Annotated in this window: 42 protein-coding genes (2 of these 42 running past the window's edge); 6 read left to right on the top strand and 36 right to left on the bottom strand. The window is 46.3% G+C overall.

The genetic code is table 11. The annotated features are described in order from the left end of the window. From GC102_RS06565 to GC102_RS06535, 7 genes are all read right to left on the bottom strand, one after another. A protein-coding gene (locus GC102_RS06565) for an ABC transporter permease (protein WP_246320765.1) crosses the window boundary here: on the bottom strand, positions 1-444 show its 5' portion. 465 nt of this gene lie to the left of the window's left edge; only the first 444 of its 909 coding nucleotides appear in the window; the start codon lies at positions 442-444; its stop codon lies off the left edge, out of view. A gap of 159 nt (positions 445-603) precedes the next feature. Continuing rightward, the gene (locus GC102_RS06560) at positions 604-2,871 is read right to left on the bottom strand and encodes a helix-turn-helix domain-containing protein (RefSeq protein WP_171688739.1); all 2,268 of its coding nucleotides are present in this window, start codon (positions 2,869-2,871) and stop codon (positions 604-606) included. A gap of 168 nt (positions 2,872-3,039) precedes the next feature. After that, the gene (locus GC102_RS06555) at positions 3,040-6,504 is read right to left on the bottom strand and encodes a hypothetical protein (RefSeq protein ID WP_171688738.1); all 3,465 of its coding nucleotides are present in this window, start codon (positions 6,502-6,504) and stop codon (positions 3,040-3,042) included. A 196-nt stretch (positions 6,505-6,700) separates the two neighbouring features. Then, on the bottom strand, positions 6,701-9,181 hold the full coding sequence (locus tag GC102_RS06550; protein WP_171688737.1) for a hypothetical protein: 2,481 nt from the start codon (positions 9,179-9,181) through the stop codon (positions 6,701-6,703). A 104-nt stretch (positions 9,182-9,285) separates the two neighbouring features. Continuing rightward, the gene (locus GC102_RS06545) at positions 9,286-9,435 is read right to left on the bottom strand and encodes a hypothetical protein (RefSeq protein ID WP_171688736.1); all 150 of its coding nucleotides are present in this window, start codon (positions 9,433-9,435) and stop codon (positions 9,286-9,288) included. A gap of 176 nt (positions 9,436-9,611) precedes the next feature. Further along, positions 9,612-9,800 carry a hypothetical protein gene (locus GC102_RS06540; RefSeq protein ID WP_171688643.1) on the bottom strand — a complete coding sequence of 63 codons (189 nt, stop codon included), beginning with the start codon at positions 9,798-9,800 and terminating at the stop codon, positions 9,612-9,614. A gap of 43 nt (positions 9,801-9,843) precedes the next feature. After that, positions 9,844-10,611 carry a sugar phosphate isomerase/epimerase family protein gene (locus tag GC102_RS06535; RefSeq protein ID WP_246320764.1) on the bottom strand — a complete coding sequence of 256 codons (768 nt, stop codon included), beginning with the start codon at positions 10,609-10,611 and terminating at the stop codon, positions 9,844-9,846. A 206-nt stretch (positions 10,612-10,817) separates the two neighbouring features. On the opposite strand from GC102_RS06535, the gene GC102_RS06530 reads away from it, so the two are divergent. Beyond that, positions 10,818-11,621: a helix-turn-helix domain-containing protein gene (locus GC102_RS06530; RefSeq protein ID WP_171688734.1), complete on the top strand. Its 804-nt coding sequence runs from the start codon at positions 10,818-10,820 to the stop codon at positions 11,619-11,621. Positions 11,622-11,808: 187 nt separating this feature from the next. Here the strand turns inward: GC102_RS06530 and GC102_RS06525 are convergent, their stop codons facing one another. The 8 genes from GC102_RS06525 to GC102_RS06485 all read right to left on the bottom strand — a co-directional run bounded on the left by GC102_RS06525 (position 11,809) and on the right by GC102_RS06485 (position 26,928). After that, on the bottom strand, positions 11,809-13,350 hold the full coding sequence (locus tag GC102_RS06525) for a glycoside hydrolase family 66 protein (RefSeq protein ID WP_171688733.1): 1,542 nt from the start codon (positions 13,348-13,350) through the stop codon (positions 11,809-11,811). A gap of 365 nt (positions 13,351-13,715) precedes the next feature. Further along, positions 13,716-17,663, bottom strand: a complete 3,948-nt coding sequence (locus tag GC102_RS39035; RefSeq protein ID WP_216627963.1) for a discoidin domain-containing protein — start codon at positions 17,661-17,663, stop codon at positions 13,716-13,718. Positions 17,664-17,899: 236 nt separating this feature from the next. Next, a complete protein-coding gene (locus tag GC102_RS06510; protein WP_171688732.1) occupies positions 17,900-19,123 on the bottom strand; it encodes a glycoside hydrolase family 130 protein in 1,224 nt (407 codons plus the stop codon). A 61-nt stretch (positions 19,124-19,184) separates the two neighbouring features. After that, on the bottom strand, positions 19,185-20,894 hold the full coding sequence (locus GC102_RS06505) for a DUF8769 domain-containing protein (protein ID WP_171688731.1): 1,710 nt from the start codon (positions 20,892-20,894) through the stop codon (positions 19,185-19,187). Positions 20,895-20,931: 37 nt separating this feature from the next. Next, positions 20,932-21,807: a carbohydrate ABC transporter permease gene (locus tag GC102_RS06500; protein ID WP_171688730.1), complete on the bottom strand. Its 876-nt coding sequence runs from the start codon at positions 21,805-21,807 to the stop codon at positions 20,932-20,934. A gap of 14 nt (positions 21,808-21,821) precedes the next feature. Next, positions 21,822-22,736: an ABC transporter permease gene (locus GC102_RS06495; RefSeq protein WP_246320756.1), complete on the bottom strand. Its 915-nt coding sequence runs from the start codon at positions 22,734-22,736 to the stop codon at positions 21,822-21,824. Between the two features lie 192 nt (positions 22,737-22,928). Beyond that, the gene (locus GC102_RS06490; RefSeq protein WP_171688728.1) at positions 22,929-24,446 is read right to left on the bottom strand and encodes an ABC transporter substrate-binding protein; all 1,518 of its coding nucleotides are present in this window, start codon (positions 24,444-24,446) and stop codon (positions 22,929-22,931) included. Positions 24,447-24,666: 220 nt separating this feature from the next. Further along, positions 24,667-26,928, bottom strand: a complete 2,262-nt coding sequence (locus tag GC102_RS06485; protein WP_171688727.1) for an AraC family transcriptional regulator — start codon at positions 26,926-26,928, stop codon at positions 24,667-24,669. 195 nt (positions 26,929-27,123) lie between these two features. Here GC102_RS06485 and GC102_RS39970 point away from each other — a divergent pair, with 195 nt between their 5' ends. Beyond that, entirely contained in the window at positions 27,124-27,219 is a 96-nt protein-coding gene (locus GC102_RS39970) for a transposase (protein ID WP_281367629.1), read from the top strand. Positions 27,220-27,319: 100 nt separating this feature from the next. Here GC102_RS39970 and GC102_RS06475 read toward each other — a convergent pair whose 3' ends face one another. Further along, positions 27,320-28,972, bottom strand: coding sequence for a GMC oxidoreductase (locus GC102_RS06475; RefSeq protein WP_246320755.1), 1,653 nt, complete (start codon positions 28,970-28,972; stop codon positions 27,320-27,322). 156 nt (positions 28,973-29,128) lie between these two features. Here GC102_RS06475 and GC102_RS06470 point away from each other — a divergent pair, with 156 nt between their 5' ends. Continuing rightward, on the top strand, positions 29,129-29,884 hold the full coding sequence (locus GC102_RS06470) for a ThuA domain-containing protein (protein ID WP_171688726.1): 756 nt from the start codon (positions 29,129-29,131) through the stop codon (positions 29,882-29,884). 114 nt (positions 29,885-29,998) lie between these two features. On the opposite strand, the gene GC102_RS06465 is transcribed toward GC102_RS06470, so the two are convergent. From GC102_RS06465 to GC102_RS06455, 3 genes are all read right to left on the bottom strand, one after another. Next, a complete protein-coding gene (locus tag GC102_RS06465; protein WP_171688725.1) occupies positions 29,999-30,913 on the bottom strand; it encodes a cache domain-containing protein in 915 nt (304 codons plus the stop codon). Positions 30,914-31,258: 345 nt separating this feature from the next. Beyond that, the gene (locus GC102_RS06460) at positions 31,259-32,788 is read right to left on the bottom strand and encodes an MFS transporter (RefSeq protein ID WP_171688724.1); all 1,530 of its coding nucleotides are present in this window, start codon (positions 32,786-32,788) and stop codon (positions 31,259-31,261) included. Further along, positions 32,785-32,922, bottom strand: coding sequence for a hypothetical protein (locus tag GC102_RS06455; RefSeq protein ID WP_171688723.1), 138 nt, complete (start codon positions 32,920-32,922; stop codon positions 32,785-32,787). Before GC102_RS06455 ends, GC102_RS06460 begins: the two co-directional genes overlap by 4 nt. 173 nt (positions 32,923-33,095) lie before the next feature. Between GC102_RS06455 and GC102_RS06450 the strand changes: the two genes are divergently transcribed. Continuing rightward, positions 33,096-33,548, top strand: coding sequence for an Lrp/AsnC family transcriptional regulator (locus GC102_RS06450; RefSeq protein ID WP_171688722.1), 453 nt, complete (start codon positions 33,096-33,098; stop codon positions 33,546-33,548). 256 nt (positions 33,549-33,804) lie between these two features. Here GC102_RS06450 and garD read toward each other — a convergent pair whose 3' ends face one another. From garD to GC102_RS06370, 16 genes are all read right to left on the bottom strand, one after another. Then, positions 33,805-35,343 (bottom strand): galactarate dehydratase, encoded by a 1,539-nt coding sequence (garD, locus tag GC102_RS06445; protein ID WP_171688721.1) that lies wholly within the window; start codon positions 35,341-35,343, stop codon positions 33,805-33,807. 17 nt (positions 35,344-35,360) lie between these two features. Continuing rightward, entirely contained in the window at positions 35,361-36,470 is a 1,110-nt protein-coding gene (locus GC102_RS06440) for a glycoside hydrolase family 88/105 protein (RefSeq protein WP_312883185.1), read from the bottom strand. 46 nt (positions 36,471-36,516) lie between these two features. Continuing rightward, positions 36,517-38,772, bottom strand: a complete 2,256-nt coding sequence (locus GC102_RS06435) for a helix-turn-helix transcriptional regulator (RefSeq protein WP_171688719.1) — start codon at positions 38,770-38,772, stop codon at positions 36,517-36,519. A gap of 99 nt (positions 38,773-38,871) precedes the next feature. Further along, entirely contained in the window at positions 38,872-40,380 is a 1,509-nt protein-coding gene (locus tag GC102_RS06430) for an extracellular solute-binding protein (RefSeq protein WP_171688718.1), read from the bottom strand. A 54-nt stretch (positions 40,381-40,434) separates the two neighbouring features. After that, entirely contained in the window at positions 40,435-41,316 is an 882-nt protein-coding gene (locus tag GC102_RS06425) for a carbohydrate ABC transporter permease (RefSeq protein ID WP_171688717.1), read from the bottom strand. A 22-nt stretch (positions 41,317-41,338) separates the two neighbouring features. Then, positions 41,339-42,271: an ABC transporter permease gene (locus GC102_RS06420; protein WP_246320761.1), complete on the bottom strand. Its 933-nt coding sequence runs from the start codon at positions 42,269-42,271 to the stop codon at positions 41,339-41,341. A 337-nt stretch (positions 42,272-42,608) separates the two neighbouring features. Next, on the bottom strand, positions 42,609-43,310 hold the full coding sequence (locus tag GC102_RS06415) for a FadR/GntR family transcriptional regulator (RefSeq protein ID WP_171688715.1): 702 nt from the start codon (positions 43,308-43,310) through the stop codon (positions 42,609-42,611). A 90-nt stretch (positions 43,311-43,400) separates the two neighbouring features. Beyond that, complete coding sequence (locus tag GC102_RS06410) at positions 43,401-44,543, bottom strand: glycerate kinase (RefSeq protein ID WP_171688714.1); 1,143 nt, start codon at positions 44,541-44,543, stop codon at positions 43,401-43,403. 107 nt (positions 44,544-44,650) lie between these two features. Further along, entirely contained in the window at positions 44,651-45,538 is an 888-nt protein-coding gene (garR, locus tag GC102_RS06405; RefSeq protein WP_171688713.1) for a 2-hydroxy-3-oxopropionate reductase, read from the bottom strand. Next, entirely contained in the window at positions 45,538-46,428 is an 891-nt protein-coding gene (gene dapA / locus GC102_RS06400) for a 4-hydroxy-tetrahydrodipicolinate synthase (RefSeq protein ID WP_171688712.1), read from the bottom strand. Before dapA ends, garR begins: the two co-directional genes overlap by 1 nt. A 35-nt stretch (positions 46,429-46,463) precedes the next feature. Beyond that, positions 46,464-47,828: a glucarate dehydratase gene (gene gudD, locus GC102_RS06395; RefSeq protein ID WP_216627961.1), complete on the bottom strand. Its 1,365-nt coding sequence runs from the start codon at positions 47,826-47,828 to the stop codon at positions 46,464-46,466. Between the two features lie 273 nt (positions 47,829-48,101). Next, positions 48,102-49,130, bottom strand: a complete 1,029-nt coding sequence (locus GC102_RS06390) for a mannonate dehydratase (RefSeq protein ID WP_171688711.1) — start codon at positions 49,128-49,130, stop codon at positions 48,102-48,104. Positions 49,131-49,158: 28 nt separating this feature from the next. Continuing rightward, positions 49,159-49,998 carry a carbohydrate ABC transporter permease gene (locus GC102_RS06385; RefSeq protein WP_171688710.1) on the bottom strand — a complete coding sequence of 280 codons (840 nt, stop codon included), beginning with the start codon at positions 49,996-49,998 and terminating at the stop codon, positions 49,159-49,161. Positions 49,999-50,009: 11 nt separating this feature from the next. Then, entirely contained in the window at positions 50,010-50,888 is an 879-nt protein-coding gene (locus tag GC102_RS06380) for a carbohydrate ABC transporter permease (RefSeq protein ID WP_216627960.1), read from the bottom strand. Between the two features lie 39 nt (positions 50,889-50,927). After that, positions 50,928-52,265 (bottom strand): ABC transporter substrate-binding protein, encoded by a 1,338-nt coding sequence (locus tag GC102_RS06375; RefSeq protein ID WP_171688709.1) that lies wholly within the window; start codon positions 52,263-52,265, stop codon positions 50,928-50,930. Positions 52,266-52,294: 29 nt separating this feature from the next. Further along, positions 52,295-53,287, bottom strand: coding sequence for a mannonate dehydratase (locus tag GC102_RS06370; protein WP_216627959.1), 993 nt, complete (start codon positions 53,285-53,287; stop codon positions 52,295-52,297). A gap of 259 nt (positions 53,288-53,546) precedes the next feature. Here GC102_RS06370 and GC102_RS40270 point away from each other — a divergent pair, with 259 nt between their 5' ends. Continuing rightward, positions 53,547-54,272: a response regulator transcription factor gene (locus GC102_RS40270; RefSeq protein ID WP_171688707.1), complete on the top strand. Its 726-nt coding sequence runs from the start codon at positions 53,547-53,549 to the stop codon at positions 54,270-54,272. 24 nt (positions 54,273-54,296) lie between these two features. Beyond that, positions 54,297-56,057: a sensor histidine kinase gene (locus GC102_RS06360; RefSeq protein ID WP_171688706.1), complete on the top strand. Its 1,761-nt coding sequence runs from the start codon at positions 54,297-54,299 to the stop codon at positions 56,055-56,057. Between the two features lie 180 nt (positions 56,058-56,237). On the opposite strand, the gene GC102_RS06355 is transcribed toward GC102_RS06360, so the two are convergent. Continuing rightward, on the bottom strand, positions 56,238-57,671 hold the final stretch of the coding sequence (locus GC102_RS06355) for a chondroitinase-B domain-containing protein (RefSeq protein ID WP_246320758.1). It continues 3,492 nt past the right edge of the window; 1,434 of the gene's 4,926 nt are visible here — the last part of the coding sequence; the start codon falls outside the window, past its right edge; it ends in the stop codon at positions 56,238-56,240.

Raw genomic sequence — 57,671 nt, 5'->3', positions numbered from 1 at the left:
GAGGACCTTCATCACTTGATTGATAATGCCTGTAGTCGGCGATAAGAAAGAAATAATAATACCTGCCATGACTACGACCGAGATGAAGTGCGGCATATAGGTCACCGTCTGCACAAGCTTCTTGAAAAAACCATTCTTCAGCTCGTTCATCGCGAGCGCAAGAATGATCGGTATTGGAAACCCTACCGCCAGCTCGTACAGGCTGATGCCGATCGTATTTCGGATGAGTGACCAAAAATAATAGCTGGCGAAGAAGTGCCGGAAATGCTCGAGGCCTACCCACTCGCTTCCCCAAATCCCTTTTACTGCTGTGAAATCCTTGAACGCGATTTGAATTCCGTATAAAGGAATATAGTGAAAAATAATAAAGTAAGCGATTGCGGGTAAGGCGAATACATAAAGCTCCCAGTTTTTCCATATGCGCTTCATGGATTTGGATTTCATTCTTGCTCTTGTCGTCGACGTAATCACATGATCCACAATGGCCTTTCCCATGTTTGACTTGCACCTCCTTTCCGCTCTGATAGGCTTAAATCTAACCGGAGCGAGCTTACCCGTAAAGAAGGCGGTTTTTGCAAGGGGGGCGACATTTGTTTCCTTGATTTACTGCGAGTTTTTGGTATATAAACTGCGATATTGTGCTGGCGTTACCCCCTCCAGCTTCTTGAATTTCCTGCGAAACTGCGAAATATCCTCATAGCCGACATCCTGAATAATTGCCTGAATGGATTTATTGGTTTGCAGCAGCTCGCGCTTCACTTCCTCAATTCTCAAATCCGATATGTACTCCGTAAAATTCGAGCCCATTTGCTCCTTGAAATATCGACTTAGCGATGAAGCAGATAGATGGAATCGTACGGCCACCTGATCTAGGCCCAGATCATAATTTCGAAAATGCTCATGCACGAACTGCACGATATCGTCACGCAAAGCCATATTTTTGTTTTCATTCAAGGATTGTACCGCGCCGCAAATTTCGGAGACTAATTCCGTCAGTCTGTTTTCGAGCTCCTGCAGGGATTGAAATTCAAGCAGGCCTCTGATCCGATGCGAGTAATCGCCTACGTTCATTTGACTGATCGTCTTGAATACCGCATTGATGATGTCAAAACACATACAGCGGACGAGTAGGATGGATACTGATTTGTCATATATGCTCTGAAGCATGGCCGCAAGCGCTTCGTGTGCGACCGTTTCGTTCCCCTGTTTCAAGCTCTGCATGAATCGGACCTGTTCCTCGACAGAATAATAAAAGGCATGCTCCTGCAGCGCCATGATGTCCTCGAAAAAGATAATGCTGCCGACTCCCGCTTTCATTTTGTACTCCATCGCAGCGGAAGCTTCGATAAAGGAAATGCCGATTTGTTCTGGCTCGGCGCATGGCGTTCCGATTCCTATTGTCGCCTGTACACCTTGCTTGTCCTCAAGCGACTTATGTAGTTCCTTTGCAAAGCTCTGGACTTTATGATGTATGTCATTCCCCTCGTTCATGACGACAACAAGCGCTAGTGTGCCTTCATGAATAAGCTCCACCGCATAGGCTTCTCCGCCCGCAAAAGAAAGCTGTGTCGATCCAGTAAATACTGCCCGCTGACCGTCTTCTCCCCGCTCCTTCTCCATCGCAAGCAGCATGACGATATAAGAGGCATCGCTCGCGATAAATTCCTGATAAAACGGATTTTTCTGAAGCTCCTCCTTGCTTTTGAAGCTGCCCTTCAACAGATCCGTCAGGAAACGCTCGCGTAATACAGGAAGCTGCGCGTCGACCTGCTCCCTTAACTGCTGATTGCTGTCGAACGTGGTAACGAGCGTATCGTGAATCAGCTCCAGCTCGTTTTTTGTCGACTTCTCCGCTTCGCCAGACCAATTATGCTGAATATACTGCATCAGACCGCGAATTGGTTTGTACTGCCTATTGGATAACAGTATGATAAGCGTCAAACCGACGGATGTCAGAGACAACAGCACATAAAACAGCAAGGTTTTCGTTTCCACGACTCTGGCCAGAAATTGAGATGTCGGCATGGACACTACGTAAGACCATCCATTCAACTCTGACCTAAGGTAAACGACCGACTGCTCTTCTCCGTTGATGCGGAAATTGTATACGCCTGTATCCTGGATATTGTGCAAGGAATCTGCCACTTCACGGAAGACTAAGCTCGTTTTTTTGCTTTTGGTAGCTAATAATTTTTTATTTTCATCCAAAATGAACACGCTGCCGCTCTTCTCTCCTAGCACATGTTCAAACAGATTCGTTAGCAAGGTTTCGTTGATCATGAACAGGACCGTGCTGAATGGAACGTCCTGATTGAACGGAATCGGAACAACGTAGGTTAAATATCGCTTTTCTTCATAATTATTGATCTCAACCTTCTCCGAAGGTCTCATAATGGGCCTGGGCGTACCATTGATATCCTGAATAAACGTATCGGAGCCCCAGTTTTCGAATTTATAATAGCGGTCGAGGAATGTTGCTAAGGATGTCAGCCCTCTTGATGAATAGATCGTGGAATCCCCCCGAAAAAATAAAAATAAATCATCGATGATGCCGCTGCTTTCTTTGTAGCGGTCTAGCTCTGTAATGGCTTCCTTGGCCGTGTATATGTCGTTTCTCACCATATAGGAAGTAAGCCTAGGATCATAAGAAATTTTCGCGGCGATATGCTGCAGTACCTTCATCTGTCCTTCGACGGCTTCCTTAACCTGCTGAAGCTTGTCCATGTTCGCAGCTTCGATTTCTTTTTTTACATTCATAACCATGTTTTTATACATCAGACCACCCATGATGAGAAGCGGAATTGAAAAAATTAAAGAAAAGGAAAGTATGTATTTGACGAGCGTCATGGAAAAAACCTTTTTTGCAGCCATCATAATCCCCCTTCAAACCAAGCCATTATAAAGCCGTGCTGCATCCTATTATAATTGCTTTACCAGTTTTCGTAAAAGCAGGCCGGGCAAAGAAGAAAAAAAGGCGATTGCGATGAATCGCCCCCGCCAAGAAAAAGTTTAACATTCCGAATAAGCTGCCTAATGCCATTAATTCAACGTGATTTTTCCGTAGAGAGAAGGGTCCTTGGATTTGCCTATCCCGCTTCCCCATTCCAGCCAGCCGATCCGCCCAGCTCCGTCATTCGTATTGACGAGCACAGACAGATAGATCGGGACTCCCGCCTGAGGAACATAGGGATACAGCTCCGACCAGTCGAGATGGATCTTATAGAGCGTTTGGGTTCCCGTACGGTCGATATGGATTTGCCCATGTTGGACGAATTGCTGCTGCTGCGTCCAATTGTATGGAAGATCGCCTCCGATATAAGGCGTCGTTTCCTTCCAAAGCTTAGGCCCCTCTGCTGTCAAGGCCGCCTGAAAATCCATGCGCGCTTCCGCCGGCGCACCCAGCCCGTACGTATCGATGGCGAATTGCAGGCTGTCGCCCCTCCAGTACAAACCGGTCGACTCATTTTGTACGAAGACGGCATCTGCTACGTCAACGGTAAGGTCAATGCCATCCTCCGTATAGCCAACTGCGAACTTAGCATCCAATCCGGCTGGCCGTGTTTGCCCTGTCTCCGAATCGAACACCCAATCGTTTTCGATCCATGTAATCGGCTCCGTTCGCAGCTCCCCGGTTTCATGATCAAACAGCTCGCCTGCTTGACCGGCACCAACTGGAATCGTCGCGTTGCGCCTAACCTTGTCGTAATCCGAGAGCAATACCTCGTCAGATAAAGGCAGCTCGCCTAACTTGTCTTTGTCCAACTGCTCGATATAATACATGCGTCCAGGCTTCAGTACCAAGGAAGCGCTCGCCGAATACGATCGTCCCGTCCAATCCCTAATCTTTGTTTGCAGTGTAAAAGCGTCTGTCAGGCGCGAATCAATGACCTGCTCGTTCTCGCCACTAAGCCAGAGAACAGTTAGCGGCGTCCCACCGTTATCGAGGTATACCGCATTTTGAACACTGGACAGCGCATACTCTCCTCGGTACGATACCGTTTGGCCGGCCGTTTCCAAGAAGCGGTGCAGCGCGACGGCTCCAAGCCTTGGCTCGATTTGCGGCTTTTTGCGGAATAAGCCGGATGCATGCGTATGCCAGCCGTCGGCCTTCGCGAAGGTAAGAGCCTCGGTCTCCACTTGGTTCATCATCTCAAAATAAGCAATTTGTTCTGCTCCGTGCTTGATTTGATACAAGTAATCGAGCAAGATTTTGAACGCGATCTCTTTTTCCGAAGGCACCGCAGTTAATCCGATCGAGCTGATCAAGCCGGCATGGCTTTCGGATGTAACCCAATCCTTGGAGGCTGCTTCGTATTGATCATCCAAATCCTTGAAATAATCGGCATTTGGAAAGGCGCCATGGAGCGCTAGCTTGTCGTAATAGCTCGTCGCGCCCAAACGTAGCAGTTCCCTGTAGAACGGAAGATAACGCCGACCTCCCAGTCCACCGATCCAAACCTCGGATTCTGGCTGCTCCTCTTTGATCGTTTCATAGCTCGTTTGCAACAGCTCCACAAACTTCTCCGGTGTATCCCGCCAGAAGATGCTTCCGCCAGGAAGATGCGGCTCATTCCAGACCTCCCACTTACTTATGCGATCTCCGTAACGGTCGATCAACGCGCGCAGGAAGTCAGCCAAATCCTCCATATCAGCAGGTGCATAAGCAGCATAGCCCGGAACGGCCGTATAAATCTGAGTATCCTCCGGATGTGAGGAAGCCCACTGCGGGGTGAACAAAATATTGCCCGCCAGCTCGAAACCATACGAACGGAGCATGTTGACTTGAGCGTCGAACGCTGTCCAGTTATACGTACCGCGTGAGGGCTCAAGAGCCATCGCCGTATTCGTGAACTGTGTGCCCCACGGAACCGAATGAATTCTCGCCATACTGAAACCGATTGTATCTGCCAGCTGAACCGCTTGCTCGCCTTCAAGCTGATAGCTGAAGCCAAACATCGGGCTCCTTTGAGACATTGCCTTCGTATCGCCGTCCGCTACGGCAACGGCGTACCGGTCCCTCACGAATTGACCAGCCGTTCCCTTCGCCGAAGTAACAGTGTACGCTTCGGTATGGGCCACTGGGGTCGTATCGCCTGTTTTGACATAATCAAACGCAATTTCGTAATACCCAGCCCTTTCGGGCTCCCAACTCCAACCATCACTCAACAGCGTCTGTCGATTGACTGTCGATTGGGCGATGACCTGACCCTCTTCGTCGTATACAGTACCCGTTACCGTGTGTACCGATTGCGGCAGCAATTGATTTTCCGGTTTAAACACGACGTCTTCTCCAAGTTTATACCAATTGGCAAATGCGCTGCTCGTCAGCGAAAAATCGTCCACCGTTTTCATTTGCACGTTATCATAATACAGAGTGCCGCCCAACGTGCCAGAAGCCCCGCCCCTCGTCGTTGCTAGGTTGATCCGCATGTAATTCGTCCCTTGCGGAAACTGCGCTCCTTTTAAGGTCAAGGATTGTTCCGACCATGCCTCCGACAACCCGCTGACAGGTACGGTTGCCGTACCGATAAATGTAGAATTGTTCCAAAAGCTGATAAATGCCCATGCCACATTGCCTACATAATTGGACGATTTCTTAATGTCGAACGTCAATTTGATGGACTGCGGACTGCCGTAAACTGCAATCGGCTGCGAAGCCCAGCCTGCCGATCCTGCGTCGGCCGCTGCCATATATAAGGAATGATTGCCTTGTGCATACACCGTATTGGTTACGGCTGTATCGACTGGGATCGTCCGGTTCCATAGTGCGGATGTCCAATTTAACGGGAGCAACTTGCCTTGGGAGACGTACGTCTGCTCAAAACCGGGATTCGCAATATCAATGACATCAGACAGGGTCCCGGTCTGGATCACAACGTCGTCATACCGTACAGAGCCTGCAATGGCGCCGGACTGGCCTACCCGGGAAGTCGCTAGATTGATCCGTACTTTGTTCGTGCCAGATGGAAACTGCCCCGCGTTCACTTGAAAGGAGTTGGGCGACCAGCCGGCTGTACCGGCGGTCACTGCCACCGTCGAGGTCCCTAGATACGTGCCATCCTGCCAAAAGCTCAGGAAAACCCAAGGCACGTTGCCCGAGTAGTCCGTCGTCTTCCTCGCCTTGAAAGAACCCTTAATTTCATAGACGTCCTCGGTCACGCTTAGAAACCCGGAAGTCCAGCCTGCAGAGCCTTGATCGACGCTCATCACGTACAACGAATACATTCCGCTCGAAACATCGGCATCGCTCACCCCCGTAACGGCCGGGGTGGTCCTGCCCCATAACGATGACGTCCAACTCACTGGAACGCGTTGCCCCCCCAGTACAGTGGTTACTTCGAAGCCGGGATTCGCAAGTGGCATATCCTCGTACCGGAGACTTTGCGGGTAGGCGCTTGTCGGGAACAGCAACCCGAACAGCAAGGTTACCAGCAACACTCTTGTAAGCACTTTCATTTTTACATTCACCTCCGTCTTCTTTTTCGATCCGCATGCGGGCTTCACTGCTCCTCATTCCTCCTTCTTATAGCTGTGAGTTGAAATGAACTTGCAAGTAAAGTATACCGATACGGAGCGATTCAGAATAAGGAGGCGGTTTTTGCAAGGCAGGGCGATTATTTCAAGTCGGTGACGGACGCTTGTAGCACTGCGGATCCTCTTCAGGCCCAATCCATTTGACCTGCCAGATCCCTCTCTCCCTCTACCATGTAACTTCGATGGTTCCGCTGATACCTTTCAAGCGAATATAGCTTGCCGTCGCTTGGTCTTCGAGTGGAAGATAAACACGATCTGCGCAAACCTCTACCCTACCCGCATGCAGCATCTCAACTGGAGGCAGGATCGTCACATCGGCTTCCTTCAAACCTGTTAAGACAATGCTTCGCGCCGTGTCTTTCTTAGGGGTACGGATCGGGTGCCCTTCCTTGCATGCAACGATGCCCGCGCCTTTCTGCTTAACAAGGAACCGGCATTCCCGGTGAAAGGAGGTATCCATCGTATAGGTAGCGCAGCCTTCACTAATGATTGCCGACTGTCCAATCAACAAAGGCGCACCATCCGGGAAGGCGAGCTGCATCGTAGCGGTCGCATCCTGCTTATAGCCGCTGAACCAATAGGCGTTATCTTGGCGAGAAACAAAACAGTAGATCGGTTTGGCAAACTCTTGATACCTCGTTCCAGGGTACAAAAGAGTCGTTTCATCATAGCGATTCTGCAAAAAGACATAGCCCAAATCAGCCAGTAGATAGCGAATGAAAATAGAAGAATCGACGTAGTCCGTACTTTGTCTGACGGGCAGATGGCTATTCGCCCCCGTTTCGAACGCCAAGGTGCCGCGTGTCCAAGCCACTGCGCCTCCGTTCCAATCGGGACGTTTGGTGACTATGGCATATGCTCTTTCCTTATCATCCTGTTTAACGCGAGCTTTAACGACGGTGTGAGGATCGGCGGTATCTGCTACGATTTCTTGAATCGCTCCCCCAGAAATAAGCGGATCATGCTTGATAAGCTGGCTGCGGGGCACTGCCAGCTGGTCTTCAGCCAGTTCAGATTCCAACCGAAACGTTCCGACAAGCCCCTCAGCCTGACGCAAATTCAGAGCCGCCAACAAATCCGGCTGGGATAATGGCCCATAGAGAAGCATTTTCCCGCCCTGCTCCACATGATTCATCAGATAAGGAATCATCTCTTGCGTCAGCATAGATGCGGATACAAGCAAGATCGTTTCTTTCAAAGACCCGATCTCGGCGTCCATGACAGTCCTGAAGCTTTCCGTGCTAATGACTGTGTTAAGCGGAAGTCCCTGATTGATCGCGTTGCGAACGAACCAATCGTCGAAAAAAACGAGGCTTGCGAGCTCCTGCCGCTCGGCGACAAGCCTGAAATATTCATGAAACGGATAGAGCCATGTCAGGATGCCCGGCTGGTCCGGGAAATCCTTAACTGCTTTGGTCAAATGAGGAATGATTTCGGCCGGACACGCATCAATCAGCTCCCCTTTTTCCGTGTCGATGGAAAGGATTTCAATGATACCGGGATTTTCGATCCTTCCCGCAGCATTAACCCGTCCAACGGACATGGGGCAATAAATGTCGTAGGCTTCCCTATCGTAGGCATCCCACCAAGGATTTTGCCAAAACCAAGGATCATTGGCATAGAAACGGAATGGGAACGTCTCACCTGGCAGCACCGCAATTCGAGACATGTATCCGGACATCTCCAAGCCAAAATCACGGTTCAGCGCTCCCCACGGCGAATTAGGCGGCGGCAGCTCCACAACCTTTTTGGCGTACATCTCGTCTAGCGGGACAAAATCTTTGGCCAATTCGATCCCCGTGCTAAAGTTCGTCCCCCTTACCTCCGTGCGAAAATCCGGGCATTCCGCTTTGAAATCATCCCAGAAGGACATGATGTTGGCTTTCATTTCATGAACGTCAGCTTGATTAAAGCTTGATCCGTCGAAATTACTCCCAAGATAAGTCCATGGAAAATACGAGAAACCGAACCCATTAGACAACCAAATGTAATCAAATCCAAAATCGCTTAAAAACCGTCTGGTTTGCCGTCCCAAAAACTGGCCAAACGAAGTGCCCTCCGGAATGCCATGCGGAAATTCTGCATAAGGGAGGTTGTCCCCCTTTAACTGGCTCCAGCAGCAAATCACCTTGTAATCAGGGCGGAGGGAGACGAAATTCCCGCCCAATGCGGCGTCATTGATTTCACGATGCAGACTGTACTTAAAATCGGAGTAAACAAATTCAGGCCCCGGATCGAACGTTGCTCCTACTTCCATCGTCAGGCCTTGCTCAGCGGCCAATCGTTTAAACGTTGCTACAATCCTCATCAAATCTCGGTAGGTGATCCGCGACGGGTTGTCCGTATACGGTCTCGCCCGCATCGGATCGTCAGGATCTGAAATGCCGAAGCATTCTTCATTAGCTAATCCGATATATTTCGCCCACTCGATCTCGGTATCCAAGTCGCCGTTCCACATTAATATTTCGCTGCCGTCGGCAATCCAGAGAAGCATCGAGCAATGCTCCGACTGATCGATCAACGGCCGCCACTGCCGTATCATTTTACCGCATACTTGTTCGACGTGATCCTGCTCCATGCTGAAGAACGGTTTCAGGGTTGTTTCTAGTGTTGCCCGGCGAAGCGGTTTAGGTGTACGTTTTTTCAAATGAAGTGCACTCCTCTACGATTTAGTCTTGAGTCCAAATGACTTAAGTGGAATTGTCCACTCTGCATAATAGTTCATCGTTTATTAGTTTAGATTTCCCCTGTTTATTTAACAATGAACTCAGCAACGATTTTTTGAACAATTCTATCATTTGCGGCGATAGCTTTAGACTCATGTATCTGGCTTTCATTTTTGTAAACTTGCGTAGAACGATTGGCAGTCCGCAAGGAAATCGTCCGTTCCTTTGCCAACATAATCAACTCCTATATAAGAACACTTGTTTGTGTTATTATATATCAAAAAATAAAACAAACCGGCCCCCCTTATTTGGAGTTCCGGTCTTATAAACACTAAACAACTTCATTCAACCGCCCATCCCGAAACCGCACAATCCGCTTCGCCTGCTGAGCAATTAATAAGTCATGCGTAATCAAAATAATCGTCCGACTTGTGCATTTAATCTCTTTAAAATGTTTAAAATCTCCACAAAGAACGACTCGATAGCTTTGATCAATCCGATCGTCCCAATCGAGATTAAATCCTCCAAATCTTCACCTGTGTTGTCGAATTTTTTGAGGTTGTGAACACGAAACGAGGTAAAATTTAAAGTAATACGCATTTTCGATCTCAAAGAAAATGGTTTACTTCCTTGAACTCCTTCTTCAATTTGCAGCTTGCCGTTCGGCAATCAGCTGCTTCAGATTGCTCAAGCTCGTCATTACGCAGTCCATTGGATCACGGCGGCATGTGTCCTGCTCGACCACGTACCATTCGATTCCGCTGGCTTCGCCCCACTGTAATATCGGCCGGAAATCGATACTGCCCGTTCCGATTTCCGCGAATATTTGCTCATCATCATCGGACATGTCCTTCAGATGGATAATAGGCATTCGACCCGCGTATCTCTGAATAAATGCAGCAGGTTCCAAGCCCGCTTTCTTAACCCAATAGACGTCAATTTCAGCGAGAATCAGGTTGTCATCAGACGGATAAAGCAAATATTCTAAAGCACTTTTGCCTTCGACGGCCGTTTCGAACTCAAAGGCATGGTTATGATAGCTTAGTCGCAGTCCGTGCTGCTTCAGCTTTACTGCTGCTTCTCCCAAAAGCTGTTTGACATTGCGGTAGCCAGCTTCCGTACGGCTTTCCAAAGGAATCGACGGGCATATAATATCCCGTGTTCGGAACAGGCGGGCTTCCTTAATCAACTCGTCCAATTCGTCGGTTATTCTGCCCAAACCTACGTGCAGTCCTGCAGTTTGCAGTTTCTGTTCATGAATAACCGAAGCCAGTTCCTCAGGATCGTAATTGTGGTAACCGGCCATCTGCACACCAGCCCAACCCAATTGCTTCAGATCGCGAAGCACTTGAGGAAAGTTATTCGCGCATTCTTCGCGAAGCGTATACAACTGAATAGCTAACTTGTTCATCAACACAGCATCACTCCTTGGCTGAAAATTCATTTCGTCAAACCAAGTATAAAGCAAAAGGTGCAATTGTGCCTTTACGTATCTTACGATTCTATTATCTGATCTTATGATCTTTAATAGGTGAAGCATTGCTTTACCAAATGAAACAAACGAATTAAACTAGTGATAGCGATTTTACTTATCTTCTTGTGAAATGGAGGAAGGAAATGAATATGATATCTGCAGGATACTCCATCCATACGCGTCCGTATTATACGAATCGCAATCAGGCCATAGAGTTCTATTTAATTCGATTGCAAATGGAAGGAGTTTGTCAGTCCGTTGTCAATGGAGTTGTATATTCCATTCAACCCGGTTGCCTTTTGCTTTGCAAGCCTGGGGATTATTATAATTTAATGATTCCACTCAATAAGCACGAACCCCCCCGAAGCGCGGATTATTACGTTACGATCCATTCAGAAGAGCTTTGGATCAGACAATGGTGGGAGCTTAACGGGCAGCGAACGTTGATCAATATTGGTATGGATGAAGCGCTTTCCTCGATTTGGAAGCAGTTGGTCTACGAGAATAGAAGAGTGAAGGATTCCAGTCCATTAATCCTGGAGTATTTGTCGCGTGTGCTTATGCTGCATATTCAGCGAATAAGCCAATCAGGAGAACATGCCAATACATATAAGCGGTCCGTGTCCAATCAGATCAAGTTGTATATCGAGCGCAACGCGACAGAAAGGCTTACCTTGAAGGACATATCAGCTTCCGTAGGTCTAAGCGTCTCCAGAGCGTCCCAGCTTTTCAAGGAGACCTTGAATCAATCGATTATGGACTACGCAATAGAAGTTCGGCTGTCGATGGCGAAAGAACGGATGCTGAACGAGGGAGTGACCTTGCACGAGGTCGCTTATTTATGCGGGTTTTCCAACTATACGCATTTCAACCGATTGTTCAAGTCCAGATTCGGCATGTCACCAAGTCAATATAACAATCTTATGAGGACAAATTCCCCATACTAATTTGTGATTTAAATCGAAATATAAGTCGGGATAGAAACGCTTGATTCTGCTTCAGGGATCTTACCTCCCCCTCTGCGAAATGGAATTAAAAAAGGGAAATAACAGGAATCCATCTCCTGCTGTTTCCCTTTTTCATTGTGCTACTGTATCCGAAATTCGCGATGCCCATCATCCCTTATTTCCCGAATCAGATTCGGCTAACAGAATTAGCAAAGCTCCATACCTTACCCTTCTCCGCATGATCGGATATAGCCAATCTATCAGATCCTTCTGCACGCAAAGCTGAATCATCGGGCTTGTCCCGAAGCAGATTTTGATAGGCTACCAGAAAATCGTAATAGACTAAGAGCTTGTTATCCAAGACTGGCGAAATTCCAAGGTTTTTGTGCGGAAAATATTCTTTGGACAGCATATTCTCTCCGAGCTCCAGATGGGAGCCGCCTGAGGCAAAAATCACTGCATCCGTGAACAGGATGCCAGGCGTGTTGAATTGTCCTGGATTATTGGAGAATTGATAGTTCATATAAGCGGCCAGAACCGTGTTCAGCCGGTTCTCGCTGAGCTTCCCGTTCTGATCAATCACTTCTTTCAACTGTTGGTAGCCCGGATGATCCTTCCATACTTCGGTATAAAGGAACTTGACGGGCGCTTGACGGGCGATGTAACCCTGGCCGTATTGACCGACCGCATTCATGACATAATCGATATTCAGCTTCTCTTTGGCTTTCTTGAGAAATTCCGGGAAAGTCGCAGCCAGATTGACGCTTTTGCCGTCGTATGTCCAGAGCGGTCCACGTTCACCTAACTGGTCAACCTGCCAGCCGTCAAAAGGGAGCGATTCAAATGCCTTTTTTTCCTTGTCCACTAAATACGACTGCCAATCCGAATTGGATGGGTCGTACAAGAAAATGTCGTTGGCCCAATCTTTGGGCAGCATGTGTTTGTCCTGGTCATTGTGCTGCGAATCCTTATATAATCCCCATTCCTTCTTCACTCCGTCCTGTTCCGCATTTTCATATGCTCCAAATAGCAAATTGTAGCTCATGGCTTTCATGCCGTGATTGTGAACAAGATCAATATAGTTTTTCACTGTACTGAAATTCACGGGACGATTAGCGATATCCTTCCACTGCCCAGCAGGCTTGGTCCCATCGTAAGGAACAGGATCATGGTGCTTAAACTGCCAATCGTAAAACTGAATCCCGTTGATATGAAACCGGTTCAAACGGTCGATTACAGCAGACATTTCTTCTTGACTCATAGCGGGGAAGTCCGCCAAATAGCCGTAACGGGGAAACTTCCCCCAGTCGGAGGAAACGTCCACGGCGATGTTCATGTGGCCGATAAACATGCCTTCTTTTTCAAGAACCACTTCGGCCATATAGCCTTCATTGTCGACCTCCGGCGGCTTCCAGCTCCAAGACAGCTTGTCGCTTTTTGCCGTCTTCGTTTCTTGTTCGATAATTTGATCCATATGTTTATAACGGATATGAAACGTGCCGCCTGCAGCCGTTCCATCCTGTAAGGTTAAATTGAAATGAACGTCTTCACCCGGCTTATAGGATCCTTTATCCGTGGACAGCACTTTGAGCTGAGAGCCCATCTGAATCTGGTCCATCATCTTGATGTCCGGGTTGCTGTCACAAGCCGTGGTCATAACAATGGCTGTGCCTGCAACAAAAGCCGCTGCCGTACGCAGGATTCTTGCCTTACTTGTTTTGTCAGTCATGCTAATCCTCCTGATTCTATTTGGCGTACCTACATTATCAGGAAGATTAGCATTAAAATAAACAGACTGCGTTATGATCTTGGTGTCATATATTTCTGTATGTCAGCCTTTTCATCCGATTTTACGCGTCTTCGTGTGTCATGGGATGGAGCAACTCACTTTGGAAGCGAAATTGGATTTATTTAAATGGAAGCAATATGAATCGGCAATCATTTTACTAACAGTAAGATGGTATTTGAAATATAGTTTAAGCTATCGAGAGCATGTTTATGTTCCTCGCTAACCAAAGGATTCTCAACCTTTTATCGTAAAAGTACTACGATAAATGGCCCCCACCATTAGAGCGGGAGCCATTATTTATCAGATCATCCTTGTTCTCGGTTCTTCGGAACGGTTACCGTCAATGTTACTGTTTTCACGTTACCTGCATAATCCGTAGCGACGTAAGTAATGGTGTATACCCGTCCTCCTCCGCTTCCGGAACGCTCAGCCCTCAAATCAAACATATAATCCAGTGTGTCAAAGTCCGCATTTTGAATATCTTGCGAGGTGTCTCCGTCTCCAAGACCATCATCCGGTTCGTTAGAGGTGATGGATTTTAGAACAATGGACTGAATGCCGGAAATCGGATCTATTGCGCCGTAAGTTCCGGCCGTTACGGTCACCATTTTGTGATTAGCCGGCCACAGCTCGTTTTTATTCTGATTCATTTGCATTTCCGGTGCTGTTTTATCTACTTTCACGACTTCACTCTTTAGCTCTTCCGTGTTTCCTGCTTTGTCCTGACTTTGATACTCTATTGTATTCGTTCCTTCAGCTGAAATGTCGATGGCGCCATCATAGGTATGCCATTGGCCGCCATTGATCCGATATAGAACTTTATGGATACCGGATAACGGATCCGACGCATTTAAGGTCAAATTCACATCCGAATGATACCATCCGTTGGCATTGGCCGGAGGTAATCCAACTGTAGTGATCGGAGCCGTCTTATCTATGTTGATAGACACGCTCTTCGGGGATTCGGGGTTTCCGGCCTTATCGACGCTCATATACGCCAGAACGGTATTACCCTCAGAGGATACGGTAATCGGATTCGAATACGGTTGCCACTGCCCGTCAGTAATCCGGTATTGCGTGTTTTCGATACCGGATTGATCGTCAGTAGCGGCAAGTGATACCGTTACATTCGTATTCTTCCAGCCAGAAGGCGCATCATCGGTCGTAACCGGTGGAATCTCATCTTGCGCAGCTCCAGGCTGCTCATATACCTCAAATTCCCACAGTGAATATCCGTAGCCGGTACCTCTTTGTATACCCAGCATCCTTACATACCTTGCGCTGGTTGCCGAAAAAGAGATATCGTCTATGGCTCCATTGCCTGTATTGGTATTGTATACATCGATCCAGTCTACAGCATTGTCCGACACCTGTATCTTATATGCTTTACCGAAAGCTGTCTCCCAGTTTAGTCTAACCCTACTCACTGGCTGGATTGTACCGAGGTCCGTATATATCCACTCATTGTCGGTGTAGTTCGAGCCCCACCTCGTATTTGTTTTACCATCGACTGCATTCCCGGCAACTAAAGAAGCAGTTTTGGATGAGCTGGCCGTAACCGGTCTGTCCAAGGCGAGGTTAATCCCGTAAGCATGAACATTTTCCAAACCGGCATTGACGGTCTTCATGATATTGACCATATCTGTATAGGGCTGATCCTGTTGGTTTACTAAGCCTATATTGAAATTCTCACCGTCTTTACGCCATGTAACCGCTTGATCGAAGTACGAAAACCAGCCTGAGCCAATAAACAACGGATGTGAAGTTTCGCTTTCCACGAAAGATTTGTAGGCCATACCTCTATCCGCTATACTAGCCACGCTTGTAGCCCCATTTACGGGTGACAACCCACGCTGGGTAGTACTAAATGTATATTCCAGATTCAATAATGGTTTTCCGAAAGCTTCATATCTGGAAATCCAACTTGGATCGTTCGTGTAATTGTCCACTGAAAATGCATCTACAAACTCCATTGCCGCCGAATCCCATTCCAGACTGGTCCGCCAGGTGGGAACTACCGACGAACCCATGAACAGATGATTCGTATCATGTCTTTTGATGATATTTTTGACAGTTGAGAAATACGTCCTGGATGCCAGCTTGATAAATTCCGACACATCTGCAGCAGGCACCTTGGCCATATTGATCGAAGTATCCTTTAACTCATCAAAAGATAACGCGCTCGTACCCAGAAGCTGGTTGACGGCAGTAATGTCATTGTTGTATCTTGGTGCAAGAAAAGCCACGAAAGCGCTTTTAGCCGGAGATGACGAATTATACGTCAGTACCTCTTTTACGATATCGGTTGTCCATCCGGCCTCATTATCGTAAGTATAACCGATTAGCCACGGGTCATTCTTCGCTTTTTCAAGCTGAGGGGTCAATGCGGTTTCTATGATGGCCTCACTCTGCGAATCAAAAACATCGTAAGTCCATTGAATCCTTTTTAAACCACCGGGATCTTGCAGGACATTAATGTAAGGAAACGTAATATTAGTGGGTCTGGTCCACTTGCTAAAGGCGTTAAAGCCCCAATCGATCAACCGCTTCTTTGTGATATCCTCCCATTTCGACTCATAGTTACCGCCGTATTTTCGCATAATATTTGCGACGACGAAGCTTACTCTTTCGCCGTTGGAATCATTTACATAAGCAGGAGCATAAGCGACTGGATCGGGAAGTTCCTCAAACACCCCTCTTGGGGTACCGTCAGCTTTTTTAAGCGCTGTCCCGTATCCCCACTCCCATATACTTGTGGCATCCACGCCTTTTAGAATAAATTTATTCCCGTCCGGAGAAATAAACCACCATTTGTTATCGATTTGCTGAAGCCTGAAATAACCGCTGCCCGTGTAACCGCCTCCACTTTTAATTCCGCCGTATTGATCGTATTTGGTAAGATCCAGTGAAACATCTGACAGCGCATTCGCCTCATTCGTATATTCCTGCTGAAGCTGCCCGTCGGATGTTACCTTTCCAGGCCAGGTTTCATAAACCCACTGCCCGTACTTGTCTGCCATTAAGGCGTCTTTCTTCAGTTCGAGAGCCATTTGCTCCGCAGTAAGCGCAGGTCCGGGATTCACACCTACCTGTCCTGTACCTTTATATATTTGAACTTCGGTGAGGGGGATATGCTGAAAGGCATGAGGACGCTTAATCTCGATGACAATAAATCTGGCCGTCTTGTTCGACATCGGTATGTTGACCGAATAGTTCCAGGTTGAGCTTGGGCTCGTTGAGGTTATTCCTGGAGTTCTGATGTGTTTAGCAGCAATATAGTAATAATCCGTTACTGCCTCAGGGCGGTATTTTACCGTAAACTCTTTAAATCCCCATGACGAATTGGGTGAATTTAGCACGAGGTTTATACTGTCCAACGGATAGTCCTTCAGCAGGTCAAATACCACTTGTACAGTCCCTGGGGCAGTCGCGCTTCCCAGCCAACCAGCATAGGTTGTGGTTAATCCGTCAAGCAGCACACCATTCGTTGAGGATACGAGCCCTGTTGCTCCTTTGTCTGGACTATTGCCTGCATTCGGGGCAGGGCTTAAGTAATAATTTCCAGTTTTAAGCAAATTTTCTGCCAATAAGCTGTCTTTGTTCAGTTCGAGAGCCATTTGCTCCGCAGTCAGCGCAGGCCCGGGATTCACGCCCTCCTGGCCGGTCCCTTTATAAATTTGAACTTCTGTGAGGGGGATATGCTGAAAGTCATGAGGACGCTTAATATCTATGATAATAAATCTGGCCGTCTTGTTCGACATCGGTATGTTGACCGAATAGTTCCAGGTTGAGCTTGGGCTCGTTGAGGTTATTCCTGGTGTTCTGGTGTGTTTGTCAGCAATATAGTAATATTCCGCAGCCTCCGGGCGATATTTTACCGTAAATTCATTGAATCCCCAAAACGAATTGGGTGAGTTCAACACGATGTTTATACTGTCCAACGGGTAATCCTTCAACAGGTCAAATACGACCTGTACGCTCCCTGGGGTACCCGTGCCGCTACCCATGAATCCGGCATACGTTGTGGTTGATCCATCAAGTAGCACGCCACTAGCTGAGGATATCAATCCGGTTACTCCCTTGTCCGGAGAATTGCCCCCATTCGGTGCGACGCTGTAGCTATAATTGCCGGTTTTAAGCAGAGTTCCTGCCCCATGAACATCTCCGGCAGGGATAAATGTTGCTGCCATGATGAGTGCCAGAAATACTGTCAAAACACGGGTTGGATACCATTTACGCCATTTCCCCATCATTTTTAACCTCCTCTTTTCTTTCTACAAGTTTTTAAGAATTCGCTTACAAACGAAAAAAACTTACTTCGAAAGCATCTGTTTAGTCTTCTTCATGAAAAATTGATTTTGATGCTGCATATCGACCACCTCCTCTCCTTCAAACCAGAAATATAAGCGCTTACATATTATTGGGTTTAATCGGCACATCATCGATATCCTCGATTTCTTGCACCGATTTAATAAATGGCTCGTCTAAATTACTCCTCTATCCTCTGTCCATTAGCGTCAAATTGCTTCACATACGCCACCAACTCGGCGAAATTCACCCAAGAAATGCCCACCTTCTGGTCTGCAGCGCCATAAGACATAATCAGATCATCTCCTGCAATAATTCCGCCTGTTGTAAACAAGCACGGCGTAGGATAATCGCTTGGCATCTCCCAAGCCTGCTGGGCGTACATTAAGCGCTCAGAGCATCGATGCGCCACAATTGGGAAGTCGTTATCCTGCTCGCGTACGATCAGGAAGGATTGTGTGTAACCATAGTGGATATCTTTCTTGCCATGATAAGAAACAAGCCACTCATTAGTTGAAATCTTGAGCGGCGCCCAGCTTGCTCCGATCCGGTTGTCCTCCCAGTGGAACTCACTGGTTGCCAGCAGCCGATGGGTTGCCCGGTCCGTTGCAAAGTCCTCTAATTTCTCCGCTGCAGCGAGGTAGATCGACGGTTTCTTTACTTGAGATCCTTGCGGGAAACATGCAGGCGTCATCGGACGGTGAAGCATCACATATTGCATTTCCCCATCAATTCGCATTTTTTCGGGGAACAGGAAGACATCGCGATTATCGCTTACATGGCCTTCCGTCAATGGGCATACATAGATAAAAGCTTCTTCATAGCGGCCTGCTCTCAGCATATCCAAATCCAGCTTATACAGGACGGTTACGGTATTGTTGGTGCGCGCTGCAACGCTGAATGCATCATCACCTTCTTTCACCCACTCCGGCACATAGTCGTTGCGTGTATCAACCGAAGGCTCCTGATCAATGAGCCAATACGGGCCCGGCGGAAACATCCGGCACGCCACGGAAAGATACAGCTCCCCTTCCACTCGAAAGATGCGCGGATCCTCGATGCAGCCATTGGAATAATCGCGCACCCGGTTACCGTGTATGTCTGTAATGTAGATGTCTTCGAACCCCTCATTCAGAGCAGGAGCAAGTGCAGGTCTGGAAAAATCGGCGTCCCACGTCTTGCCCAGATCGCTGCTTACCGCGTACCCGAGAAAGATCGGATACGGATTGTGCTTGCCTTCCTTGCGCTTCTGAGACCATGGACCCGTAGCCCGAAAGAGCATATGCAGTTTATCGGAAGCTGGATCTTTTACAATAGCTGGGTTTAGCACCATTTTGCTTGCCCACTCACAACCAGGAACCGGTTCGAGCACCGGCTGCGGGGAATATCGGAAATGCGGCTTCATGAGGATGTTCCTCCTGTTTTTGAGATTATGAGTTCAGATATTTGGCGTTCACGGGTCACATCTACACATCCTCTGCCATAAATGAGACTTCATTATTCCGGAATAGCTGCCCAATTCGTTCCGGCTTCACTGGGATGGTAATACTCATCTTCCGGTCTTGCTTCTCGCACCAGGCGTATAGTGAGCCATTGTTAACTTCGCTGCCGGATTGCAGCTCTTCCACTCGTGCCGACAATGTAAACAAAAACACCCATGCCGCTTGATTCCATTTATGGAAATCAAATTCTTTCCTCAGTCCTTCATAGATGATGTAATCGATGCCAAGTAGGCCTTCTTGCTCTGAGCGGGTGATCGCAATACGGGGTACTCCCATATCCGAAAGGGCGGACAACTGCTTGACCCGTACAGTTTGATTCCCGATGACAACTGCAGCATCGTAATCCTGCTTGTTGCCGGATAAATAATCCAACCCTTCGGTATAACCTCCGATTTCGATACGGATCCTGATATCCTCCGCATCAAACACACCGTTAACAGGATCTAATGCGGGATGCCAATCCCCGAAATCGAGCGCCATATTGATGCCGAACACGATATCACTCTTATCCTGTACCCCCGTGAAGACAGCCGACGAAAAGTCCTTGCCGTCTTTCAAAAAGCGCAGCTGCACATAGGCCGCCTTGCCGTGGTTATCCACATAAGCAATCAGATTTTCTCGTTGGTTCCACATCATGTCCTTAGTGAAAGAGCCTAGACAGTAATCTTCGTGCATGTACGTGGTGGCGTAGCTCTGGTACCCCGTCTCCTCTTCGTCAAATATAGGGCAGCGTAAGTGCCGTTCTTCTTCCAAGCTGAAATAGGGCAGCAGCTCCTCCGGACAACGGACCGCTTGCGGGTCAGGGTCAGGGTCATTTTCCAAAACCTGTCTTATTATGTCGTACTCCAAGCTGCTCCTATTAAGCATTGGTGAATAGGAGCGGCTATGCGGACCCGCCCATTCCTTCGTACGCGGGTGGTAACGCTCAGCCGCCATTTTCCAAGCGATGTGCTGCAGCCGCTCTGTCAGCCTTATGGAATCAGGATCCTTGGTCTCCTTATGAATATGGTGGAGCTCCTCAATCGTAATCGGCGTATAGCAGGGGCTATTGAATTCGACAAAAGTGCCCAGCCGCATGGTGTAATCGTAAAGCCGCTGCAGCCGATTCCGGCCGTATTGCACCAGCTTCTCTTGTCCGATGACCTCGCCGCCGACAAGTGTAACGAAAGCCCCCATTACAGCTATATTGGTATAGCTAGGACCTACATCCCGTGTCATGATCGCTTGACAAGCACGCCCTATTGCCTCCAACAATCCTTGCTTGAGCACTTCGCTTAAGCGATCCCCATGGTGCTTCAACACTAAGACCAGCTTCTTGCCGATAAAATCGGCATAGTTCCAATCCGGGGCTTCCATCTGGTCCAAGGGCTCCTCATAATAATAGGGCCATAAACCATAAGTAGGACTATCCTGACGCGTGTCCTGCAATTGCAGGATGACCGATAATATTTTTGCCGCCCGTTCCGTATATTCAGGCAGTGTGCTATCCAACAAATCCAGCGCATATACGACGGACAAGTAGGTTTCGTGCACATAGGGATAGGAATCCTTTTTAAGAGCCGTATGGTATGTTTTCATCATCGGTCCAAACTGCATTTTCACGGCAGGATCGTATGATGCATCCTGTTCCGAAAGCCTTGCCAGCAGTTGATTATGATTGCTCTGGGCAGACATAAGTGATCCTCCAAGGATTTGAATGTGTATGCTATAACTACCCCTTGACTGCGCCAATCGTCAAACCTTTGATGAAATAGCGCTGCAGGAACGGATACAAGAAAATGATCGGCCCGATCGTGATACATACCGTCGAAAGCTGAACGCCTGACGCGGAAACCGGAATGTTCACATTCGCATTTAAATAATCCAGATTCTGCGCATTGGACACGATTCTTCTTAACATCATCTGCAGCGGATGATTCTCCGGATTATCAATAAACAACAGCGCATTAAACCAGTCATTCCAGTACGTGAGCGCATAGAACAGGGTGATGGTTGCAATGACAGGCATCGAGATCGGCCAAATAATCCGGAAGAAGATATACATCTCATGCGCCCCATCCATCGTCGCCGCCTCATTTAATTCAAACGGAAGCGTCCGGAAATAGGAAGTCATCAAGAATGCGTTGAAAACGGAGAACATGTGCGGCAAGATCAACGCCAATAACGAGTCCCGCAAGTTCAGCCAGTTGGAGATGAGCAAATAATAGCCGACCAAACCGGGTGCAAACAGCAGCGTTAAATAAATATAAAAGGAAAGGAAATTCCGGTATTTCACCTTCAGATGAGAGGCGACATAGGAGAACATGGAAGTTATGAGCACGGCGCAGGTTGTTCCGACCACAGTTACAAATATCGAGACAAAGGCGCTCCGGTACACTTGGGTGCCCTTAAATAAGAAGCGATAGGAATCAAAAGAAAATTCCGTAGGGAACATTTGGAAGCCTTTTACAATCAGATGCTCCGCCGTGAACGATCCGATATATACAAGCCAGAAAGGAATCAGGCAAATCAGGGCAAATAATCCTATGAACACATAAGCCACAGCAGACACGGCCCATTGCGAAGCATCTCGTTGATTCAATATCATGCTAAAGCTCCTCTCTAGAATAACTTCGAGTCATTGTCAACCCGGCGGACGATCCAATTGAAGAAAAGAATAGTAATGAAGCCCATGACCGATTGGAATAACGATACCGCAGCGGCATTGCTGTAGCTGTTCATATTCGCGAAATCCCGCAAGGACCGGTACACATAAGTATCGATGACATCCGTAGCCTTGAAGAGGAGAGAATTGTCTCCGATGATACCGTAAATCAAGCCAAAATCACCGTAGAAAATACGTCCCAACGCCAGAAGCGTCAGCACGATAATGGTCGGCCGGAGCAACGGCAGGGTAATATACCAGATCTGCTGCCATCGCTTGGCGCCGTCAATTCGCGCGCTTTCATAATATTCCTCGGAGAAGCCGGTTATGGTCGCAAGATATATGATCGAACCCCACCCGGCGCCTTTCCACACGAATATGATCGTCAGCAGCATAGGCCAGACCGAAGGGGTCTGAAACCAGTCAACCGATTGAAAGCCAAAATCCTTCATTATCAGGTTGATCATGCCGTCCTGTCCGTTAAAAAAATTCAGGACCATCAGGTTCACGACGATAATGGAAATAAAATGCGGCAAGATCACGAGCGACTGGGTCACCTTCTTGAAGAATACATGTCTGATTTCATTCATCAGCAGGGCAATTAATAGAGAGCTCACTGTACCTGCCGTAATGAACAGAAGGTTCAAAAATACCGTGTTTAATGTAACCGCCAACCAATCCGGACCCGTGAAAAAAAAGGTAAGATTGTCGAGTCCTACCCATCGGCTCCCCCAGATCCCCTTAGCAGGTATAAACTGCTTGAAGGCCAATACATGAGCTGACATCGGTAAATAAGAAAAAATAAAAACGTATACAATCACGGGAAGCGCCATAGCGTACAGCCATTTGTTCCTCCTGAGTTCATGTATCATGCTCACATCTCCTTTCGTATCTACTTGAATATTACGCATTCCTGAAGCTGCGCGTATAGTCTTGCATTTATCAATGAGTTTGAACTGTAACACTTTATTGAGGTTTGAATTCTATCACTCACGGAAGTCCGGAGTTTACCAATATAAAAAGCCGGCAATCCTTGATTCAAGATCGCCGGCTTATAGGGTCGCTTACTTCTTCTTGCTGGCGAGAGAAGCATCCAGCTGTTTTTGATACTCGGCTTGAATTTTCTTAACATTGGCATATGCCTTATCCTTAAACTTCGCCAAGCCGTCTTTCGGTTCCAGCACACCCAAAATGATTGGCTCAAACAGTTCTTTATTCGCAATGTTCAATTGTGCTATTTCATTGGATACCGGACTTGGATCGAAGGTGAAGCCTGCAAGGATGTCTGCTTTGAAGTTAGCGGAATCGCGCTGCCACTTATTCAGCTTGATGACATCTTCAGACAAGCTGGCGTCAATACGATCTAGCTTGGAATTCCATCCCCATGCAAAAGGAATTCCGGAGTAAGAGTTTTCTTTGATGGGCTTATAAAGGCCTTCGCCGGATTCCTCCCAGTTTTTCCCTTTAATCCCGTAGGCAAGCAGGTCGTAATTGTCCTTCTGGTTCAGCCAATTGATGAATTGAACGGCGCGCTCTTTGTTTTTGCTGATAACTGGGACAGCAATGAAGTTGCCTGCTTTGAACGTTGAGAACAGCTTCATGCTTGGGTCATACAAGCTGAAAGCTTCCGCAGCGGCTCCCGGAACCGCCTTTTCCAATGAAGAACGGGTGTTAAGATTTACACCGAAATCAAAGAAGGTTGTTACTGCCGCTTTCCCTTTGGGGAACTCCGCATTTTTGAGCGTAATGGCGTCTTTAGCAGTAATCCCGTCCTTATAGAGCTTGTGATTCTGTTCAAAATTTTTCATAATGGCAGGGTCCATGTTATCGAAGATATTATAGACCTTTCCATCGTTGCCTTTGGTGTAAAGCCCCGCATAGTTCACTACAGGCTGAATGTTGGCATTCGCATCGAACAAATTTGCCAACCTTAAGCCGATATGTTCGGCACCGTTCGGGATGTACGGCGTAATGTCCGGAGCCTTTTCTTTCACGGTATACATGAATTTGATAAGATCGTCATAGCTCTTGATGGGAGCGACACCCAGCTTCTCCCGAATGTCCTTGCGTATGACAAACGTCCAGGGACGAATGAAATTCACTTCAAGCGGAACCGCATACAATTTGCTGTTCACTTTATTGGATTCCATCAACTGCGGAGAGCGATTGCTCTTAATCTCAGGCCCATACTTGTCAATGAGTGAGTCTAACGGTTCGTAGAGTCCGGCAGCAATATTTTGATACGGATTATTGTCCCAGATCAGATCGTAGTCTTCCGCGGAGGACAAGGCGACTTGACGTTTCTGGAGGACATCCGCCCATGGAATAAACACCACATTCAGCTTCACATTGAGTGAGCCTGCCAGACGGTTCTCCATCTCTGCCTTGACTTCACTCCAGCCCGCCGGCGGATCTCCAGGGAACATGATTTTCAGTGTAACCGGATTCAATTTTGCAGCCGCGGAGGCTGCCGGTTTGCCTGTTTCGGATAGCTCAGCCTGTTTCGAACTGCAACCTGCCAATGTTCCCGCTAGTATAAGCGACATGGCCAATAACAAGGTACTTTTACTTCTTAATTTCATCGTTTTAACCCCTCTCAGTTTATATAACAAACCTAGCATAGCGGAATACCGATGTTTTGATTATTGGCTTCGTGCATCCCGCTTGCTCGGCATCGTGTCTGTATCATAAACGGATTACTCAGGCTCCGTATAGTCCGGTATCTATCAATCAGTACGAATTGTCACAAATCAGGAGAGTACATAATTTTCTACTAACAGAGTACGAATTTTACGCTTTTACTTATGTTTTTTCCATACGGTATTGGTTCGGCGTCATCCCGGTTGCACGTTTGAACGTAGAAAAGAAGGTGCTCTTGGTTTGAAATCCGGACTGTTCCGTTATATCCGCTACGGTCCAATCGGTCGTTGTAAGCAGCTTGATGGCATGCTCGATCCGTTGGTTCGTAATAAAATCGGACAATGAACAATGGAAATGGTCCTTGAATATTTGTCTGGCGTAGTTCACCGATATGGATACATGATCAGCGACGTCATCCACGGAGAGCATTGGATTGTGAAGATGGTTGCGCACATATTCGATCATCTCCACAGCAACCTCTTCTTTTCGACTGGAGACATTCTTCTTGCCGTGCCGGTCTATGATCTGCAGCATCTCCTGATATATCCACGATTTTACTTCCCCAAGGGTTACAAATTGCTCCAGGAAGGAGTGGATGCTCTTCATCCCATGAAATGTTGTATGATTCTTGAAGTTTTTCATGATCGAATAGATGATGTGGGTCAGCTGCAGCTTGCATTCCTCATAGCTTAGCTCCTGCATATGCAGGGTGAGTTGGTCAAAATATCCTTCAAGCGCCTTCTCATTCTTGAGCTGGACGGAGTGAATAACCTGCTTGAGCAAGGCTTCGTCAAGATCACTGTCTTTGCCTCGTTCATATCGCTCCAGATCTTCGGAGGTAAACACCCTGTCCTCATCATTAATGAATCTCATTAACGTTAATTCGTATAGCTGGGAATAAATAATTGGCAAGTTCTCCTCAACATCAAGTACAGAGCTGACAGCTGCATGCACTTCCAGCTTAAGCCATTGCCGTATCTGAACCCGTACATCCTCCATCGCTCCGATTGCTTGTGCCATGTCGCCCTCTAAAGCAGGTGAGGAAATAAGCGCCACGATGTGATCGGAGCCGAAGTCGACCGTTTCCGCTGCATACCCGTGATTCGCAAGGACTTCGGCCATAATGTTTCCCATGGCAAAGCGCAATAATTTCCTCGAAGCGAAGTCATAATGCTCATCGAAGCGTCCGAACGATTCCAGACGAATGATAGCCATGCGGAACCATCCCGTGCTGAGAATTTGGGTTTGGATTCTAATAAACTCTTCAATCGGTTTGGAAGACTTCGAATTAAGAATCCATTGACGCAAGAAATCATCTTTGACCAAAGCTTTGCTGCTCTTGATCGATAAATCCAATTGTTCGATCTTCTCGACGAGTGAATGAAAACCGGAATGTATCCATGCCATCTCATTATTGGTATTCATGGTCTGCATGACAGGATGCTCTTTGCCCAGCTTGCTTTTTATTTGCAGGGCCAAGTCGCTAATAGGCTTCAAGCTGCGGTATGATTGCCAAAACAAGAATAAAAGCAGAGCTAACAGCAGAAAGACCGAAGAACCGATAATTTCGATCCGGATCTTGGTTACCTTTGCTTGCCATAAAGAGATCGGTGACAAGTGATAAACATTCCATCCTTCTATTGGCAGCCGTTCTGACTGAATGGACCAGGTCTCATTCCCGGACTTCCATTTCCAGTTCGGTTCTGCTGCCGGTTTATCCATTTCCATTAATGCTTTTGTTAACGCAGAATCCGTATTCCCCAGAATGAACTCCTTATTCTTGCCTTCAATATATATTTTGTTCTGATCTTCCTCCGATATCTGCAGCATGTTCTCATTTAACAATGGTTTACTGAACAGAATCGCTACAAATCCCTGATAGTTCTGATTAGGCCCGGCTGCCGGTACGACAAGAGCCAGATACGATTCACCATCCACCTCATGATTAACATATTGTAGATATGGCGTTTTTTGACCTTTAATGTAATTCAACATTATTTGGTCATAAAAATCCTGCGTCGAATAGATGCTTGATTCTGAGGTGTAGATTTGGTCAATATTGAAGTTTATTAAATAAATGCCGTGAATAAAAGGCTCGCTGCTCATAAATTCCCTTACACTTGTCGCAGCTTTATTCAATACCAAAGGGGAATAATCGTTCTTCTCCATGTTCATCCAGAGTGCAATACTTTCATCCGAATAGACTCTTAAAGCAAACTGTCGTAATTTCTGCAAGGTAAATTCCGAGGTTTTAATGACTTGTTTCATTTTCTCTTGATTTGACTTGTCCATTTCATCAATTGCGTTTCGAACGAACTGCTGACTCAGGAACATAGTGAACACTAGGGTGAGCAAGCTCACGACAATGCAGGAATACAAAAATATGTTTAAATACATCTTCTTCGGCTTTATCCGGCTCCACATGATATACCCTTCTTTCTCAATGATCCCACAAAAACAATATGACAGGATTCCTATTTTGTCCAGTATGAATCTTACCAAAGAAGTGCGAATTTTATTACATAAGCAGAAGCTATCTTTGCTAATAAAAAAGACATCCGATATCTTCTTGGACCTTCGGTTTGACGCCAATATTTTGGGTTGCCGCTGCTACCCTTTATGTTAATCCAATCGATACCCGGTATTGGCACTAAGATTGCTGCAACAATTTTAGCTGGAATAGCTGAATGCCAGCATTTTCATTTAATAAAATAAACGTTACTTGAAAATAAAATAAAATAAAATAAACCGGGACCCCTTATTTCTAATGGAGTCCCGGTCCAAACTTTTTTCTGAAGATAAAAGAACCTTGATGTTACTGTAAAGCGATATAATCAGCCGTTCGAATCGCCAAGGCAACGATGGTCAGTGTAGGATTGGTTCCGCTTACCGTGGGGAATACGCTGTTGTCCGCTACATATAAACCGGAGATGCCATGCACCTGACCGAATCGATTGGTTACGGAAGTAAGCGGGTTATCTCCCATGCGGCATGTGCCTGCCTCATGAATGCTTCCTCCGGGTTGACGCATACAGATTTCAGTTTGGCCTGGTTCCTTTTGCAAAGTAACTCCCGCGGACGCAGCAAATCGTTTCAAAGTCGCCTCCATCCGGTTTATGACCGCATAGTCACGCTTGCTGTAAGAGAAATCGATTTTAATGAACGGAACGCCGTAACGGTCTCTTTTGGCGGGGTCAAGAAATACTCTGTTTTCGTATCGAGGCTGAACCTCGCCAAATCCCAAAATATGCAAGGATAACTCCTCTTGAAAAGGGATATTTTGATACTGCTGAAAATAAACCTCTTTACCTATCCCTCCTCCCATCTGAATCTGGAATGGTTCGTGTTCCGAGGCAGGCATGAGCAAACCTACGATTCCGGGTATCTCCGGGAATTCCTTTCGACTTGCTTTTCCACCGGCAACGATGAACGAATGGTCCGTCAAATAATGTCCGATCGCTTTTCCCGGAATACCGGAAGCAAGCATCAGCCTGGGGTTTTCTAGCGTACTTGTCGCCAAAACCACCTTTTTTGCTTTGATATTATAGGATCTTAGAGCGGGATCCATTACGGTAACCCCTGTTACTTTATCCTTATCCTGAGAAATTCGAACGCAGCGGGCACTCACGGCCAAATCGAAGGCGCGAAGGTTTAACGCATATGCGAGAAACACGATGGAACTAAAAAAGGGGTTGGAGAAAACTTTTCCATATTTGGACGATTTCGTATAAACGGCGTATGGATACGGGATCACGTTTGGAAATCCATTTTCCTGCAGACGTTTAAACAAGACTTGCTGCGCAGATGAATCTTCGAAGAAATCCGGCCCTACATTCATGACTTGTTCGGCGATATTGTAATAAGGATTAATTTCTTCGTATGACAGCGGCCATTCGGCAAACGCCGATGGAGGGAAGCGCGGGGAAACCAAACCCCAGAATATAGTTTTACCGCCAAGCGCAAGGACTTGTTTGGCTAACGGAAATTCGACCGGATCTTCGATTGCGGGGAACGGTACTTTATGGCTCGCTGCAAAACGTACCGCGCGCTCCCCGCCCAGTGTCGCAACATTATTCATATGTGTCGGCAGCACGAGACCTCCTGCCTCAACAACGCCGATACGCTTCCCGCTGTTCTTCCACTTTTCGCATAATCTCCAGAGAACCGCTCCGCCGCCGGCACCAGTGCCGACAATAAGGACGTCGTATTCCGTATTGGCCATTTGCTCAAGCGGTGTCAGCGGAATCCAGTCATCCTGGCGTCCTTCTTCAACAATAGGCGAACAAAATGGGACATTTAAATTTGCCTGCTTAGCGGAATCCGAAGGAAGATTTACTTTTTGCCCCCCAATACCGAGATCCGGATTTGGAATGTGCGGATTTATAAGAATGAGGTCAACCAGTTCGATGTTATATTTCTGGGCAATGGCGATAAGGGTTTCTCCTGCATGGGCGACATGGATCCGCAAGTTTCTCACTCCTTTTATGGAAATAATAGATAGGTATGAATGAAGAAATCCGATTATGTATTTGAATCGAATTCTGCGCTAAATCGAGACCCTTTTGGGCAAACACACATATAAATAAATGGTGATATGGAATTGACGAACAAAGGGGACATTACAATGATAAATGCGAGAATTGGCAATAGGCTGTTCTTCGAAACACGGCCAATTCATGTAACGATATGGAATGAGTATGTACAGGAGAAGACGGACGTAAAGGTAGCGAACATATATCCGAATGGGATACACAAAACTATTATGGGCGGTCTTGAACCATACGGGTTCCGGATCATGACTGCAACATTGGAACAACCCGAACATGGCTTGACGGAAGAGGTATTAAATCATACAGATGTTTTAATCTGGTGGGGGCATTTGGCTCATGATCAAGTTAGTGATGAAATTGTCGAAAGGGTGTATAAGCGAGTATTGCAGGGGATGGGACTGATCGTGCTGCACTCGGCACATTTATCGAAACTATTTAGGAAATTGATGGGTACCACCTGCGATTTAAAATGGAGAGAAGATGCCGAAAAGGAAAGATTGTGGGTTGTCGATCCAGCTCATCCGATCACGGAAGGCATCGGGCCGTATTTTGAACTTCAGCATGAAGAAATGTATGGAGAATTTTTCGATATACCTGCTCCCAATGAGCTTATATTTGTAAGTTGGTTTCAAGGCGGGGAAGTGTTCCGCAGCGGATGTACATTTTTCCGCGGTCTCGGTAAGATATTTTATTTCCGGCCGGGACATGAAGCGTATCCAACCTATCACAATAAAGACGTTTTGCGGGTCATCGCAAATGCTGTACGTTGGGCTGCGTCCGCTCATGGGGCTATTCCAGTCTATGGCAATGCTAAGGCTCTCGAAAATTAGTGCAAGGTTGGGGTCCCCTATTTATATCATCAATCAAATAAAAGGATTTGATTAATCCAAAAAGAAGCAGCCCCAAAGCTTACTGCTCGGGGTTGCTTCTTTTTCATCCAACAATTACGGATAAATAATATGGCTGGTCATTTCAGTCTTTCCGATCTGCGGGTTCCAGGGAATTAACGAAACAATTCTCCAGCCGTTCCGGGGAATGATCTGATAGACGATCATTTGTTTCGTCTTTTTATCATAATAAGAACCGGAATCATTTTGGGTCAAAATATTTTGTAAATCCCTTTCGACTACGGTCCCCACCTTGTTCTGATCATGTGCGGTGATGACGGTTCCATTGCCATCGACGATAAACGTACTGCCCGTGGCTCCAAGCTTAATAGCATCCAGAATGGCCTGGGTAGACAGCAGAGAAATATCGAATTGCAAATAGCCAGTCTGATTGCCAAAACTGAATTTTTGCATATAGGTTAACACGGGTATATTCGCTGGAAAGCCCCTGCGATCCACATACGAGGCACTCACCTTCACCAAACGGGTCGCTTCTCCCGAGAAGGGGAGCTTCCCGAACCACATTTCGTCCTTCATGTTATAGTCGGTTTTAAGCATATAGTCCGTATTCTCCGGATTTCGGTAAATGTTCTGGTAACCGTTGCTGCTGTAGAACACAATGGCAAGCATTTCCCGATGATAGGCAATATAAGGATCGATAAAATTACTCTCGATGCTTTTATAATTTTTGTAGATTGAGTAAGCGCTACCATTTGAAACGCTGGACCAATCGCGAAAATCACTACTTGTCCCAACTCTTTGAAAAAAATGCTCATTGTCATCCATATAGCGGCTCAAATTAAAATTCGCCTGCGTCAGGATCTGATTGCTGAACCTGACCACGTCGGAATCAATGGCTTTGATGCTCCTGTCGTAGCTGATGCTTCCGATGACTGTGATGACAATGGTAATGATAGCGGTGATCATGAACATTAGTTTCCATTGCAGTGAATGACGCAGCTTGCGGTACACATTTTCCACCTCCCCGGCAATTGAACTATGATTGCGGTAAAAATTAACTATTTTTACTTTATGTGAAATCTATGTACTTTTTATTAATATACTATCTTACTTCAGATATCGGCACAATGATACTCTGGAGTACCTATAGGTCCTTGCCTTATCAAGCTTAATCGGAGATAGACGCATGTCAAACAACCCTTTCGCTTTTCAAGCGAATAGGGCCGTTTATAGTACCCAATGATGTTCATCATGTAAGGGGCAATTTATGCCCCTGCTAACAACGGATTTGGATTGTCACCAAAAACGAAAAGCTGATGTATTACTACAAGTAACCACCTGCAGGCGCGATGCCCTTCATGCTCTAGCTACTCTCTTTGATCCAAAAATCATAAAACTGGTCGCGGCCAAAACCCACACGCCAATGCCACCATAGAGCATCACCAAGCCAAAGCCGTGCACAAGAGCTGCATGGACCACGGCTCCGGACGCATCCAGAGAGGTCAGTTCTGGCAAACCCTGATTGAGAGATGTAGTGTTTCCAGCGGCTATTTTCTCGGCCAAAGTCCGCAATTGCGTTGTATCGAGAGTCCCAGGAAGGACCCGCTTCAAATAAGATAGGATGCCTTCCTGCAAAATGAATCCCATCACAGCGATGTTTATGGCTAGACTGATCAATCTGGCACTCATGTCTATACCGGAAGCCATGCCTGCACGGGTAGTTGGAACTGAGCCAGTAGTCGTGTTGGTCACAGGCGTGTTGGTCAAGCCCAGCCCGATACCAGCCAACAGGGAACCCGGTAACATGGTCAGCCAGTTGGCGTGATCGCCTCCACTGCCATATTTCATCAACATGAAGCCCAATCCGATGATAAACAGACCCAATGGGATAACTATACGCGGCTGATAGCGGAGCGAAAGGCGCTCTGCCAAGAGCGGGATCACCAGGGTGGGCAGCGCATAAGCCAAGAGAGACAGCCCGGCGGCTACGATGCCATATCCAAGGCCGCTCTGAAAATAGATCGGCAGATAGATCATGAACGGCCAGTAACTGAAATTCATACCGATGGAGCCAAGGAGAGCGCCGGAAAAATTGCGTATCTTGAATACGGAAAAGTCAAACATCGGATGGGCGCTGAGCTTTTCCGCAAAAAGAAAAATAATGAAGCTTGCTGCCGCTGCAACAAGGATGCTGATGGATGCTACGCTGGTAAAGCCTAGTTCGGGCCCTTGCGTGATAAAGTATGCCAGGCCAAAAACCGTCAACGAAAGCGTGACGATGCCGATAATGTCCAGCTTTTTCGCTTGCGGATTTCTGGATTCCTCCACACTGCCAAAGACAAGGATCAGAGTGAGGATGGTCAGCGGGACGTGGATCAGGAAAACCCAATGCCAGTTCAATACGACCACGATCATCCCCCCGATGATCGGTCCAAAACCGAGGCCGATACCGAACACGATCCCCCATGCTCCAAAGGCTCTGCTGCGTTCTCGTCCTTCCTGAAACCGATGCGAAAGAATGGCTATCTGGCAAATCTGCATCGCGCCAGCACCTACACCTTGTAGAAACCGACTGACGATTAGTACTGATGTGTCTTGCACCAAACCACAAATCAAGGATGTAATACCAAACAAGACGAGGCTGATAATAAAAATGCGCCTCCTTCCATAACGGTCAGCCAGCGTTCCCACAGCCATCAGAACCGTCGCACAAGCAATGGTGTAGGCGTTCATAATCCATTGCATATCCTTGAGATTGCCATGCAATACCTTTTCCAAGGTTGGCAGTATCACTGGCACACTGGAAATTTCTAGGCCGAACATTAACGCGGACAAACATATCGCAGCCAATGCCATTATATTTTTGCTAGAATGGGAGAGAGTCATTGAGAATATCCTCCATACTTAGATTTGGTAACAGCACCAGCCAGCTTTTTTTCGTCAATTGTACAATCAAAGACCTCATCAATACGGGCCTGTAAATCTTCTGTACCTGCCTTCTTTAAATCGTATTTGCTCATTGCTTGCCATCCTCTCTGACTTCTCATGTGTGAAGCACCTTATTAAGGTGAGTCTTATTATATAATTTAAAGCGTTCATTTTACATATCAAATAAAATCAAATATGATGATTATACAAAGTAATAAAAGTTATTATATTTAAAAGACCTTAAAAATAAAGGAGCGTACTCAAAGTGGATCATGTAGACAAACAAATCCTCTTCTATCTTCAAAACCAGGCAAGGATTTCAATGACTGAGCTGGGTAAAAGCGTGGGGTTGTCCCAACCTGCTGTAACGGAACGAGTTAAGAGAATGGAAGAAAAGGGAATAATCGAAAAGTATCGTACCGTCATTTCTCCCGAAAAAATTGGGAAGCATGCGGCAGCCTATATGTTGTTTCGGACTAGAGACTGTTTAGCGTTTCTTGATTTTGTCCATACATCTCCCCATGTTGCTGAGTGCCACCGAATAAGCGGAGAACACAGTTATTTATTAAAAGTAGTGACGGAATCCACACGCACGCTCGAAGAGTTTGGCAATCAGTGCGATAAATATGGAACCTATACGATGCTGGTTGTCATGTCTTCACCGATCGATCATAGTCTTCTCATTCATTCTCTCGAAGAAGCAAATGGAGTTGACTAATACCAAGCAGAAATTCCAATAAATGCTGCGTCTGACTTCTCACCATTCTTATCCTCTTACCTTAACCATCACGGTCTTGGTAAGAAGCCACCTCGCGGTGTACGGGAGACTTTCACTCCTTAATCGATTGCGCTGCCAAACGCACAAAAGACCGGAATCCCATATCCCATGGAGTCCCGGTCCTTTCTTTCATTAATAATCTCCCGCTGCGTCCGCTCTTCTCCACCTAGTTCCAACCCAAGACGCCCAACAACGACTAGGTTACTGGAGCTGGGTTAAACAGACACAAAGCATTGTGCAATCCCCAGTGGTCTGCCCAAGTCTTCTTTTTCCCGCTTGCTACATCTACGATCATGCGAAAAATCTCCCAGCCCACTTCTTCAATAGTTGCTTCACCCGTTGCTATCGTTCCTGCATTCACATCGATTAAATCATGCCACTGTTCCGTTAAAGAATTTCGAGTAGATACTTTAATAACTGGTGCCATCGCTAACCCATAAGGTGTGCCTCTACCCGTTGTAAAAACTTGCATATTTACCCCCGAGGCTAGTTGCAAAGTACCGCAAACAAAATCGCTTGCGGGTGTCGCCGCATAAATGAGCCCTCTTTGAGTCGCTTTTTCACCCGGGGATAATACGCCTACAATGGGACTGCTACCCGATTTGATAATCGATCCAAGTGACTTCTCTACCACGTTCACCAATCCGCCTCTTTTATTTCCCGGTGACGGATTCGCACTCCGATCCGCTTGACCTTTTTGCAAATAATTATCGTACCACTTCATTTCTTGTATTAATGCCTGACCCACTTTTTGATTGATTACGCGCGGCGTTAGCAGGTGAACGGCATCCCGCACTTCGGTGACCTCTGAGAATAGCACCGTTGCGCCAGCTTGAACCAACAGATCAGCGGCAAACCCTACCGCCGGGTTCGCCGTCACCCCGGAAAAAGCATCACTTCCTCCACATTGTAAACCAACCACTAGGTCGGACACAGGACAAGTTACGCGCTGTCGTCGATTCAACTTCACCAATTTTTCTTCCGCCATACTCATAATGGACTGAATCATACTCATAAAACCATGATGATCTTGCAGAGATACGATGTTGGAAGAGTCTCCGTCCGGAAGCAATCTTTCCGGTATTAACTTCTCACAACCCAACCCCACCACTAGAACTTCACCGCCAAAATTGGGATTGGTCGCGATATTTTGAATGGTGCGAATCGGAATGATAGCATCAGGAGCATTAATGGCAACTCCGCAACCATAATTATGAGTTAAAGCCACGACATCCTCTACATTTTGATAGCCCGGAAGCAATTGCTCTTTAATCTTTTTCACAGCATAATCAAGCACCCCTGCAACACATTGAACGCTTGTCGTGATTCCCAGTATATTTTTCGTGCCGACACTGCCATCTTCGTTACGATATCCCTCAAAAGTGTACCCTTCAAGCGGCGCCAGCGGTAACGGTACATGATTGGCAATCGGCAGCTCATCTAACTCAGGAGGTGTGGGGAGTCTTACCAACTTCTCCTCCACCCAACTACCTTGCAGGATCGGACTATCCGCATAACCGATAACTTCACCGTAGCGAACGATAGGTTCATCCTGCTCTAAATCAGTTAGGGCTACTTTATGCCCTTGCGGAATGCTTTCCCTAAGTTCTAGACCACAAGAAAAGATACTCCCTTTAGATAACCCACCGGAATTAACGATAATCGCAACATTATCCTCGGCGTGAACCTTTATGTAAAGAGGCGCTTCATTTTGACTTTTTGCAAGCTTAGACATACAGATATCCTCCTTTTTCAGCCAAGCCGCTTAATCTCGTTGTAGGCCATCAGCAGCGGTGCTACACCATGCCCGTTATTGTCCACGATTTGTTCGGCGAAGAAATAATACGCAAGACTGCCATCTCGCATTTGTCCGGTTTCCGGCTTTTTGCCAAGGCCAGCACTTCGGCAAATGCCGCCTAACAGCACTTCACCGTCTTCTTCCCTCAGGTAACGAGCAATCGTTCCGTTAAAAGCCTGTATGCCGTATACGGCATACTCTTTTGGCAGATATCCCAATCGCGCACTTTTCAGAATGGCATAAGCTAACATCAGCGTACCGCTGGCTTCGAGATAATTGCCCGGATGCTCTTTCTTATCCACAACCTGGTACCACATACCCTCGCTATGCTGGTACGGCAGCATGTCATCTATAAGCTCCTTGATATAGGCTTTGAGTATGCCGGTATCTGCCGGCTCTCCTTCCAGCAGCTCCAGCACATCCACCAATGCCATCGCGAACCAGCCGACCGCACGCCCCCACACATTTGGTGACTGCCCTGTTGATTTATCGCACCAGAAAATATCGCGACTCTCGTCATAAGCGTGGGTGTACAACCGCTTCTCTCGGTTATATATATATTGTCTTACATTTCTAAACTGCTGCAGCGTATTGGAATAATCCTTGACCTCTACGAATTGCTTCACGTACTGAACATAGAAAGGCTGCCCCATATACAATCCATCCAGCCAAACCTGGTAGGGGTAGTTTTCTTTATGCCAGAACGAACCGGAACTCGTTCTCGGATAAGAAGCCAACTGCTGATACAACATATCCATGATCCTTTTATATTTGGGCTCCCGCTCCCTTTGGTATAGCGTAAACAAAACTCCAGCCATCCGGATTTGGTCGATATTATAACTGCTGATTTGGATTTCAGGGATATTGCCGTCCGAGTCAAAAAGCTGATCTATATAGCTTTTTACAAAGATATAATCTCTTTCACTGCTGGATTGCTCGTAGCAGTCCAAATACGCCTTTAAGATACAGCCCTCGATATAATGCCACCTTACGGAATACCACTTCTCACTGGACATATATGCTGCTTTCAGTTTTTCTACCAATTCATAGGTCAACAGGTACACCTCCATGATGGATAACACGATTATGGGTCATTCACCGAGCTGGCGATTACTGTGATCTCGAAAGGGCCTCTCGATACTGGCCCGGTGTCATGCCAGTAGCTTTGCGGAAGGTCCGGATAAATCCAGTGGAGTTGGTATAGTTGAGACGCTCCGCGATTTCCGTAATCTTCATATTGCTGTCCTTTAACCACAGTTTCGCCATATTCATCCGGTAATTCGTCAAATAATCGATAAACGTCGTTCCAATCTCTTTCTTGAATACTCGGCTTAAATAAACTGGATGAAAACGGAATTGCGCAGCGCACAATTCCAGCGTAAGATCCTGATCGTATTTTTCGTGAATGAGCTCGATCATTTGGTGTGCGATATTGATATATTGCGAATCGATGCGTCCCTGTAGGAAAGCAAGGGTGGGCGGGATCAGCTCAGTCTTAAACCAAGTCATAATTTCCTCCGCCGTATTCAATTTCATGAATCGGATAATGACCGATTTAGCGCCGATTAATCCATCCAGCATGCCACCTTGCTGCCCAACAAGCCGATAAATTTTGGCGATTAATTGAAGCATAAATATTTGAAAATCATTGAACGAGACGCTCTTCTCCAAAATCGCTGACGCATACTGGTTGTAATACTCGTAAGCAGAAACAGCATCGCCTGTTTTAAGTCCATTCATCAAGCTTTCTTCAAGGTGATTCCAGGAAGATGAAGGCTGAACGCTGTTCCGGTGAACGGGTTCGATATCTTCATAGCCCAGGATGAGCTCATTTCCAAGACTAATTCTGCGTTTCAGAGCCTCCAAAGCCTCTGAGTATGCATCCATCGCATTTGTGTACCTATGAAATGGCCGACTGATGCCGATACTGATTTTGAGCTGAAGAAGCTCGTGCACCTTCGACTTCATAAGCTCCGCCATTTCATAGAAGTAACCCTTCAGTTCATCCGGATCCTCCGAATCGCCTAGCAGTATCGTTACCTGAGACTGATCCAGCAGCAAAGTACCCAAGATACGGTCGTTAGGGATTAGCTCCCCAACGACATTGTTGATCGCAAATAACAGCAGCTCCTTATCGCTATCCAAGTATCGGGTGTCCTCTAGAGAATCAATTTGCAGGGCAAGCACTCCTAGTGCCTTCCCCTTTTCCCCAAAGCCATAGGTCTCATACTTATAGGAGAATTCGCTTTCTGTGACCTGTCCCATTATCAACTTCAACAGGAAAAATTCCTTCACCTGCCCACTCTGAACCTGCAGCTGCTGCTGAAGCTGCTTTCTCGTGCTAAACAAGGATGAAAAGCGCTCTTCGATTAAAGCGAATTCATCCCGCTTTTTGTTCCCTATGGACTCTCCTCCGAACTGCTCCATCATCATAAATAGCCGATGGATCGGCCTATACATGCGGCGGGTTCCGTAGAAGGCGGCTAATGCGATTAGAATAAAAATAATCACACAAGCATTTAAGGTGATGAATGCAATTTTCTTAGATTCCCTCGTAATTGCATCAATGGACACGATCGAAACATAGGACCAGCCGTTATAAGAGGAAACTCGATAGTTGACCCCCATATCGCCTATTTCAAAGGCCCCCTCTGGTTCCGTCGCGGCATTCATCCTTTGCAGGATGGAAGGCTGGATCCCTACAGTGCTGGAACTAGCTAAGAACGGCTCCCTATTTCGATTAAGTACATAAATATTTCCTAATTGGGTGTTTTGGGCCAAATTGCTCAGTAACGCATCATGCGACATATCAATCATCAACAATGCTTTAGGAGTGGTCGTGGTCGTAGAGGCAATCATTGGAAGCTTAACGACCAACCGGATCTTATTTTCATCTAAGGAACTACCGATAGTAGCTAACCAAAATAAATTTTGAGGGCGCTTGGCATAATCGCTCAGTAAATCTCGATTCACAAAATCTTCTGTTGATGTAAAACCGAGATTGCTGATCATCCAGTCGTGCTCCAAATTAATCAACTGCGTGTCGGCCACACCCGCAATCGAATGAAGATTATACAAGCCTTTGGAGAGATTGTTGATCGTTTGAAAATCATCATTCTGTAAATCATGGTAGATGAAATCGCTTACCAACGGTGAATTGATGTACTGTACAGCGCCCATTTCCACGTTCTTTAAGATTTGCTCCATTCGCATCTGGTTTTGCAGCAGGATCTGTACATTCCCCTCATTAACCTTCTTCCCAATATCCTTTGAGGCAATATAGTAGGAGATAAGCCCAATGCAAACGACCGGAACTGCGCTCAACAGAAGAGAGAAGACCAGCATTCGATATAAGTATTTTGGCAACGGAAACCTCTCCTTTCTTCGCTTTCAAGGATTCGACATTACCATTATATCAGAGGAATCTACGATGCCTATGCATACAAATGCTAGAACTAGAGTGTCTTACTTCTTCTGCTTCGCATACTCGGCCGTATATTCTTCAATCACCTTGTCACCGCCGGCTTTTCTCCATTTATCCACTTCTGCTTGCCAACCAGCCTCATCAATTTTCCCCATAATAAATTTGGTTTGGGCATCACGAATTAATGTATCCAATTCTCCGCCTTTTTCAGAATACATCTTGGAGTTCATCGTTAACGCCACATTGGGCACCACATTCTTCAGGTTGTCGGCAATGACCTTCCAACCCTTCGCCTGCAAATCTGATAATTTCAGAGGCAGACCCGTTCCGGTTACCTCAAATGAAGGCAGACTGTCACGATAAGGCTTAACTTCGAGATTAAATTGGGTCAAGTCTTTAAACTCCGCTTTTCCGTCAGCCGTCTTAGTAAAATGTTTGCCTTCAATCCCTCTGGTTAAAAGTGTCGACATCTCTGGCTCCAGCAGTTTATCGAAGAAGCCCAGCAGTCGCTTTAATTCCGCTTCTGACTTGACACTCGATTTCGGGAAGACGAAGAAGCCATTATTGCCAGGCTCAGCCGGTACACGATTGCCTGACGGCCCCATATAAGGTGCAATATCAACTACACCATTAGGTACAGCTTTTTTTAGATTGTCTTGCGAGGTCGCAGCTGCCGAGGCAACGGTATTAACCCGAATCCCTACCTTGCCTGCATTCCATTTATTATCGGCATCAGCTGTTTGTACAACGGAAAAGTCCTGATTGATTAATTTCTCCTGATATAGTCTGCGAAGCAGCTTCATGGACTCGAAATATGGTTTGGTCATAAATTCAGCTGTCACCTTACCTCCTTCTATACCCCATTTATTCGGTGCTCCCTGAGAAACGGCGAGTCGGGTCAGAAAGGAGCTGCTGGCAACCGGGTCGTTATAGGACTTATCAAGAAAAATACCATACGAATCGTTCTGACCATTCTTATCAGGATCCTTCTCCGCGATGGTCTTCATGAGGTTATACCAGTCATCTAAGGCTACCGGCGTCTTTAGGCCAAGTTCATCAAACCAATCCTTCCGGTACGTGATACCGGCACGGCCAATGTCCCGGTACAGAGGCAAACTATATAACTTGCCATCAACCTTTAAATTTTCATAATACAGTGCGTTGACACCTGATAAGTTTTTATAATCCTTTAACAAAGGGCCGATTTCCCAAAACAAGCCGGATTGGATCGCGCTAAGCGTAGTGGCGTTCGACGTAATTTTAAATGCTTTGGGCATTTCATTAGAGGCAATCATGATGTTTTTCTTATCTTCGAAAGCAGCGGATGGAATCCATTGCATATCGATTTTTGAATTCGTATATTTCTCGATAGCCTGCTCCACTTCACTGCCTTTTTTCGGAGCTTCTCCGATTTGAGGCGTAGCAATAGTAACTGTAAGCGGCGTATTATCCTGCTGTGCAATTGGTGAACTCTTCTCGCCTGCACACCCCGTTAAAGCACTTACAGTCGTCAGCAATGAAACCACAGTAATAAAGCGCTTAATTACCATACATAACCCCTCCTGAATGTTTCTTTATGTAAACGGACACTCTTCGAGAAAGAGTTATCCTTTTACCGATCCTAATAGCACACCCTTGGCAAAATGCTTCTGTAAGAACGGGTAGACGAGCACAATCGGGACGGTCGCGACTACAATGGAAGCCATTCGAATGGTCTGCGGTAAAAAGTCGGTTGGATCTTGCTGTGATGTGGTATTCCCGATTTGATCCTGAGATAACAAAACAATTTGTCTCAAAATAACCTGGACCGGAAATTTCTCCGCATCGTTCATATACATCACCGCATTAAAGAATGTATTCCAATGTCCTACGGCATAGAAAAGTCCGAAGGTAGCCATCGCCGGCATCGATAATGGCAAAATAATACGAAACAAAATCCCTACATCATTACAGCCATCGATCTTCGCCGAATCTACCAAGCTGTCGGGAATTTGCTGAAAAAAGTTCTTGAGCACGATTAAATTAAATGCGCTTATAGCGGTCGGAATCATCAGGGACCAGTACGTGTTGATCATACCAAAGGCCTTAACTACAAAGTAGGTCGGGATCAAGCCTCCGCTGAACAGCATCGTAATTAAAATCATGAGAAGTATCGTCCGGCGCCCTCGTAAGGTCGCTTTAGCCAACGGGTAAGCGGTAAACGAGGTCAACAGCAAGTTGATCAACGTTCCGAACACCGTAATATAAATCGAGATTAGAATACTCCGAACCATCGTATCGGTTGAAAAGATGTATTTATATGCCCCCAAGGTAAACTTCGAAGGAAATAAGAGCAGCCCGCCTTTAGCCACCTCCTCTGGGGAAGCAAAAGACATTGAAACGATATATACGAAGGGAATGATTGTGATTAGGGATACAAGGGTCAACAACGAATAGTTTACCGTATTAAACAGCCGATTGCTCCAATTCTTATCTTCTGCCAGCATATTGACAGCCTCCTGACGCTTTTTAATATACGCCTTCTTCGCCGAATTTTTTCGCTATCCAATTGGATCCGAGTACTAGGACAAGCCCTACCAGGGATTTAAACATCCCGACCGCGGCACTATAGCTGTATTGTCCTTGCGTCAAGCCTTTCATATATACAAAAGTATCAAACACTTCCCCGACTTCTCGGTTCATGGAGTTAAGCATCAGAAAGATGTGCTCGAAACCCGTGTCCAAAAAACTGCCCAAGCGTAGAATAAACAAGATGACGATCGTACTGCGAATAGCTGGTAATGTAATATGCCACAACTGGCGCCAACGCCCAGCTCCATCCATACGAGCCGCTTCATATAGCTGAAGATCGACTCCAGACAGCGCTGCGAGGAAAATAATCGTTCCCCAGCCTGCCTCTTTCCAGATCGACTGGCTGATGATCATCGGTCTGAACCAATCCTCACTTAGCATGAACGGAATTTTCTCCATACCGATTTTTTGGATCAGTTCGTTTACTACTCCACCTTCAGTTGTAAATAAGACATAGAATATACCAACCGCTACTACCCATGAAATAAAGTGAGGCAAATACAAGAGCGTCTGAGCAAAGCGTTTGAATAGCCCAATACGAACTTCGTTCAACATAAGCGCTAGTACGATAGGCAGCGGGAAGAAAAACACCAAATTATAAATCGCTAACAAAATGGTATTACGGAACAGTATCCAAAACTGAGGTTCTGAAAAAAATCGTTCGAAATGCTTCAGCCCTGCCCAAGGACTATTCATAAAACCTAGATGCGGTTTATAGTCCTCAAAAGCCATGAGTAAGCCAAACATAGGAACATATTTAAAAATGATAAAATATAAAATGCCTGGTAATAAGATTACATACAACCATCGATCCCTAACAATATCCCTTATGAACAAAGATTCTTTAAAGAAACGGTAATTGGTTCTCATTTGTAACTGAGCTTCATACTGCTCGTTCATCCGCCGTCCCCCTGACTGAATTCATCTGTGTATCGATCACAATTCAAATCATAAGTTTTGCGGTTACAACTGGCAATAGTACTGATCGAACCATCTAAATTCTCAGTGAAATTGCAGCTTATAGGATAAAATGGACCCCAGTTACCATTGTTTTCAGTTGCATCGTACTGCCTTAACCTCTGCCCTTTATAGAATTGAAGCATATATACATAATGGTGGATAGAATTGAACGAAAAAAGTCTGCTTGATCTCTGTATCGCAGTCGCGAGAGATTGGCAGACTTTTTAAATGGGCCGTTATGGACCGCTTATTCGTTTTGATATACCTGTAAAAGCTTATTTCGGACATAACTAAGATGGCGGTACATATGAGTAAACGCTTCGTGTGGATCCCGATTAACGAGCGCATTATAGATATCTGTATGGAATTGGACCGTTACATCACGTTCACGTTCCCTAATTTGTCTGTCCATTTTGTCATGAGTGATAAGCAGCGGATCTATCATCCCTTCAATGATCGGATTGTTCGCACTCATTGCAATAATCCGATGAAATTCCTTGTCCGCTTCCCCATAGTTGTTATCAACACTGCCAGCGATTTCATCTATAGTTTCCTTTAATCGTTTCAACTCCTCGTTCGTAATCTTTTCTGCCGCCATGGCCACAAGTCCCAATTCTAATGCCATCCGTGCTTCGATGATCGCTGGAAGGTTGCCAATGGACAAAGCCAGCATTACCGAGAACGGATTGCTGCCGATTTTATTATTAAAATGGGTACCTCCACGGGTTTTTCTCGTAATCACTTCAAGTGCTTCGAGTGAACTTAATGCTTCTCGCAGAACTGGCCGACTCACGCCTAACATATCGATCAGTTCCATCTCGGACGGCAGTTTATCTCCAGGTTTAAGCTGACCGCTGATAAGCAGCTGAACAATGCTGTCAACGACTTGCTTGGGCAGCGTATTTCGTTTAACAGTATCCAATTCAACGCTTCCTTTAGGTTCTACCATATTTACCCTTCTCTCTTAGCTGACTAATACGAATAATCATATTGTAAGACGAATTAGATGAAATAACAATGCAGCCCCATAGCTATGATTTTATTTCATCTTGATTCCAATGCTAATCAATCTGCATATTCTAGCTGTGGCTGTTTGAATAAGCTCTTCAGCCGATTCTATACATTGCTCTAATTCCATGGGCCGGGGCACAATACTCATCAGACCGTCGATCCCATGTTGAAGTACATCCTCAGCGCCTTTACCTAAACCGCCGGACAAGCAGATCGTCGGGATGCCCGCCTGCTTGGCGATCTTAGCCACACCAACAGGGGCTTTACCGTGCGCGGTTTGAAAGTCGGTGGAGCCTTCACCGGTTATGACCAGGTCCGCCTGCTTAAGCTTTTCAGCGAAGTCTGCAGCTTCCAACACGATTTGAATGCCTGGGATCAGCTTCGCATTCGTGAAAAACAACAATCCTGCCCCTACACCGCCGGCTGCACCGGCACCCGGAATTAGTGCAACGTCCCTGCGTGTTGCCAATTGGGCAACAACCGAATAATTCTTAAGCGCATGATCTAATTGAGCCACCATGTCGGATGTGGCACCTTTTTGCGGACCATAAACCGCGGATGCGCCTAACGGCCCGCACAGCGGGTTATCAACGTCGCATGCGACCTTAATATCCGTTTCGGCAATACGCTTATCCAAATCGGATAAATCGATTCGTGCGAGATTGGCAAGAGCCACTCCACCTTGGGGTAGCTCGTTGTTGTCCGAATCCAGGAATTTGACTCCTAAGGCCTGTGCCACTCCCGCTCCGCCGTCATTAGTTGCGCTGCCTCCGATACCTATAATTAGCTTTCGCAGTCCGTAATCAAGAGCCGCTTTGATTAATTGTCCAGTCCCATAAGTCGTCGTCATCAGTGGGTTCCTTTGTTCCCTCGGTACCAATGGTAATCCGGAAGCAGCCGCAAGCTCGATCACCCCGGTTTCTCCATCGCCGAGAATCCCCCAATAGGAGTCGATTTCTTCACCCAAAGGTCCTACTATTTTTTGATGGATCATTTGACCGCCGGTAGACATGATAAGCGCTTCTACCGTACCTTCACCACCATCAGCAATAGGTACCTTGCTCACTGCAGCATGAGGGAATACGTCCCGAATCCCTCGTTCCATCGCATCAGCAACAGCAAGGGCAGATAAGCTCCCTTTATATGAATCGGGTGCCAATATAATACGCATGGTGTTTCTCCCCTCTCTTTCTTTCACACATAAATCTGTATAATTCTATACTTAACAAAGAAAACCCCTTATAGGTGATAAGAGGTTTTCTTCGGATTCTTGGATTCTTACCTATTAACTTCAACCTTTGCCATTTTCTCATAGTAGCGAATCAAGCTGCCGTGGTCGCAATCACCCATTCCATCCACCTTCAAAGCCTGCATCATCTCCATGACGGCAGCCGTCAGCGGTAGAGGCACGCCTACTTCATGGGAGGTTTCCAAGACGTTGCTCAAGTCCTTTATGTGTAGGTTGATACGGAATCCCGGGTCAAAATTGCGGTCCATCACCAGCGGCGCTTTCGCATCTAAGACGGTGCTGCCAGCCAAACCGCCGCGAATCGCCTGATAAACGAGCTCTGGCTGAACGCCAGCCTTGCTGGCGAGCACGAACGCTTCGGACATTGCGGCAATATTAATAGCTACCACGATCTGATTGGCCAGCTTCGTCACATTCCCTGCTCCGATGTCTCCTGTACGTATGACAGAGGCAGCCATTGCTTTTAACACATCAAAACATTGATCGAATACTTCTTTCTTTCCGCCAACCATCACGGAAAGAGTCCCCGCGATCGCCTTAGGCTCTCCCCCGCTCACTGGTGCGTCAAGCATTTCTATCCCTTTTTCCGCCAGCTTCCGACCGATTTCCTGGCTGGTCAGGGGCGCGATCGAACTCATATCGATAACAACGGTTCCTGATTTAGCCCCTTCTATGACGCCATTCGGGCCCAAAACCACTTCATTCACCTGTGGTGAATTCGGGAGCATAGTGATAATGACATCCACCTGCTCAGCCAAAGCTTTAGCTGTTGAGGCCGTCTTGGCTCCCGCCGCTGCAAGCTCAGAACCATTCTTACTCGTATCGAGAACAACTAGCTCATAACCCGCTTTCAACAAGTTTTTACTCATGGGCTTACCCATAATACCCAACCCGATGAATCCTACTTTCATTTTCATTATAGAGCCCCCATCTGCTTCAATATGTCAGCGAGCTTATTTCTATTGATTTCGGAGCAGCTCGTGTTCGGCAAGATCGAGCCTCCCACTTCAAGACCGATGAGGTTCATGGCCTCCTTGGTCACCACCGGAAAACTTGCGAGATTAGAAGCCATGCGAAGAGGAGCCAGCTTAAACTGGGCTTCCAATGCTCCCTGTAGATCACCGGCTATAAACTTCTCATAAATCTCAACGACCAATGCCGGTACAATATTCGCCGTTGAAGCGACACAACCTACAGCGCCGTAAACCAATGAGCCTAAGATCATGACATCCCTTCCCGCCATGACCTTAAATCCTTTATCTCGTGTTCTGCGGATATACTCGGAAGTCAACGTTAGATCGCCGCTGCTATCTTTCACTCCAACGATATTGGGAATATCGGCAAGCCGTTCGATCAAGTTAACGGAAATATTATTCCCCACGCGATCCGGATTGTTATAGAGCAGTACTGGCAAGGCAGTCGCTTCAGCTACTTTACGGAAATGTTGATATAACTCTTCTTCCGAAGGCGTAAGGAACATAGGAGGCAAGATCGTAAGCGCTTGAGCCTTTAACGTTTCGCCAAGTCTGGCTAATTTCACACACTCCTTGGTCGATATGGTCCCAATTCCCATATAAACGGGTACACGCCCTGCTACCTGCTCGATTGTAATCTGAACCGCACGCTCCTGCTGCTCATGATCCAATCCGTAAAACTCTCCGTTACTTCCTAAAGAAAGAATACCGTGCACTCCTCCTGCGATAACGTGCTCGACTACCCTTCGTAGTCCCTGCTCTTCCACGCATTCATCAGCATCAACCGGTGTAACGATAGGCGGTATGACTCCGCGAATAAGACTAAAGTCCATAGTGATCTCTCCTTCATTTCATTTGATTATCTCGCTTACCTTACAAGGCAAGGTTGTTTATGATCGAATTTCCAATCAGGAATCAAATACTGCATAGCCATCGCATCATCACGTGCTCCAAGCGCTTTCTCATTATAAAGCTGGTGCGCTTTCTCAATTTCAACCATATCAATCTCAATGCCCAAACCTGGCTTGTTCGGAACTTCCACCATGCCTCCGACAATTTGGAAAGGCTCTTTGGTCAGACGCTGCCCGTCCTGCCAAATCCAATGGGTATCGATAGCTGTGATTTTTCCCGGTGCAGCAGCAGCGACATGGGTAAACATGGCCAGCGAAATATCAAAATGATTGTTAGAATGCGATCCCCACGTCAGACCCCATTCATGACACATTTGAGCTACTCGGACAGAGCCTTGCATCGTCCAGAAGTGCGGATCGGCAAGTGGAATATCAACCGCGTTCATTTGAATCGTGTGTCCCATCTGGCGCCAATCCGTGGCGATCATGTTCGTAGCTGTCGGCAGCCCGGTAGCACGGCGAAACTCTGCCATGACCTCACGTCCAGAATAACCATTTTCAGCTCCGCAAGGATCTTCGGCATAAGCCAGTACATGGTGTTGATCACGGCAAAGGCGAATTGCTTCAGACAAAGACCATGCGCCGTTAGGATCCAGCGTTATTCTTGCTTGCGGAAAACGTTCGGCTAGCGCGGTGACGGCCTCGATCTCCTCTTCTCCGCGAAGTACGCCGCCCTTCAGCTTGAAGTCATTAAAGCCATATCGCTTGTAAGCCGCTTCAGCCAGTTTCACGACTGCTTCCGGTGTAAGCGTTTCCTCATTGCGCAATCGTGTCCAGTCATCCTCGCTATCCTGTCCGCTCAAGTAAGGAAGCTTCGTTCGATTACGGTCGCCGATATAGAACAAGTAACCTAACATCTCTACGCGGTCACGCTGCTGGCCTTCTCCAAGAAGCGCAGCAACAGGAACACCGAGGAATTTCCCCAGAAGATCTAACAGCGCTGCTTCCAAAGCAGTAACTGCGTGAATTGTGATACGTAGATCGAAGGTCTGCAAACCGCGTCCTCCAGCATCTCGATCACCAAACAGCTTGCGTGCTGTGTTCAGAATGTTATTATATTGACCTATGGATTGACCAATGACGAGCGCCCGTGCATCCTCTAGTGTTTGACGAATCTTTTCACCGCCCGGGACCTCACCAACACCCGTATGGCCTGCGTTATCTTTAAGAATGATGATATTGCGTGTAAAGAAAGGAGCATGTGCACCGCTGAGATTAAGCAGCATGCTGTCGTACCCAGCCACAGGGATGACCTGCATTTCAGTAATGATTGGCGTGCCTGAAAAACGGTTATTCAGTTGCTCATGTTTCATATCCTGCATCAGATTGTTCTCTTCCCTTCATTAAAAAGTAATATAAAATAAGGAAATAGTTATTTATAAGTCATATTGTAAGACAAATTAAATTATACGTCAATTTATTCTTTATGATCTGCGAACTTTGCGTGTTTGGTCCCATTGTTCGGCGAAAACGACTAGAAATAGCCAGGGGTTCTCTTGTTAAGGAGATCCCCTGGCGGTATTTATGCAATGACACATCGTCATGAGCTCCACACAACTGGTGTGATGATGGTCGGAATGACTCCGCGAATAAAACTAGTGTCCATAACGTTTGCCCTCAAACTCCGCCAATGCGGTCAGCAGAGCTCTCACATAACCGATGGAATAGCCCCAACCTATGCTGGATGATTTCCATCCGATGCCCGAATGCGCCCAATTTTGATCTAAATCGATACTGTCGCCTTCCAACTGTGTAATATGATCAGGATTGATACAGCCCTCGTATCCAACCTTCCGCAGTTCGAGTAAAATTTTGAATACATTCAAATCACCATCATCTAGAAGCGCTTCTTCAAAAGCTCCCGCTGTTGGAAGGCTGCCCCTCACATTGCGAAGATGTACCAAACATATTTTCCCTTTGCGCCCATAATGATTGATTTCATCCATGACCAAAGAGCTTCCGCCTTCTTCGGCGCGCGTTCCTACGCAGTATACGAATCCCACGTTTTTACTCGGAAAAGCATCGATAATCCGATGGAAGCCCAGCCCGCCGAAAAGGGTTCCATGGTTTGGCGTATCAGATGGATGAACTGTCAACTTCACGTTATAATCCTCGGCTAAGGGAACCAATGTGCGGAACGCTTCCATAAAGCGGCTCCAAAAGCGCTCCCACTCCTTCAAACTAGGCATTTCAGGCTTATTCTTCATCAAGCCAAGACTTTCTCCCCGAGCTACAGCTCCCCCCCGCTGCACGGCTTTATAGCCGTTCGTCAAAACAGGTGCGGTATCCCCTGCAAAACGCTGCCTTACAATCAGCAAGCCCGCTTCGCCAAATACCTTTACAGCAAGAGATGAATTCTCAAGTTCCTTTTCACAACCTGGTAAATTGTTCATAAACCGATCAGTGAAGTCCGGGAGCGTAACCCGGTTCATATCAAGCCCAAAGGAACGTACACGCCTGCGCAGCTGAAGTAACTGATCCAAATCCGGATAACCCTGCTCTTGCACCCCGGGAAAGGAAGATCCCTTGCCGAAATCTACATAATCGATGCCCAACTGGCACATTTGCTTCAAATCGCGATCCGTTAAATCGCACATATTAACCGTAACCGATATCTTCATCATCGTTAGCCTCCTACTCGCTAGTTAACCCTCACTTGACACCTCCAGCGGCCAATCCGCTTTTTAAAAACCGTTGAGCCAGGAAATACAGTAAAATAGCTGGCAAGGATGCAATGACAGACGAGCCCATGAGCAGTCCCCAGACTGCCTGATCCGAAAATTTAAAGCCGGAAATCCCAATATTGACTGTTTGTTGACCCGGGCTGGTCGTTAATACCAACGCATACAAATATTCGTTCCATGCTAGCGTAAAGGCAAAGGTAGATACAACGGCTATGCCTGGAGAAGCAATAGGTATGATGATTCTGAACAAAGCCTGAAGACTGCTGCATCCGTCGATCAAAGCAGCCTCTTCCAGCTCTTTGGGAATCGCCTTGAAATAGCTAATCAGCATATAGCAGCAGTAAGGTACGATAATCGTCGGATAAACAATCAACAAGGCGTTCTTATTGTCGCTCAAACCAAGCTTACTTACCGCCACGTACATCGGGATAAACAAAACGGCCGTTGGCAGCAGATACGTGTAAATGATACTTTGCGAAAAAAAGATTCTCCCCCGATAACGCAGCCGGGTCATACTGTAGGAGCCCAAAATACTGATGCTGACCGAGATGACGGTAACAAGCGAAGCCACATAAAGGCTGTTTTTCACAAAATTCATAAACTTGGTTTTATGGAACAAATCCTTGTAATGGGATAATGTCCACGTATCTGGAACCAAACCGGGATTCGGTGTATACATGAGATCGTTAGGGGTAAAGGAGGATTTAACCATCCAATACACCGGAAATAACGTCCAGATGGTAAAAATGAAGACAATCGCGTAAATGATGGTCATCTTTCTTATCTTTTTCACAGTAGATCGTTTCATCCTAGTTCCCCCTAATCATCCGTTTTCAGTTTTCTCATGGAGACTACAATCATGACGACTAGAATAGGAACCACGGAACCGGCCACAGCTAGCGCCCGACCCAATAAATTTTGTTGGAAGGCTACTTCATACGTATAAGTGGAAATAACCGCCGATGCATTTAAGGGGCCTCCGCCCGTAATCAAATACACACTCTCAAAATTGTTAAATGTCCAGATGCAAGAAAGCAGCGTAGTAATGGTAATGACTGGCATGATCGAAGGAACTGTAATCGCGAAAAACTGTCGTATCCAGCCCGCTCCGTCAATGGTAGCCGCCTCATACATCTGTGAATCGATGGTCTGTAAGCCGCCGAGCAAACTGAAGATGAAGAAGGGAAGTCCCTTCCAAATGTTCACGATGATGACGGAAACCAGTGCCATATGGAGTCCAGAGGTCCATAAAATAGGTGTATCTATGATGTGAAAACGAAGCAGCAGGGAATTGATAATGCCGTATGTATCATCATACATCCACCGCCAGGTGATGGCGGCCACCATACCTGAGAGAGCCCATGGAATAAGCAGGATCATACGAAAAATTCCACGACCGAAGAAAGTCTCGTTGACCACGACCGCCAGCATCAAACCAACGACTAATTTAATGCCTACACTGAAGATCATATAGATGAAGGTGTTTTTAAGTACCTTCCAATACTCTCTATCTGTGAAAATGTGGAGATAATTGTCAAATCCGATAAATTTGGGGTTCACACCTACCACTTTGTCCGTAAAGCTTAAATAAATGGCATTGATGAATGGGAAACCGATGACCACAAAGATGACAAAAGCCACCGGTAGAATTAATACGTATCCGAGCGTTTTATCATATTTTCTGCTTAACTGTCCCACGCAAGAAATCACCGCCTGACTGCGTATAGTATGACCCCGTTACTTTTTGCCGTATAACTGCTTGACCTCTTGTTCAAGCTGATTAAGAGATTTCTGCGGATCCATCTTCTCCACAACAATTCTTTGCACCGCTCTTGTCGCAAGCTGCATGGATTTGGCCTTGGATCCGAGATCATCCTCAGGACCCGGATAGTTGCTTGAGCCAACAACATCATTAATCATTTTCATCCAGCCTGCGGCTTTATTGTTCGGATCCTTCCAGAATGCCATCTCTTCGGAGCCCTTGAGTACAGGCTGGAATTTCCCGCCCATGACTTCAACAAATTTATTGTAGAAATCTTTATCATAAAATTCGGTAACAAACTTCTTCGCCCACTTGGTGCCTTTGGCATTTTTGAATATGGCGAAGACGTTGCCGCTGCCTAGAATAAAATCACCCTTAGGGCCGGCAAGCTTTGGAATGAGAAGCGTATTTTTCTCAAGCTCTGGTTTGTCCTTCTTGGCCTGATCGTAGATGCTTCCGCTGTTGATAACGAAACCGACCGTCCCCGCGAGATAGGCGTTGTTATTGCCGTTATCGTCCCATGTCACAGAAGATGGCGGCGTTAGGCCTTCTTGCCAAAATTTCGCGAGAAATGTAATCGCCTCCAGCGTCTCTTTGGAATTGACCGTGATATTATTGTCCTTATCGACAATAGCTCCGCCATACGCTAGTATGACATCCCGAACAAAACTCTCGGCATCTCCGCCTCCGGATTGGCCTAACGGGAGACCTACGGCATATATGCCGTTTTTCGGATCGTTGACAATTTTGGCCTGCTCGTAAAGCTCCTGCCACGTTTTCGGTACTGGTAATTTGTGCTTCTCCCAAAGATCTTTGCGCAAGTAGGCTCCGCCCATTTGGAAGGATTGAGGTACCATGAAATATTTATCTGCCACTACGGAAAATTTCTTGGCTCCATCCGTAAAATTGATTTTCGTAATGATGTCCGAAGTGTCCACGAGCTGGTCGGAGGTAACAAACTGCTTGGCAACCGGGTCGTTAGCCACAATAAGATCTGGTGGATTCTTAGCCTCAATCGAGGCCAACAGCTTCGTTTTCAAATCGTTCTGAGCAATGACCACGTATTCAGTATCGACATTGTTCGCCTTTCCGAACTCCTCCACCCGCTGCTTCATAAGATCGTTATAAGCTTGGGTATATTCCCCTTTATCCCAGAAGATAAATTTCTCTTTTGGACCATTAGAAGTGCTTGGCGAAGCAGCTTTATCAATAGATGAAGAAGTATCCGCATTATTACTTGTCGAACATCCTGCAGCAATCATTCCCAACAAAGTAGTTGCTGCTAATACAGAGCTCACTCTATTCCATTTCATAGTCTCACCTCATAATGTAGTATTGTCATTTATATGGCGTACATCGCGCAAAGTAGTGCTTTGAGATACCCGATCGAATAAGCAAGTCCGATTCCGCATGCAGTACGATTGTCGCCACTGTGCCGCTCCCGATCGTCCCCTTCAAGAAAAGGAATGTGATCCGGATTGACACAACCGTCATAGCCTACCTTTTTCAATGCCATTAAAACCTTGAACATATTCAAGTCCCCATCATCCAACAGCGTTTCTTCAAACCCTCCCGAAGTCGGCAGGCTCCCGCGAACATTTCTCATATGAATGAGATGAATGCGTCCTTGTCTTCCATAATGGTTGATTTCATCAAGCACGAGCGATGATCCGCCCGCTTCGGCACGGGTACCGATGCAGTACAGATAGCCTACCTGCTTGCTCGGAAAAGCATCGGTAATTCGATGATAACCCAGACTGCCAAAAGGCGTATCTGCGTTTGGTGTATCCGAAGGGTGCATGGACAGCTTCACATTGAAATCTTCTGCAATCGGGACAAGTTGACCATAAACGATTAGAAAACGTTCCCACCAAGCTTTAAGTTCCTCATAAGTCGGCGTCTCCTGCTGTTGCTTGGTAAGTCCTAAGCTCTCTCCACGGGAGATATACCCTCCACGCAGCACCGCATCGTAACGGGTCATCAACTGATCGAACGTATCCCCAGCAAACCGCTGTCGTACGATGGGTACTCCTGCTTCACCAAATACCTTCATGGCGTTAATCGTATGATCCAGTTCCTTTTCCGAGCCAGGAAGGTTCCTCATGAATCTTTCCGACATATTGGGCAGTGTCACACGGTTGATATCCAGTCCGAAGGAACGGAGTCTGCGTCTAAGCTTTAACAGTTCATCTAAATCAGGGTACCCTTGCTCCTTCACTCCAACGAAGCTGGAGCCGTTCCCGAAATCGAGACAATCCGCCCCCAGCTGTACAAGCTGCTTCAAATAACTATCAGGGTGATCCACTCTTGCTGTTGTTATGGATATTCTGATCAATCTCCTCATCCTTTCGTTAGGAAACGCTTTCAATACCTTGATTATAAAGGATACAGGAAGAATAAAAAGGCGGTTGGTTCCTCTTTTGGTATCATTTATTGGCTCGATAAGGACGAACTGGACGAAGAAGTATCATCTTTTAACAAAAAGTAATCATTACATACTCATTTGACAAATTGAGGGACTACAGCTGCCTATCAATGCTATAATGTGCCTATAAGATGGTTGTTGATTTTTCCAAATAGAGAGGCGGGTCGCTGTGTATAAGCTCCTTATAGCTGATGACGAATATGAAATCAGAAATGGCTTAAGCAACTACTTTCCCTGGGGAGACGTTGGCTTCACGGTCGTGAGTCAGGCTGATAATGGCACTCAGGTAATGGCATATACGGAGAGACATGAGGTGGATGTTATTCTCTGCGATATCCGAATGCCGATTATGACCGGAATCGATGTGGCTAGAGAGCTCTACCTAAAAAAATCACCAATTAAAGTCATTTTTCTAAGCGGTTACAAAGATTTTGAATTCGCCCAACAAGCGCTGATTTACGGCGTAAAAAATTATATCGTCAAGCCGACCAAGTATGATGAACTAATGAATATTTTCTTGAGCATCAAAGAGGAATTAAATCAAGAAAAGAAAAAAGATGCAGCGCAAGAAGGGGCTGTTTCCGATAAAGTGATTTCGGTGATCAAAAATTACGTGAAAGAGCGCTACCGAGATGCTGCCCTAGAGGGTGCTGCGGATTTAGTTCACATGAGCCCTTACTATATTAGCAAGTATTTCAAGCAAAAGACGGGAGAGAATTTTTCGGATTACGTCATTTCCGTTAAGATGGAGAAGGCCGCACAATTTTTAAAGGAAATCGATTATAAAACCTATGAAATCAGCGAAATGATCGGTTACAGCAACCCTAAAAATTTCACCCGCACCTTCAAAAAATATTTTGGCAAAAGCCCGCGTGAATTCAGAAATGCGGAATAAAAATAAAGGACTATACGAAATCGGATGAAAACCTACCATGCATTTTTCCTTAAAAATTTATTCACTTTTTTGATCCCCATGCTTGTACCTATTCTGATCCTAGGCACAATGTCCACGGTCATTATTAAGAGATATGTAACGGAAGAAATTAATCACAACACGACCAATATGCTAAAGCAAACCAAGGAAAATATCGAATTGATCTTTAAACAGCTTGATTCGCTGAACATCCATTTTATGGGCAATTCTATCGAATTTGCGAATTTAAAGAGCCTAATGCTCAAGCCGTCTCTGGAGCTCGATGACTATAAAGTACTTGCAACCATCAAAAATCTGATTGATGCGCCTGCCATGGCGATGCCTTATATCGATTCTGTCTACGTTTATTTAAATAATGACAAAAATCGTTTACTTTCCACAACCTCCGGTGGACTGATCGATTTAAATGAATTTTATGATAAAGCCTGGTTCGACAGCTATAAAAGGCATCAACATGGTGACGATTTGGTATGGACGGAAAACCGAACTATTAAGAAATATAACTTTGAGAATTCTGCCGTAGAGCTTATCAGTCTTTACCGCAAACTGTCCCGCGATCAGGGAGACGGTCTCATCGTGCTCAACATTGACGCCAAATATATCGAGAACCACTTGTCCAATTTGTCCACACTGCAGGATCAAACCCTGCTCATATTAGGCCCGAACGGGGATGTTATGTTTAAAAACAAAAAACTCCCCTATTTTGATCATTTGATTTTTAAAGATCTCGTTTCCGATGGACGTCCCTTCTATGAGACGAACCTGAACGGCCTACCATTTATCGTTTCCAAGCTGAACTCGGATAAGTACGGTTGGACCTACTTATCTATTGCCCCCAAAACATCGTTATATGAAGTTCCCGATCGTTTGAACCTGACCAGCCAGCTGCTCCTGCTGTTCTCCTTTTTATTTGGAAGCGGATTAACGTATTATTTGACCAGAAAAAATTACCGAGATGTGAAAACGATTGTTACGATTTTGGAATCCGCCGAAAACAGCAAGCCGCTGCCTGCTCTACCTTCACGTGTTAAAGACGTTTACAGCTATATCATTCATAGCATCCTAAAAAATTTTATAGAGCAGAACTATTTAAGCATCCAACTGTCCGAACGAAAGTATAAAGCCCAAGCGATGGAATTGATCGCCCTACAGTCACAGCTGAACCCTCATTTTCTATATAATACGCTGGAGACAATCAATTGGAAAATCGCTAGCCTTACCGGAAAACCTGGGAATTTGAACAAAATGGTAGAAAATTTGGCAGATATTTTGCGATATTCCTTGGAAGGGCATAACAAACCGGTTATCCTTCAAAAAGAAATCGCTTATACCTTAAGCTATATCGACATACAGAAGGTTAGATATCACGATAAATTTGATGTTATCTGGGAATATGAGGAGCAGGTCAACAAGTACAATGTGCCAAAGCTCATTTTGCAACCGCTTATTGAAAATAGTATCTACCATGGCATCAAAGTGAAGGAAGGAACCTGCCGAATCAAAATTAAAATCTGGCAATCCGAAGAGATGCTTCACTTAGCCGTGATTGATAACGGAATCGGCATTGGCACAGAAAGGCTTGAGCAAATTAAGTACGAACTCAAACAGGATATCGGCGAAACGGATCATATCGGTCTATACAACACACACAAAAGATTGAAATTGCTTTACGGTGAATCATTCGGCATTAAAATCCGGAGTAAATACGGTTGGGGAACAGCAGTCTACTTAACCATTCCCATATAAATTATCCGGATCATAAGTACATTTATTGATTAATTCTACTGAAGAAAGGACAGACGAATGATTGCATTCGACCTGCCCTTTCTTTAGTATATGCAGGAAATACAACAAGGTCGGCCCCCTTAAGAGGCCAACCTGCTGCATAGAACTTTCAGTTTGGATCGTAAAACGGATTTAGGCACCCTAGTGATCCAACATTCGCATTACAACCGTGACTGCTTCCGCTCTCGTCGCCACGTCATACGGTTTAAAAGCATTATTCTCCCGACCCTGAACTAGCCCTAGTGAGTTAGCTCGCGAGACTAACGGCAATGCCCATAAGGGGATCTGAGAACTGTCGCTAAACGAAGCCGCAGCAGATGTTCCCTCGCTTTGTGGAAATGCTCTTACTAACATTGCAACCATTTCGATTCGATTTATTGCATCATTAGGACGCAGAGACTGGTCTTCATAGCCCTGGATAATGCCTGCTTTCAGCGCAGCGCTTAGTTCTCCCGCCGCCCATACCGGAATACTCGCTTCATCAGTGAATTCCGGCTTCGTTGGTTCCGGCTTCAAGCCCAGAGCGCGAACTAGCATAGCAGCGAATTGAAGCCTCGTCATCGGTTCGTCAGGCTTAAAGCTGCCATCTGAATAGCCGTTCACAATGCCCTTGGCAGCAGCCTTGCTGATAGCTTCCGATGCCCAATGTTTCGGCACATCTACAAAAGTCTCCGGCGGTGGTGCTGATGTTGAGGGATCCGCCGGTTTCGAAGGCTGTGGGATCGTCGGTTCAGGAACCGGCTTAGGCAAAGGCACTGGATTATACACAGATGAAGAATCCGATGAAGACGAATTGTTTATCTGTGGACGTTTTATCATTATCGTATACGTTTTATGAACGCCGGAAGGCATCGACACATCAATCAGAACAACACTGCCGCTTTCTGCAATGGCCAGAGGTCCGCTTTCGTTGCCGCTTCTTACCGATTGCGTCGAAGCGCCGTCTACGCTTACCTGAATGTCAGCCCTCTGACTTAAGGAAACCGGCGTAATTGTCATGTTGCCGATTCCAGTGGGAGCCATCACTGTATAATAGGTAATATCCGAGCGGAAGACTGGCGTGAGTGTCAGATTCGAGCTGATCTGAAGGCTGCTTAACTCCGGTTTTCCATTTTCCTCTGGCATGCTCCTTCCGGCAGCAGGCCCTACATCGGCAGCCCTAAGCGGCCTTTGGGTAGGAGCGTTTGCCTGGTCGTACTCATCTGCACCGACGTCAGGAGTCGTCCGCCTTTGACCGTCCATATCGTCCAAAGCAACATATGGACCTTTGGCGCTATCAACCGCTGGACTTAGCGGCGACAAGCGAATCAGACCATCGCTGCTACGGACCAGCTTCAGATCACCTTTGTAAGTGGCGCTAACGACAGTCGCATCCGCTGCCACAGCAGCGAGACCATCAACCATGTTGCCGACATATGCCGGTCGGCCTTCAGATGTGATTTGATTTTCATAGAATATCGTCCCTACGTTACTGAAAATGACATTATTATAAATTTGCGTTCCCGTTGGTTGGAACGTACGTTTGGCAATTTTAAAGGCCGATGCATTATTACTTAAGTTGACGAAGGTATTATT

Origin of the sequence: Paenibacillus germinis (genome assembly GCF_013141785.1) — a bacterium.
Lineage (GTDB): Bacteria > Bacillota > Bacilli > Paenibacillales > NBRC-103111 > Paenibacillus_E > Paenibacillus_E phytorum.
The sequence above is the reverse complement of the archived record's forward strand: the minus strand, read 5'-3'. Positions and strand labels throughout refer to the sequence as shown.

Excerpts from the sequence above, each read along its gene's own strand:
- GC102_RS06505 (WP_171688731.1), bottom strand. The coding sequence starts at position 20,894 with ATGTCTGCCCAGAGCAATCATAATCAACTGCTGGCAAGGCTTTCGGAA.
- GC102_RS06525 (WP_171688733.1), bottom strand. The coding sequence starts at position 13,350 with ATGACTGACAAAACAAGTAAGGCAAGAATCCTGCGTACGGCAGCGGCT.
- GC102_RS06535 (WP_246320764.1), bottom strand. The coding sequence starts at position 10,611 with ATGAACAAGTTAGCTATTCAGTTGTATACGCTTCGCGAAGAATGCGCG.
- GC102_RS06540 (WP_171688643.1), bottom strand. The coding sequence starts at position 9,800 with ATGCGTATTACTTTAAATTTTACCTCGTTTCGTGTTCACAACCTCAAA.
- GC102_RS06425 (WP_171688717.1), bottom strand. The coding sequence starts at position 41,316 with ATGCTGGCAGAAGATAAGAATTGGAGCAATCGGCTGTTTAATACGGTA.
- GC102_RS06430 (WP_171688718.1), bottom strand. The coding sequence starts at position 40,380 with ATGGTAATTAAGCGCTTTATTACTGTGGTTTCATTGCTGACGACTGTA.
- garR (WP_171688713.1), bottom strand. The coding sequence starts at position 45,538 with ATGAAAATGAAAGTAGGATTCATCGGGTTGGGTATTATGGGTAAGCCC.
- GC102_RS06470 (WP_171688726.1), top strand. The coding sequence starts at position 29,129 with ATGATAAATGCGAGAATTGGCAATAGGCTGTTCTTCGAAACACGGCCA.
- GC102_RS39035 (WP_216627963.1), bottom strand. The coding sequence starts at position 17,663 with ATGATGGGGAAATGGCGTAAATGGTATCCAACCCGTGTTTTGACAGTA.
- GC102_RS06545 (WP_171688736.1), bottom strand. The coding sequence starts at position 9,435 with ATGTTGGCAAAGGAACGGACGATTTCCTTGCGGACTGCCAATCGTTCT.
- GC102_RS06360 (WP_171688706.1), top strand. The coding sequence starts at position 54,297 with ATGAAAACCTACCATGCATTTTTCCTTAAAAATTTATTCACTTTTTTG.
- GC102_RS06500 (WP_171688730.1), bottom strand. The coding sequence starts at position 21,807 with ATGATATTGAATCAACGAGATGCTTCGCAATGGGCCGTGTCTGCTGTG.
- GC102_RS06415 (WP_171688715.1), bottom strand. The coding sequence starts at position 43,310 with ATGGTAGAACCTAAAGGAAGCGTTGAATTGGATACTGTTAAACGAAAT.
- GC102_RS06385 (WP_171688710.1), bottom strand. The coding sequence starts at position 49,998 with ATGAAACGATCTACTGTGAAAAAGATAAGAAAGATGACCATCATTTAC.
- GC102_RS06410 (WP_171688714.1), bottom strand. The coding sequence starts at position 44,543 with ATGCGTATTATATTGGCACCCGATTCATATAAAGGGAGCTTATCTGCC.
- GC102_RS06530 (WP_171688734.1), top strand. The coding sequence starts at position 10,818 with ATGAATATGATATCTGCAGGATACTCCATCCATACGCGTCCGTATTAT.
- GC102_RS06560 (WP_171688739.1), bottom strand. The coding sequence starts at position 2,871 with ATGGCTGCAAAAAAGGTTTTTTCCATGACGCTCGTCAAATACATACTT.
- GC102_RS06375 (WP_171688709.1), bottom strand. The coding sequence starts at position 52,265 with ATGAAATGGAATAGAGTGAGCTCTGTATTAGCAGCAACTACTTTGTTG.
- GC102_RS06390 (WP_171688711.1), bottom strand. The coding sequence starts at position 49,130 with ATGATGAAGATATCGGTTACGGTTAATATGTGCGATTTAACGGATCGC.
- GC102_RS06460 (WP_171688724.1), bottom strand. The coding sequence starts at position 32,788 with ATGACTCTCTCCCATTCTAGCAAAAATATAATGGCATTGGCTGCGATA.
- dapA (WP_171688712.1), bottom strand. The coding sequence starts at position 46,428 with ATGGACTTTAGTCTTATTCGCGGAGTCATACCGCCTATCGTTACACCG.
- GC102_RS06510 (WP_171688732.1), bottom strand. The coding sequence starts at position 19,123 with ATGAAGCCGCATTTCCGATATTCCCCGCAGCCGGTGCTCGAACCGGTT.
- GC102_RS39970 (WP_281367629.1), top strand. The coding sequence starts at position 27,124 with ATGTTAATCCAATCGATACCCGGTATTGGCACTAAGATTGCTGCAACA.
- GC102_RS06485 (WP_171688727.1), bottom strand. The coding sequence starts at position 26,928 with ATGTGGAGCCGGATAAAGCCGAAGAAGATGTATTTAAACATATTTTTG.
- GC102_RS06455 (WP_171688723.1), bottom strand. The coding sequence starts at position 32,922 with ATGAGCAAATACGATTTAAAGAAGGCAGGTACAGAAGATTTACAGGCC.
- GC102_RS06495 (WP_246320756.1), bottom strand. The coding sequence starts at position 22,736 with ATGATACATGAACTCAGGAGGAACAAATGGCTGTACGCTATGGCGCTT.
- garD (WP_171688721.1), bottom strand. The coding sequence starts at position 35,343 with ATGTCTAAGCTTGCAAAAAGTCAAAATGAAGCGCCTCTTTACATAAAG.
- GC102_RS06490 (WP_171688728.1), bottom strand. The coding sequence starts at position 24,446 with ATGAAATTAAGAAGTAAAAGTACCTTGTTATTGGCCATGTCGCTTATA.
- gudD (WP_216627961.1), bottom strand. The coding sequence starts at position 47,828 with ATGCAGGATATGAAACATGAGCAACTGAATAACCGTTTTTCAGGCACG.
- GC102_RS06420 (WP_246320761.1), bottom strand. The coding sequence starts at position 42,271 with ATGAGAACCAATTACCGTTTCTTTAAAGAATCTTTGTTCATAAGGGAT.